The sequence below is a fragment of the Massilia sp. X63 genome (genome assembly GCF_041023745.1).
Lineage (GTDB): Bacteria > Pseudomonadota > Gammaproteobacteria > Burkholderiales > Burkholderiaceae_D > Telluria.
In genome coordinates, this window is the sequence record NZ_JBFTEF010000007.1 from 111,818 (window position 1) to 168,874 (window position 57,057).

Below are 57,057 nucleotides of genomic sequence, written 5' to 3' on the forward strand. Positions count from 1 at the left end.
AAAGCAGCCCGGAGTATAGCTTTCTTATATATGCATGGGGTCGTTTTTTGGCGTATTGACAGGCTGCCAGCCGGCCTTCAACCGGCTGCCTGCCCTGCGTGCCAGCCGCCACCCAGCGCCTGGATCAGCGCCACCGCCGCCGCCTGGCGGTCGGCCTGCACCTGCACCAGCGAGCGGCGCGCATTCAGGGCCGTGGCCTGGGCCTGCACCACCTCGGAATAGCTCACCTGGCCGGCGCGGTAGCGGTTCAGGATCTGCTGCTCGACCTTGTCGGCGGCCTCGGACGCTACCTGGCGCAACGCTTGCTGCTGTTCCAGCACGCGCACCGCCGTCAGCTGGTCCTCGACGTCGGCGAAGGCGTTCAGGACAGTCTGGCGGTAGCGCGCCACGGCCGCCTGGTGGCGTGCCTCGCTACCTGCCACGCCGGCGCGGGTGGCGCCGGCGTTGAAGATCGCCTGCGCCGCCGACAGGCCGAAGGACCAGGCGGCGCCGGAGGCCGAGAACAGGTCCGGCACCCGGCTGCCGCCCGTGCCGAGCGAAGCCGACAGGCCGATGTTCGGGAAATAGGCCGAGCGCGCGATGCCGATCTCCGCGTTGGCGGCCGCCACCTCGCGTTCGGCGGCGGCGATGTCGGGACGGCGCTGCAGGAGCGTGGACGGCACGCCGACCGGCACCGCCGGCACCGTCACGCGCCACGCGTCCAGGGGCGCGAGCGTGAATTCGCTGGGCGCCTTGCCGACCAGGACCGCGATGGCATGCTCGAACTGGGCGCGCTGGCGGCCGAGCGCCAGTTCGTCGTTGCGGGCATTGGCCAGCTGGGTCTGCGCCTGCAGCACGTCGGTGCGCGCGACGATGCCGACGTTGAAGCGGTTGGTGGTGATCTGCAGCTCGCGCTCGTAGCCGGCGATGGTGCGGCCCAGCAGCGCGCGCTGGGCGTCGAGGGCGCGCACGGCGAAGTAGTTGGCGGCCAGTTCGCCCTGGGCCGACAGGCGCGCGCTGGCCAGGTCGGCGGCCGTTGCCTCGGCCCCGGCGCGGGCGCTGGCGACGCCGGCGCGCAGCCGGCCCCACACGTCCGGCTCCCAGCTGCCGCCCAGGTTCAGGCGGTAGGCGTTGTCGGCGCCCTGCCCGCGCACCCCGGCGCGGTCGCCGCTCAGGTTCAGGTTGAGGCTCGGGAACAGCGCCGCGCGCTGCTGCGCCACCGCCGCGCGCGCCTGCGCGTAGTTGGCCACCGCCAGCGCCACGTTCTGGTTCGAGACCTCGATGCTGCCGGCCAGCGCGTCCAGCACCGGGTCGTCGAACAGCCGCCACCAGGGGCCGCGTTCGAGCGCGTCGGCGGGGGCGGCCGGCACCCAGCCCTGCGCTTCCTTGAATGCCGGCGGCTCGGGCGTGGTGGGCCGCTGGTAGGTCGGACCGACGGCGCAACCGGCCAGGAGGCTGACGGCAAGCGCGCTCGCATGGAGGCGGAAGATGGATTGTTTTCGCATGGTTGTCATCATTTTGCAGGGACCGGATCTTCGGCGTCGAAGTGGCGGGTCAGCTCGTGCTCGTCCGGCTTCCTGGTGCGCAGCTTGTCGAGCAGGACGTAGACCACCGGCGTGGTGAGCAGGGTCAGGAGCTGGCTGGCGACCAGGCCGCCGATGATGGCGATGCCGAGCGGGCGGCGCAGCTCGGAGCCTTCGCCGAAGCCGATCGCCAGCGGCAGCGCCCCCAGGGCGGCCGCCAGGGTCGTCATCAGGATCGGGCGGAAGCGCAGGATGCAGGCTTCGCGCACCGCCTCCACCGCGCTCAGGCCGCGCGCCCGCTCGGCCTCGAGGGCGAAGTCGATGATCAGGATCGCGTTCTTCTTCACGATGCCGATGAGCAGGAAGACCCCGATCAGGGCAATGATCGAGAACTCCATGTCGAACAGCAGCAGCGCCAGCACCGCGCCCACGCCGGCCGAGGGCAGCGTGGACAGCACGGTTACCGGGTGCACCAGGCTCTCGTACAGGATGCCGAGCACGATGTAGATCACGACGATGGCGGCCAGGATCAGCATCGGCTGCTCCTTGTTCGATTCCTGGGCGGCGCGCGCCGTGCCCTGGAAGCTGCCGCGCACGTTGGCCGGCATCGCGATCTCGGCTTCGGCCTGCTTCACGGCGGCCTGGCCGTCTTCCAGGTTGTAGCCCTGGGCCAGGTTGAAGGACACCGTGGTCGCCAGTTCGCCGTCCTGGTGGTTGACCGAGGTCGGGGTGGAGCTCTCGGCGAAGCTGGCGATGGCCGTCAAGGGCACCATCGTCGTGGCGCCGCCCGACAGCGCCGAGCCGCTGGCGGGATCGCGCGAGGCGCTCAGGTTGGCAGGCGCGGACGGGGTGCCGCCGGCTTGGGCGCCGCCCGTGCCGCTGCCGGCGCCGGCGCGCGCCGGCACGTAGACGTCGCGCAGGGCTTCCGGCGACTGCGCGTAGCGCTGGGCCACGCCCAGGATCACGCGGTACTGGTTCAGCTCGTCGTAGATGTTGGCCACCTGGCGCTGGCCGAAGTTGTTGTACAGGGCGTTGTTGACGTCGCGCGTATTGATGCCCAGGCGCGCCGCCGTGTCCTTGTCGATGGTCACGAAGGTCTCGACGCCGTTCTCGGCCTGGTCGGTGTCGACGTCCACCAGGGCCGGCTGGCGCTTCATGGCCTCGGCCAGGCGCGTGGCCCACTGTTTCAGGTCGGCCGCGTTGTCGCTCTTCAGGGTGTACTGGTAGGTCGAGTTGCTGGAACGGCCGCCCATGCGCAGGTCCTGCACCGGATTCAGGAAGATCGACACGCCGGTGACGCGCGCCAGCTTCGGACGCAGGCGCGCGATCACGGCCTGGCCGGTGTCGCCCTGCGCCCTTTGGTCGACCGGCTTGAGGTTGATGAACATGAAGCCACCGCCCGCGCGCCCGCCGCCGGTGAAGGCGACCACGGTTTCGACCGCCGGGTCGCGCTTGATGATGTTGACCAGCTGGCGCAGCTTGCCCTGCATGGCCTGGAACGAGATGCTCTGGTCGGCGCGGATGCCGCCGTTGAGCTGGCCGGTGTCCTGCTGCGGGAAGAAACCCTTGGGCGCGGCCGCGAACAGGTAGACGTTCAGGCCGACCACGAACACCAGGATGATCATCACCAGCAGCTTTGCGTCGAGCGCCCAGTCGAGCGCGTGTCCGTAGCTGCGCAAGACCTTGCCGAAGCCCTTCTCGGACCAGCGCGCCAGGCGGCCGGGCTTCTTGTCCTTGTCCTCCTTGCTTTCTTTCCGCAGCAGCCAGGCGCACATCATCGGCGTGGTGGTCAGCGAGATCACCAGCGAGATCAGCACCGCCGCCGACAGCGTCACGGCGAACTCGCGGAACAGGCGGCCCACCTGCCCGCCCATGAACAGCAGCGGGATGAACACGGCCACCAGCGACAACGAAATCGACAACACCGTAAACCCGACTTCGCGTGCACCGAGCAAGGCCGCCTTCATGCGGTCCATGCCGGACTCGATGTGGCGCGCCGTGTTCTCCAGCACCACGATGGCGTCGTCCACCACGAAGCCGGTGGCGACGGTGAGCGCCATCAGCGACAGGTTATTCAGGCTGAAGCCCAGCAGGTACATCACCCCGAAGGTGCCCAGCAGCGAGACCACCGTGGCCACCGCCGGGATGATGGTGGCGCGCAGGCTGCGCAGGAACACGCTGACCACCAGCACGACCAGGAGGATCGACAGCACCAGGGTGAACTCGATCTCATGTAGTGAGGAGCGGATCGAGTTGGTGCGGTCCGAGGCCACCTGCAGCGTCACGTCGCCAGGCAGCTGGGCCTGCAGGGTCGGCAGCAGCGCGCGCACGCCGTCCACGGTCTCGATGACGTTGGCGTCCGGCTGGCGCGTGACCAGCACGATCACCGCCGGCTCGCCGTTGAACAGGCCCAGCGTGTTCACGTTCTCGACGCCGTCGATGACCTCGGCCACGTCGCGCAGGCGGATCGCGGCGCCGTCGCGCCAGGCCACCACCAGGTCGCGGTAGTCGGCCGCCTGGGGCCGGCCCTGCCCGGGCGTGTTGCCCTGGCCGCCGGCCGGCTGCGAGTAGATCTGGAAGCGGTTGCCGCCGCCCTCGATCGCGCCCTTCGGGCGGTTGGCGTTGGTGGCCTGGATCGCGGCGCGCACGTCCTCGCTCGACAGGCCGACCTTGTTGAGCGCGTAGGGCAGCAGTTCGACGCGCACCGCCGGCAGCGAGCCGCCGCCGATCTCGACTTCGCCCACGCCCTTCACCTGGGCCAGGCGCTGCTGCACCAGGTTCGAGACCGACTCGTAGATCTGGCCGGGCGAGCGGGTCTTCGAGGTGAGCGCCAGGATGATCACCGGCGCGTCCGAGGGGTTGGCCTTGCGGTAGGTCGGGTTGCTGCGCAGCGTGGCCGGCAGGTCGGCGCGGGCGGCATTGATGGCTGCCTGCACTTCGCGCGCGGCCGAGTCGATCTTGCGGTTCAGGTCGAACTGCAGGCTGACCCGGGTCGAGCCGTTGCCGCTGCTCGAGGTCATCTCGTTGACGCCGGCGATCACGCCCAGGCGCCGTTCCAGCGGCGTGGCCACGCTCGAGGCCATGGTTTCCGGGCTGGCGCCCGGCAGCGAGGCCGATACCGAAATGGTCGGGTAGTCCACCTGCGGCAGCGGCGACACCGGCAGCACGAAGAAGGCTGCGATGCCGGCCAGCGCGATCCCGATCGTCAGCAGGACGGTCGCGATCGGGCGCTGCACGAAGGGGCGCGACAGGTTCATGCCCCGACCTCGTCAAGCTTGCGCGGGGCCTTGCCGGACTTCCTGCGGGCCAGCCGGTCGAAGGCCAGGTAGATCACCGGCGTGGTGAACAGGGTCAGCAGCTGGCTGACGATCAGGCCGCCGAAGATGGCCAGGCCCAGCGGGCGGCGCAGCTCGGCGCCCTCGCCCGTTCCCAGCATCAGCGGGACCGCCGCGAACAGCGCCGCCAGGGTGGTCATCAGGATCGGACGGAAGCGCAGCAGCGCGGCCTGGCGGATCGCTTCCAGCGGCGCCTTGCCCCCGTCGCGCTCGGCCTCGATGGCGAAGTCGATCATCATGATCGCGTTTTTCTTGACGATGCCGATCAAGAGGATGATGCCGATGATCCCGATCACGCCCAGGCCCTGTCCGGTGACCCACAGCGCCAGCAGCGCGCCCACCCCGGCCGAAGGCAGGGTCGACAGGATGGTGAGCGGATGCACGTAGCTCTCGTACAGCACGCCCAGCACGATGTACACGCAGACCACCGCGGCCAGGATCAGCCACAGCTGGTTGGACAGCGAGGCCTGGTAGGCCCCCGAGGCGCCGAGAAAGCGCATGCTCACCGAGTTCGGCATCCCGATCTCGGCGCCGGCTGCGCGGATCGCGTCGACGGCGGTGCCGAGCGAGACGCCCGGGGCGGTGTCGAAGCCGACGGTCGCGGCCGGGTACTGCGCCACGTGGGTGATCTGCAGCGGCGCCTGGGCTTCGCGGATGGTCGCCACCGCCGACAAGGGCGTCGGCTGGCCGGAACCGGTGCGCAACTGCAGGCGGCTCAGGGCTGCCAGCGACATCGCCTGGTCTTGCTGGGCCTCGAGGATCACGCGATACTGGTTGGTCTCGGTGAAGATGGTCGACACGATGCGCTGGCCGAAGGCGCTATAGAGCGCGTCGTCGATCGAGGCCGCGGTGATGTTGAGGCGCGACGCGGTATCGCGGTCGATGTCGATGAAGGCGGCGCTGCCCACCGCGCCGGCATCGGTGGTGGCGTTGCGCAGTTCCTTCTTGCCTGCCATGCTCTCCACCAGCTTTTTGGCCCACTCGTTCACGGTGGCGCTGTCGGCGCCCTCGATCGACAGGCGGTACTGGGTCGGGCCGCTCTCGGCATCGATGGTCAGGTCCTGGGTCGGCTGCAGGTACAGGGTGAGGCCGGCCACGTTGGCGACGCGGCTGCGCAGGCGCGCCATGACCTCATCCTGGTCTTCGCGATCCTCGCGCTTCAGGTTGATCAGCATGGTGCCGGTATTGAGCATGGTGTTGGTGGCCGCATCCACGCCCACGTAGGAGCTGAGCGAAGCCACCGCGGGGTCCTTCAGGATTTCGGCGGCGGCAAGCTGCTGCAGCCTGGCCATCTCGGCATACGAGATCGACTGGCGCGCCTGCACGCGCGCCTGCAGCTGGCCCGTGTCCTGGGTCGGGAACAGGCCTTTCGGGATCCAGGTCCACAGCAGCGCGGTCAGCACCAGGGTGCCGAGCGCCACCAGCAGGGTCAGGCCCTGGCGCGCCAGTACCCAGCCCAGCGCCACGTCGTAGCGCCGGATCACGCGGTCGAAAAAGGCCTGGCTCTTGCGTGCGAAGCGGCCCGGGCGCTCCTCTTCATGGCTTTTCAGCCAGCGCGCCGACATCATCGGCACCAGGGTCAGGGACACCACCGCCGAGATCAGGATCGTCACCGCCAGGGTCACCGCGAATTCGCGGAACAGGCGGCCGACCACGTCGCCCATGAACAGCAGCGGAATCAGGACCGCGATCAGGGAGACGGTCAGGGAAATGATGGTGAAGCCGATCTGGGTGGCTCCCTTGAGCGCGGCCGCCATCGGCTTTTCGCCCTCTTCGATGTAGCGCGCGATGTTCTCGATCATGACGATGGCGTCATCGACCACGAAGCCGGTGGCAATCGTCAGCGCCATCAGCGACAGGTTGTTTAGGCTGTAGCCCATCAGGTACATGATCCCGAAGCTGCCGATCAGCGAGATCGGCACCGACAGGCTGGCGATCACGGTGGCGCGCAGGCTGTGCAGGAAGGCGAAGATCACCAGCACCACCAGCACCACGGCCAGCACCAGTTCCATCTGCACATGATCGACCGAGGCGCGGATGCCGGCGGTGCGGTCGCTCAGCACGTCCATGCGCACCGAGCCCGGCAAGCCGGCCTGCAGCTCGGGCAGGCGTTCCTTGATGGCGTCGACGGTGGCGATCACGTTGGCGCCCGGCTGGCGCTGCACGTTCAGGATGATGGCCGGCTTCAGGTTGGCCCAGGCGCCGATGCGCACGTTCTCGGCGCTGTCGACCACCCGCGCCACATCCCCCAGGCGCACCGGGGCGCCGTTGCGGTAAGAGACGATCAGGTTCCTGTAGTCCTCGACGGCCAGCAACTGGTCGTTGGCGTTGATGGCGTACGAGCGCGTGGGGCCGTCGAAGTTGCCCTTGGCGCTGTTGGCATTGGCTGCGGTGATGGCGCTGCGCAGGGTGTCCAGGCCCAGGCCGTAGGAAGCCAGCGCCTGGGTATCGGCCTGGATCCGCACCGCCGGTCGCTGGCCGCCGGACAGGGTCACCAGGCCCACGCCCGAGACCTGGCTGATCTTCAGGGCCAGGCGCGTGTTGACCAGGTTCTGGACTTCGGTGAGCGGCAGGGTATCGGACGTGATGGCGAGGGTCAGCACCGGGGCATCGGCCGGGTTGACCTTGGCGTAGACGGGCGGCGCCGGCAGGTCGGCCGGCAGCAGCGAGCCGCCGGCATTGATCGCCGCCTGCACTTCCTGCTCGGCCACGTCGAGGGTCTGGCCGAGGCCGAACTGCAGCGTGATCACCGAGACCCCGGCCGCGCTGGTGGAACTCATGCGGGTCAGGCCTGACATCTGGCCGAACTGGCGCTCCAGCGGCGCGGTGACGGTGCGCGCCATGACTTCGGGGCTGGCGCCCGGATACAGGGTCTGCACCTGGATGGTCGGGAAGTCCACCTGCGGCAACGCCGACAGCGGCAGGAAGCGGTAGCCGACCAGGCCGGCCAGCACGATGGCCAGCATCAGCAGGGCCGTGGCGACCGGACGGCGGATGAAAGGGGCGGATGGGCTCATGGGGTGCTCCCCTGCGTCGCATCGGTGCACGCGTGATTTGAACGCGTGGGCGGCAAAGCCGCCCACCCTACGGTCATCGCGATATCGTAGGGTGGGCGGGGCAAATCAGTCCAGAGGACTGGTTTGCCCCCACGCGCCCAACGCAGCTTGATCATTGTTGCGCTCCCTGACGCTGGCGGCGTCCCTCGCCCTGCCCTTGCTGAGCGCCGTTCCGTGCGCCCTGCGGCCGGTCACCCGGCAAGGTCACCTTGGCCCCATCGCGCAGCCGGTCCGCACCTTCGGTAATCACCTGCTCGCCCAGCTTCAGTCCGGACGTGATCTGCACCTTGTCCACCGTTGCCTGCCCGCGCGTCACAGCGCGCTGCGACACCGTCTTGTCCTTGGCATTGAGCACGTACACGAAGTCGCCGTTGGCCCCGTGGCGCAGCGCCGTCACCGGCACCACCACCGCGTTCTCGATGGTGTCCAGCACCAGGCGCAGGTTCACGAACTGGCTCGGGAACAGCTTGTTGTCGGTATTCGCGAAGCGCGCCTTGGCGCGCACGGTGCCGGTCTGGACGTCGACCTGGTTGTCGAGCGCGATGAATTTGCCCGTGGCGAGGGTATCGGTACGGGTGCGGTCCAGCGCGGTGGCCGGCAAGCTGGCGCCCAGCGCGATGCGCTGCTGGAGGTCCGGCACCCGGTCCTGCGGGACGGTGAACTCGACATCGATCGGCGACAACTGGGTGATGACGGCCACGCCGTTGGCGTCCCCGGTGCTGACCAGGTTGCCGATATCGACCGTGCGCAGGCCCACGCGGCCCGAGATCGGCGCCTTCACCTGGGTATAGCTGACATTGAGCTGCGCCAGGCCTTCCGCCGCGCGGTCGGTCATCACCGTGCCTTCCAGCTGCTTGACCAGCGCCGCCTGGGTATCGACTTCCTGGCGCGCGATCGATTCCTGCTCCAGCAGGGTGCGGTAGCGGCCGAGCAGCAGGCGCGCGTTCTCGAGCTGCGCCTCGTCGCGCTGGCGCTGGCCGCGCGCCTGCAGCAGCGCCATCTCGAAGGGACGCGGATCGATGGTCGCGAGCACCTGGCCGGTCTTGACCGCCTGCCCTTCGGTGAACAGGATCTTCTGGACCACGCCCGAAACCTGCGGCCGCACGGTGGCCGTCGCCGCCGGCACCACCGTGCCGAGCGCGTCGATATGGAGCGGGATGTCGGCCTGTTCGGCGGTCGCCACGCCCACCGTGGTCGCCGGCGCGCCGCGCCCGCCGCGGCCGCCGCCTGCGCCAGGCCCGCCGCCGCCCTGGGCCCGCGCACCCGCCGCTCCCGCCGCTCCCGGCGGACCGCCCGCCCCACCGCCCGCCGGACGATGGGTCAGGTACCAGGCCAGCGCAGCCAGCCCGATCATCGCGAGCACCGCGATGGCGGTGCCGATCAGGCGCTTGCGCCGCTTGGCCTGCGCGGATGGAGGTGGGCTCGTGAGGGCGGATTTCGGTGGCGAATGCGGGTCCATGCTCAACCTTGTTATTGTAAGGACAGTGTTATTTAGCTAACGATGTGCCGAAAAGATTAGCACGTGCACCCCAACTGATATGTTTCGTAACGTACATTGCGCACCCCATCCTGTTACATGAGCGGGACAGCCTTTACGCCGATTTACGCCAATGCCCGACAATGCGGGGAAGTAAACGGAAAACGGGTGCGGAATCGCTTCCGCACCCGTCCTGTCGCTGTAGCAGTCAGTTACAAAACCGCTACAAAGTCGAACATTACGCCGGGCATTGCACCGGCGTTTTCCTCATGGCGTGCCGCACATGCAGTGCGTGACCGCGGCAAACGGCTTGCGGCCGTCGGCCACGTCCTTGAGCCAGGCCATGTCCTGCGCCACCTGGGTCATCGGGCCGGCGGGCAGCGCAGCGTCCATCAGCCCGAGCTTGACCTGGATGTTGATGGCTTGCGCGGTCGATGCGCCCATCAGGTTCAGGAAGCGTTCGATGCGGCTGACCGGACGCTCGACGTAGGCCACGCGGTAATCCTCGCCCAGCTTGGCGCGCTTGGCGGCCGAGGCCAGCGCGTCGCGGTAGCTGCCGAGGCGGTCGACCAGGCCGCGTTCCTTGGCCTGGGCGCCGGTCCAGACCCGGCCCTGCCCCACTTCGTCGATCTTCGCCGGCGTGGTCTTGCGCGCCGCCGCCGCCTTGGCGGTGAACTCGCCGTACACGTGGTTGATGCTGCTCTGGACCAGCTGCGCGAAGCGCGGGTCGATCGGCCGCAGCGGGTTGTAGGCATCGGCCAGCCAGGTGGTGGTGACGCCGGCCGTATGGATGCCCAGCTTGTCGCTGATCTTCTCGGCGGTCGGCAGGATGGTAAACACGCCGATCGAACCGGTGATGGTGGCCGGGTCGGCGATCACTTCGTCGGCCGCCATCGAGATCCAGTAGCCGCCGGAGGCAGCCACGCTGCCCATCGACACCACCACCGGCTTGCCGGCGGCGCGCGTCAGTTCGAGCTCGCGCCGGATCAGTTCGGAGCCATAGGCGCTGCCGCCGGGGGAATCGACGCGCAGCACCACGGCCTTGATGCTCTCGTCCTCGCGCGCCTGGCGGATCAGGCGCGCGGTGGTGAGGCCGCCGACCGTGTTGGGGCCGCTGGTGCCTTCGGTGATGTTGCCGGAGGCGGTGATCACGCCGACCGCGTCGCCGAACGGCTTGGGCTGGTAGCGTCCGAGGTAGTCGTGGTAGCCGATCTGGCGGAAGGACTTGATGTGCGCGTCGTAGGCCCCGCGCTTGACCAGCATGGCGCGGACCTCGTCCTGGGTCTTGATGCCGTCCACCAGCCTCGCGCCCTGCGCGACCTTGGCCGCGCTGCCGCCGGCCGCTTCCATCTGCTGCGGCAGGGTCTCGATCCACTTCGCCACGCTGCCCGCCGGGAGCTTGCGGTTCTTCTCGACCTGGGCGGTGTAGTCCTGCCACAGGGCGTTGTACAGGAAGCTGTCGGCCTCCTGGGCCGCCTCGGACGGGCCGTTGGCGATATACGGCTCGGCGAAGCTCTTGTAGGTGCCGACCTTGATCAGGTTGACGGTCACGCCCAGCTTGTCGAGCGCGTCGCGGTAGTAATTGCGGCGCCCACCGAAGCCTTCGATCAGCACCATGCCCATCGGGTGCACGTAGACTTCGTCGGCGTGCGAAGCCAGCAGGTAGCGCTTCTGGTCGTACATGCCGCCCCAGGCCACCACCCGCTTGCCGGCCGCCTTGACGCGGTCGATGCCGGCGCCGATCTCGCGCAACTGGGCCAGGCCGCCGCCGTTCATCTGGTCGAGCAGCAGCACCACCGTGTCGATGCTCTTGTCCTTGCTGGCGGCGTCCAGCACGGTCAGCAGGTCGCGCAGGCGCACGCTGCGCTTGCTCTCGCCACCCACGGCGTCGAGCACGGTGTCCTCGACGCTCGACTGGTATTGCTCGACCAGATCGCCCTTCAGCTCCAGCACCAGGGCGGTTTTCGCGCCGATCGGCTTGACGCCGCCCGACGACATGACCATCACGACGAAAATCACGAGCAGCAGGAACAGCAGGTTCATGAAGGTGCGGCGCGATACGTCGACCGCGCGCCACAGCATGCCGACACCGCGGCGCAGGGCACTCAGGGGTTTGAAAGCCATCGAAACTCCGTCTTCAATCTATTGAATGGGCGCAGGCCGTCCTAGACGGTGACTGCGGCCGCCCCGGCCTTTTCCTTCTGGGAGATGGCGAACAGGCCGGCAAACACGAGTATGCCATTTACCATGAGCAATTCCAGCCCAAGACGGTAAGAACCGAGCAAGTGTTCCTGATTGTACTCAAGGAGCGCGCAGAGAATCGGCGCGCCAATCGTAATGTACGGCACCAGGCGGTCGGTGAGCGTGCGGCGCGTGAGCATACCGAAGGCGAACAGGCCCAGCAGCGGACCGTAGGTATAGGCCGCCAGCTTCAGGATCACCCCGATCATGCTCGGGTTGTCGGCCGCCTTGAAGCCCAGTACCAGGAACAGGAACAGCGCCGAGAAGCCCAGGTGGACGCGGCGGCGCAGGCTCTCCTTGCCCGCTTCCGTCAGGTCGGTACGGCGCTTGATGCCCAGCAGGTCGATGCAGGTCGACGAGGTCAGCGCCGTGATCGCGCCGTCGGCGCTGGGGAACAGGGCCGAGATCAGCGCGATCAGGAACACGACCTGCAACGCCGCCGGCAGGTGGCCCATCACCACGGCCGGGAAGATCTTGTCGCCGCTTGCCGTGACGCCCGCGATCGGCGCGTACAGGTATAGCAGGCCGCCCAGGAACAAGAAGGAGAGCAGCACCACGACCAGCACCGCAGTCAGCGTCAGCATGTTCTTCTGCGAGTCCTTCAGGGTCTTGACCGAGATCGTCTTCTGCATCATTTCCTGGTCCATGCCGGTCATCGTGATCGTGATCAGGGCGCCGGCAATGATCTGCTTGAGCCAGAAGTTGGGGCTATCCGGATCGTGGGTGAAGATCCTGGCCAAGCCTTTCGACTGCATCTGGTTCAGGCTTTCCGGCACCGACATGTTCAGTTCGCCCAGCAGGATCCAGACGCATGCGAACAGGCCGAACAGCATGGCGCTGGTCTGCAGGGTGTCGGTCCAGACAATGGTCTTGACGCCGCCCTTGTAGGTATAGAGCAGGATCATGGCCAGCACCACGAGGGTGCTGAGCCAGAACGGCACGCCGAGGCTGTCGAGGATGATCGCCTGCAGAATATTGACGACCAAGTACAGGCGCGCGGTGGCGCCGAGCAGGCGCGACACGATGAAGAAGCCCGCCCCGCTCTGGTAAGCACGCCGGCCGAGGCGGACGTCGAGGTAGTGGTAGATCGAGGTCAGCTGCAGGCGGTAGTACAGCGGCAGCAGCAGGTAAGCCACGGCGATGTAGCCGATCACGTAGCCGATCACGATCTGGGCATAGCCGAAACCGTCGACGCCGACCGCGCCCGGCACGCTCACAAACGTCACGCCGGACAGCGTGGTGCCGACCATGCCGAAGGCGACCAGCATCCAGTTGCTGCTCTTGTTACCGATGAAGAAGCTGTCGTTGTTGGCGTTGCGCGAGGTGGCCCAGGCCACGGCGAGCAGGAGGGCGAAGTAGCCGATGAGAATAGCGAAGAGGAGTGCCGGAGACATGAAGATCCAGTGCGGTTGTCGTTTCGCCCAGCAATATACACTGAAGCCTTGTCACCGGGAACGCCGGGAAACGGCATCGCACATGAGTACGGGTTATGCCTGCAGGCTCAGGCTTCCTCGCCCTGCACCCGTTCGAACGGCCCGATACAGGTAGTCATGCTCTCGTCCGCGCACATCAGGAACAGTGCGCCCGAGGGATGGAAGCGGATGAAATTGGTGGCCCTGGTGCCGGGCTTCATGATGGCGCCCGAGCAATCCTTCTTGCCGTTGTCCTTGACGATGCGGTCTTCCAGGCGGTAGAAGCCCTTGGCGCTGGGCTTGGCGGGGATGCGGTATTCGCTTTCGGACACTTCTTCGGCGCTGGTGACCAGGGTGGTGCCGTCGGCGCGGAAGCGGTAGGTTTCCGAGCAGCCCAGGTCAGGCAGGCTCAGCTTCCAGATGCCCAGGATCGGATGGTCGGCCGGCGGCGCGGCGCGCGCGCCGGTCATGGATGTCAAGGAGGACAACAGCAAAGCCCCAGTCAACACTGCGGCAGGCACACGCATGGCAGGCTCCTTCGCACGGCGCGACAGCCGGGCGGGCGCCGCGGCAGGTCCGCGCATGCGGACGATGCCATTATTGCAGGGGCGGCGCGCGCGCGTCGCACGCGCCGCCGTTTGCCGTCAGCCGTTTTCCGGTGTCGTCTTCGGCTTGGCGGGACGGCGCGCGCGCGGGGCAGCCTTGCGCGCCGGGGCCTTGTGGGCCGGACGGCCCGCCTTCTTGCGCGCCGCCTTGGCGTCGGCGTCTGCGTCTGTGTCGGCATCCGCGGCGTCAGGCGCGGCGGCTGCCGGCTCCGGCGCGATTGCGGGCGTCTCCGCAGCGCTGTCCGGCACCACCGTCGGGGCCGGAAGATCGGCCCCCGCCTCGACGGCCGCGGCCGCGCCGGCGACTTTCTTGGCGGCCGGCTTGCGCGGTGCGCGGCGGCGTTCCTTGACCGGGGCCGGCGCCTGTTCCGGTTCGGCAGGGATGTCCGCCGCCGGGGTGGCGGCGGCGGCTTCACGCGCTTCGTCCGCCGGCGGCGCTTCAGGCACGGCTTCTTCCGTGGCCGCCGGGGCCGGCGGCAGTTCGGCTGCCAGGGCGGCGTCCGCTGCGCTCAGCTCGGACACGGCGGGCGCGGCCTCGCGGCCCCTGCCCCCGCGTCCGCCACGGCCGCGGCGGCTGCGTTCCGGCCTGGCTTCGGCCACCGGCGCTTCCTCGCCGTCCTGGACGGCGGCAGCTTCCTCGTCGGCCGGCGCTTCCGGCGCCACCACCAGTTCCGGCGCCGGCATCGCCACCGGCGCCACGGCGCTGCGGTAGACATAGGTGCCGGATTTTTCGTCGCGGCCGAAATCGAACAGGCCGCGCGCCTGCGCTTCTTCGAGCAGGTTGCCGAAGGTACGGAAGCCGTAGAAGGTCTCCGAGAAGTCCGGGCGACGGCGCTTGAGGGTGTCCTTCAGCAGCGAAGCCCAGATCTTGCCGGTGTCGCCGCGCTCCAGCACCAGGGCGTCGAAGGTCTCGACCACCATCTCGAGCGCCTGCGCCTTGCGCGTCTCCAGCTCTTCGCGGCGCTTGTCGTCGCTCGGGCGACGGGTCTGCGGCTGGGCCTTGCGGGCGTCGAGTTCTTCCTTGCGCTTGGCGGCGGCGCGGCGCACTTCGCGCACCAGGTCGTCGTAGAAGATGAATTCGTCGCAGTTCGCCACCAGGAGGTCCGAGGTGGACTGCTTGACGCCCACGCCGATCACCCGCTTGGCGTTCTCGCGCAGCTTCGATACCAGCGGCGAAAAGTCGGAGTCGCCCGAGATGATGACGAAGGTGTCGACATGCGACTTGGTGTAGCACAGGTCGAGCGCATCGACCACGAGGCGGATGTCGGCCGAATTCTTGCCGGACTGGCGCACGTGCGGGATCTCGATCAGTTCGAAGTTCGCCTCGTGCATCGGGGCCTTGAAGGTCTTGTAGCGGTCCCAGTCGCAATAGGCTTTCTTGACCACGATGCTGCCCTTGAGCAGCAGGCGTTCCAGCACCGGCTTGATGTCGAATTTTTCGTAGTTGGCGTCACGCACGCCGAGCGCGACGTTCTCGAAGTCGCAGAACACCGCCATGCTGATGTTGTCGGAGGAAGCCATGATATTGCTTTCAGATAATAAAAGGACAAACTGACCGCGATTATACGCAACCCGGTGTTTCCTGGCGCCGTACGCACGCCTGTCCCCGCCGAAATGTGTCACGGCTTGCAGTTCGCTTTTATAATTGCCGTTTCTTTACGGACTGACCAGATTCGACCCATGCTCCCGCCATCCGTCTTCGAGTCGGCATTCAACAGTTCGCCGATCGGCAAGTACCTGCTGTCGCCGACACCCGAGGCGCTCATCCTGGCAGTCAACGACGCCTTCCTGAAAGCGTGCTCGCGCCGGCGCGAGGATCTGCTGGGCAAGAGCCTGTTCGTCGCCTTCCCCGCCGACCCGGACGATCCCGCCAGCAGCACCAACGAGGCCGAGTTGCGCGCCTCGTTCGCGCGGGTGCTGGAAACCGGTACGCCGGACTTGCTGCCGGTGCAGCGCTATCCGATCCCCCTGGAAGGGCCGGACGGCACGATCGCCTTCGAAGAGCGCTTCTGGAGCGCCTACAGCGCACCGGTGTTCGGGCCGGACGGCGCCGTCACCTGCATCTCGCACACGACCAAGGACGTCACCGAACAGATCCGCTCCGAGCGCGCCCTGCGCGAGAGCGAGAACCGGTTCCGGGCCCTGACCACGGCCGGCCAGGTGGTGTACCGGATGAACGCCGACTGGACCGAGTTGCGCGAGCTCGACGGCCGCGGCTTCCTGCGGGACACCGACAGTCCGCGCTCGTTCTGGCTGCAGGACTACATCCCCGACGACGAGCAGGCGCGCGTGCACGCCGCCGTGGGCGAAGCGATCCGCACCGGCAGGGTGTTCGAGCTGGAGCACCGGGTACGCCGTATCGACGGCAGCGACGGCTGGGCGCTGTCGCGCGCGGTGCCGATCTGCGACGCCCACGGCCGGGTGGTCGAATGGATCGGCGCGGCCAGCGACATCACCGAGCGCAAGGCGGCCGAAGAAAAGCTGCGCGAGTCGGACCGCCGCAAGGACGAGTTCCTGGCCATGCTGGCGCACGAACTGCGCAATCCGATCGCGCCGATCAGCGCGGCGGCCGCCCTGCTGCAGCGCATGCAACTGGACGAGGCACTGGTGCGGCGCACCAGCCAGATCATTGCGCGCCAGGTCGGCCACATGACGGCCCTGATCGACGACCTGCTCGACGTCTCGCGCGTCACCCGCGGGCTGGTGGAACTGGAGCGCGTGCCGCTCGACCTGCGCGACGTGCTGCAGGACGCCGTGGAACAGGTCGCGCCGCTGGTCCAGGCGCGCCGGCACACCCTGGCGCTGGAGTTGCCGTCCCAGGCCACCATCGTGGTCGGCGACAAGAAGCGCCTGGTGCAGGTGGTCGCCAACCTCCTCAACAACGCCGCCAAGTACACGCCGGAAGGCGGCTGCCTGGCGGTACGGGCCGGCGCGCAGGACGGCGGCGCCTGCGTCGAAGTGAGCGACAACGGCATCGGCATGGCGCCCGAACTGACCGGGCGCGTGTTCGACCTGTTCGCCCAGGCCGAGCGCAGCGCCGACCGCTCGCTGGGCGGGCTGGGACTGGGCCTGGCGCTGGTGAAGAGCCTGGTGGAGCTGCATGGCGGCACGGTCGGTTGCGAGAGCGCCGGCCTGGGCCAGGGCAGCCGCTTCCTTGCCTGCCTGCCCTGCCTGTCGGGCGACACCGCGCCGCAGGGCGAGCAGGACGACGAGCCGATGGCGCAGGCGCCGGCCGCGCTGCGCGTGCTGGTGGTGGACGACAACGTCGATGCCGCCGTGATGCTGGCGATGCTGCTGGAAGCGAGCGGCCACGAAGTGCTGGTCGAGCACGGGGCAAGGGCGGCGCTGGCGCGGGCGCACGAGGCCAGGCCGCAGGTATTCCTGCTCGACATCGGCCTGCCCGAGATGGACGGCAAGGAACTGGCGCGCCGGCTGCGCGCCGAGCCGGCCACGCGCGACGCGCTGCTGGTCGCGGTGACCGGCTACGGCCAGGACAGCGACCGCGAACAGATCATGGCGGCCGGCTTCGACCATCACCTGGTCAAGCCGGTCGACATGGAGCGGCTCGAGGCGATCCTGGCCGGCGCCGCCTAGTCCGCCAGCCCTTGGCTAGCGGGTCAGGCGGATTGGCCCGTGGCCCAGGCGCTCCGCCAGCGCCCGTGCCTGCGCCTGCTTCACGCCCAGGCTGCCGACCGTCGGCGTGCCGAGTTCGCGGATGGTGATCTGCTCGAACACCTGCGTGGTCTTGCCGCTCGAGTCGCGTACCCGCACCACGACATTGAAGTCGCCCTCGACCGCATAGGTGTGGGTGGCGCGCAGCTCGCCCTTGCCGCGGTATTCGCGCAGGCTGGCCGTTTGCGGACCGCTGCCGTCGCCCCAGTCGACCGTCGCGGTATGGCTGTCGCCGGGGTTGCGGTCGCGGAAGGACAGCGTGATCTCGAAGGGCTGGTTCAGGCGCGGCTGGCCGTGCCGGATCGGCCCCAGCACCGGCGCATCGGTGCCGCCGCCGTTGGCGCGCAGCAGCACCACCCCGACATTGGCATCGGCCAGGATGTCGCCGTTGTTCGAGACGGCGAGCGCCGACCGCAGCACCAGGCCCGCCGGCGGATTGAGCAGGCGCGTGTTCAGGTCGACGGGGCCGGCGCCGCGGGTCCAGCGGTAGGCGGTGTTCACGCCCAGGCTGCGCTGCCCCAGGCCGACGATCACGCCGTAGTCGTTGATGTCGTTGGCCTCGGAGGCGACCAGCCCGCGCGGATGCAGGTCGACCAGCCCGCGCGCGCGCGAAAACAGGAAGGCGCGCGGCAGGTCGCCGCTGACGCCATAGTTGCGGCCGACCACGTCGCCATTCTCGTTCAGCCGGTGCGTGATGGTGCGGGTGCCGATGCGCGCCACGCCTTTGCCGGGACTCCACAGGAAGGCGCTGATGTTCGGGCTCAGGGTATCGAGCATGCCCGCAATGTCGCCGCGGTTGTTGTTGTAGGTGGCGAAGGCGATGCTGCTGCCGAAGGCGCCCAGATCGGTCGGCCGGGCGGCGGCGTCCCAGACCAGCACGTCCTCGACCAACTCCGAGCGGTCACCGGAACCGACCGTGATGTTGTTGTCGTTGATGTCGGCGGCGAAGGTCTGGCCGATGCCCGCGGGAGCCGGCAGCGGAATCAGGCGATTGGCTGCCGTCCAGCGTACCGCCCGGTAGGCGCCGTTCTCGTTCGCGAGGGCGGAACGGCCGACGATTTCCGAGCGGTTGTTGATGGCCGTGATGAAGGTCGGGCCATCGCTGCCCAGGTAGGCCAGTGGCGTCAGGCCGCGCGCCGGCGACCAGCGGTAGGGCCGGAACGGGCTGCCTCCCCCTCCCGCTTGGGCGATGCTGGCCGCGAAGCCGATCTCGCCTTTGTCGTTCAGGTCGCCGAGGAGCGCGGTCTGGTTGCCCGGCGGCGAGATGTCGATGGTGCGTTCGCCGTTGAAGAAGCCCACGTGGATATCGCCGTCGACGCCGAAGTACTCGAACGCCGCCTGGCCGCGCGCATTGATGTCCCCGATGAAGGCGAAGGATCCGCCCTCGAGGTTGACGATGCCGTAGATGTCCTTGCCGGCATGGCCGGCCCAGTGTTGCTCCTGCTCTCCCGGCGTGGCCTTGCCGGCGCCGTCATTGCCGGCGGCACTGGCGGCAGCCACCGCGGTCGCCAATGCCAGCAAGCCTGCTGCCTTGGGAATCGTTCCGATCTTGAAAGTTCGCATCTCTGCCTCCGCTAGTGTGCTCGTGCACCTGCACGACGCCAGACCAATGTAGAGCGCTGCGCGGACGGACAAGGCGAACTATCGCAAAAGCGCATCACGGCGCGACTGCGCGACCAAGCGAGCGAACGCTTCGGGCAAAAGGGCTTGCGCAGCGAACAGAGCTTTCTAACAAGCGATGCCTGCGTTCATGCGAGCGCGGCGGCGCGCATCGAGCGTGCTTACAGCCGCGCCAGCGTGGCCTCGTCCGGCGCGCCGTCGAAGTACTTGTCGATGCAGGCCTGGAACACCGCTTCGTCGGGCGCCACGTCGGCAAACAGGGTCATCGAGGAGCGGAACTTGAGCTCGTCCGGGTGGCCGAAGATGTCGTGCGCGGACAGGCCCTCGGATTCGGCCACGATCGATGCGCACTCGCGCACGCGCGCCCCGAGCACCGGATGCGCCAGGTAGGCCGCCGCTTCGTCGCCATTGGCGATCGCGTAGCGCTGCGCCATTTCGCTGCGACCGAGCCCGGCAATCTGCGGAAAGATGAACCACATCCAGTGGCTGCGCTTGCGGCCGGTGCGCAGTTCGGCGAGCACGGTCGCGTACACCGGATCCTGCGCCTGGACGAAGCGCGCCAGGTCGAATTCCTTGTCCATAATGAACACCTCCCCCCGGGACATGCTACAACTTCGAGATTGTTTGCTAAAGTGCGTTCCATAGGACGTACCAATGGACACCCACCACCTCTCCCTGCTGCTCGTACGCGACATGCCGTACGGTAAATACAAAGGTCGCAAGATCGCCGACCTGCCCGGCCATTACCTGGGCTGGCTGGCCCGCGAAGGCTTCCCGCGCGGCGAACTGGGCCAGCTGCTGGCCCTGATGTACGAACTCGACCATAACAACCTGCGTCCCCTGCTCGACCCGCTCCGGACCCGCTGAGTGTGGGTGGCTTACCACGATCGGGTCATGCGCTCGTGCCGCTCGGCTATACTGGCGGCCGCGTCATCTCAAGCGAATTCGATGGACAACGACCACCCTTCCACGCCGCTCGTCCTGGTAGTCGAGGACGACGACCACATTGCCCAGGTCCTGCGCTTCATGCTCGAGCGCCAGTCCTACCGGGTCGTGCACCTGGCCGACGGCCGCGCTGCAAGCGAGCACATCCGTAACGCCATGGAGCGTCCGGACCTGGTCCTGCTCGACGTCATGTTGCCCTATATCGACGGTTTCGAGCTGGTGCAGCTGGCGCGCGAACGCGCCGACTGGGCCGGCGTGCCGATCCTGATGCTCACCGCCAAGAATACCGAGCGCGACACCGTGCGCGCACTCGACGCCGGCGCCAACGACTTCGTCATCAAGCCCTTCCAGCCCAACGAACTGCTGGCACGGGTGCGCCGTTTCCTGAAGACGGACCCATGACGCCGGGCGCCCTGCCCGCAGGCGCCGGCACCAGTTTCGTCACCGTCGCGGTCTGGACCGGGACGATCGCGCTCGCCCTCACCCTGTTGCTGGCATTGCAGATCGTGTTGCTGCGCATGGCACTGCGCCGCCGCGAACGGCGTGCAGCCAGGGCGGTCGCACGCTGGCGCCCGCTGCTGAACCAGGCCATCGTCGGCGAACGCCCGGATCTCCCGGTACTGGCGGCGCGCGAGCGCCTGCCTTTCCTGCAGCTGTGGGCCCACCTGCAGGGCTCCCTGCGCGGCGCCGCCAGCGAAGCGCTTAACGAGGTCGCGCGCCGGCTCGGCGTCGATACCCTGGCGCGCGGCATGCTGGCGCGCGGCGCCCGCGACGAGCGCCTGCTGGCCACCCTGGTGCTCGGCCACCTGGGCGACCGCGCCGCCTGGCCCCAGCTGTTGCCGCTGGCCAGCGCCGCCGACAGCGTGCTGTCGCTGACCGCGCTGTGGGCCCTGGTGCGGGTCGACCCGGAAGCTGCGGCCGAGTACCTGACCCCGCTGTTCGTCGAGCGCGAAGACTGGGCCCTGTCGCACGTGGCCGGCATTCTGCAGCAGGCCAGCGGGCCGGTGGCGCAGGTGCTGGCGCGCCTGCTGCCGCAATTGGAGCAGGAGCGGCTGCCGCGCGCACTGCGCATCGCCGAATCCCTGCGCATCACGCTGCCGGCCGGGGTACTGGCCGGCGCCCTGCGCAGTGCGTCCGGCGCGGTGGTGATCGCCGCGCTGCGCGGGGTGCGCACGCCCGAGACCATCGACGACGTGCGCGCCCTGCTCGGCCACGCGGACTGGCAGGTGCGGGTGCAGGCCGCGCGCGCGCTCGGCCGGGTGGGCGAACGCAGCGACGCCGCTCGCCTCACCCTGCTGCTGGGCGACCCGCAATGGTGGGTGCGCTATCGCGCGGCGCAGGCGCTGCGCGAACTGCCGCTGCTGTCGCGCGCCGACCTGGAAGCGGTGCGCGCCTCGCTCACCGACCGCTTCGCGCTCGACATGCTGGACCAGGTGCTGGCCGAGGAGCTTGCATGAACGATTTCGACTGGGGCCGGTTGCTGACCGATTTCATCACCTGGTTCGTATTCTGCTATTTCATCGCGCTCAACGGCGGCTACCTGGTGCTGAACGCGATCGCCCTGCGTTCGCTGCGCATCAAGGGGCAGGAAGTGTTCATCGCCGGCCTGCCGCGCGCCTACTCCGGCCTGGAGCCGCCGGTCAGCATCCTGGTGCCGGCCTATAACGAGGAAGCGACCATCGCCGCCTCGATCCGCTCGATGCTGCAGCTGAGCTATGCGGAATTCGAGATCATCGTCGTCAACGACGGCTCGAAGGACCGCACGCTGGAGGTGCTGCAGCGCGAGTTCGCCCTGCTGCCCTTCCCCGAGGCCTACCGGCGCCGGATCCCGACCGCCGAGGTGTGCGCCGTGTACCGCTCGACCCGCTACCCGAACGTGCGCGTGATCGACAAGCTCAACGGCGGCAAGGCCGACTCGCTGAACGCGGCGATCAACGTGTCGCGCTACCCGCTGGTGTGCGGGGTGGATGCCGACTCGATCCTGCAGCGCGACAGCCTGGCCAAGGTCACCGAACCCTTCCTGCGCGACCCCACCGTGGTCGCAGCCGGCGGCACCGTGCGCGTGGCCAACGGCTGCACCGTCAGCGGCGGCTTCCTGACCAGCGTCGGGCTGCCGACGAACATCTGGGCCCTGTTCCAGGTGGTCGAGTACCTGCGCGCCTTCCTGTTCGGGCGGCTCGGCTGGTCGGCGATGAACGGCATGCTGATCATCTCGGGCGCCTTCGGCGTATTCCGCAAGGACACCGTGGTCGAGGTGGGCGGCTACCGCCGCGACACCATCGGCGAGGACATGGAACTGGTGGTGCGCATGCATCGCCTGCTGCGCGCAAAACGCCAGCCCTACCGCATCGAATTCGTGCCCGATCCGGTGTGCTGGACCGAGGCCCCGGAAGACTACAACACACTGAAGAACCAGCGCATCCGCTGGCAGCGCGGGCTGGCCGAAAGCCTGAGCGCCAACTGGGGCCTGCCGTTCTCGCGCAACGGCGGCGTGCCGGGCTGGGTCGCGTTTCCCTTCATGACGCTGTTCGAGTGGCTCGGCCCGCTGGTGGAGCTGGGCGGCTATGTGTTCATGGTCTGGGCCTTCTTCGCCGGCATGATCTCCTGGCAGGCCTTCGGCGCCTTCCTGTTCGTCGCGATCGGCATGGGCATCCTGCTGTCGGCCTCCGGTTTGCTGCTCGAAGAGATGTCCTTCCACATCTACCCGCGCGGCAAGCAGCTCCTGATGCTGGGATTGGTGGTGATCGTCGAGAACTTCGGCTACCGCCAGCTGAATTCGGCCTGGCGCCTGACCGGCCTGTTCCGCTGGGCGATGCAGAAGGAGGCCACCTGGGGTGCGATGAAACGCAAGGGACTTGGCGACGAGCCAGGCCGGCAAGGCCCGGCGGGCAAATGAGCGCGACCGTCCGCCGGTCCCCGCTACACTGAGCATCATGTCCCGGCCCGTCCCCCTGTTCCTCCTCTTGCTGTTGTCCATGAGCGCCTCCGCCCACGCCGCCTCCCTGCACCTGTGTCCGGCGTCCAGGGCGCCGGCCGGCCAGCCGGCCGCGACCGCTTTTGCCGCCGACGGCGCCGAACTGCGCTTCGTCGTCACGGCGGCAGCGCCGGCCGGCTGCCGCTCGCTCGACCTGGGCGGCGCCAGCGTCGAGACCTTGCAGGTGCTGGGACGCCATGCGAAACCGAGCACCACCATCCTGCTGCAGGGCGCCGACCAGGACGGGCGCTTCAGGGTCAGCGAACAGACCCTGGTACCGGACCATGGGGCCGCGCCGCCGGCCGCGCCGGCACCGATGCCGTTGCGGACCAACCTGCTGGCCGGGATGGCGCTGCGCACCTATGGCGTCGAGGAGCGGGTGCAGGCCAGCCTGGAAGACGGACGCCTGCGCATCGCATGCCGACCCGGCACCCGCCCGGCCGGCGTGCTGCTGACCGGGCCGTGGACCATCCCGCGCCTGCGCGGCACGCTGCGGGCGCGCTTTTCCGGCCAGGGGCAGTTCGGCTGGCAGGCCGCCGACGCGGCCCTGGCGGCGCGCGAATCGGCCCTCGGGATGGGGCAACTGGATGCGCAGTCGCGCGCCGGCACGTCCGGCGCCGGCCTGGCGCTGCCGGCCGGCCTCGATCGCGGCAGCTGGCGCCAGTTCGTCGTCGCCTGTCCTCTCGATGGGGGCGCGCTGGTGTTGGATTCCCTGGTGCTGGAGCCGGAGACGCCGGCATCCACGCCGCCGCGCGCCACCTGGATCTGGGACCGCAGCGCATGGGTCGAGCGCAGCGATGAGCTGCTCGACTGGGCCGCGCGCGAACGCATCGGCGAACTGTTCGTCGTGGTGCCGCTGGCGGACGGCCGGGTTGCGGATCCCGACGCCCTTGCCGCCTTCGTGCGTACGGCCGGCCGGCGCGGCATCCGGGTCAGCGCGGTGGAAGGCGACCCGCACATGGTGCTGCCGGCCGAGCGCGCCGCCACGGCCGCACGCGCGCGCGCCTATGCCGCCTACAATGCCGCGGCCGAACCGGCGGCGCGTTTGAAGGCGATCCAGTTCGACATCGAACCCTACCTGCTGCCCGAGCACGTGCTGCCGGCCGAGCGCCTGGACGCGGAATACCTGGCGACCCTGGCCGCGCTGCGCGCGGCCGCCGGCGCGATGCCGCTCGAATTCGTGGTGCCGTTCTGGTGGGGCGGCCGGCGCGCCGTGCTGGACGGCCTGGCGCGCCACGCCGACGCGCTCTCGGTGATGGACTACCGCACCGATCCGGCCCAGATCCGTGCGTTCGCACTGCCCTTCCTCGACTGGGCGGCGGCCAACGGCAAGCAGCTGCGCATCGCGCTCGAAGCCGGTCCGATCCCGCCCGAGATCCAGCGGCGCTACCGCCGCGCACCGGACGGCAGCGCCGGCGACATGCTGCTGTTCACGGTCGAGGGCCAGCAGGTGCTGGTGCTGTTGCGGCAGCCGCTGGCGCATCCGCGCGCCCTGCCCTACACGCTGGCCGGCACCCGGCACATCGACGCCTCGGCCACCACCTTCCATGCCGACAAGGACGCCCTGCGCGCCCTGTTGCCGCGCCTCGAGGCCGACTTCGGCGCCTGGCCTGGCTTCGCCGGCATCGCCCTGCACGAATTGCGCTAGGCGCCCGACCCAGGATGCCGCTCTCGCGGCGGCCGCGCGCCGCTGCTACACTGGCGGACTCCACATCGCACAAGCAGATTCGAATGAACATGAAGCGTAGTTCCAATGGCGGCCTGGTCTATTCCACCGATGGCGGGCGCATGTGCCCGGCGTGCCGCCGCCCTCTTACCGAGTGCGCCTGCAAGGCCGCGCCGGTCGTCACCGGCGACGGCGTGGTACGCGTGTCGCGCCAGACCAAGGGCCGGGGCGGCAAGAGCGTTACGCTGGTCAAGGGACTGGCGCTCGATGCCGCCGCCCTGGCGGTGCTGGGCAAGCAGTTGCGCACGGCATGCGGCTCGGGCGGCACCGTGAAGGATGGCGTGATCGAAGTACAGGGCGACCACTGCGACCTGGTCATGGAAGTGCTCGCAAAGCACGGGCACCAGCCGAAACGCGCCGGCGGCTGAGGCGGTCGAAGCTAGCCGGCAGCGGCCACCGCGGGCGCCGGCGCTGCCGGCTGGTCGTTGACGGCCGCGCTGCGCGGCCTGGCCCCCGCCCCGTCGAACTGGAAGGCGCCCGCTTCGTGCAGTTCCCACGCGCCCTCGCCCTTCAGGCACAGCACATGGGTATGGTGGCGCAGCACCGCCGCGCGGTGCGCGATGCTGACCAGGGTGGCGCCGCCGGCGCGCAGGCGCCCGTACAGCGACGCTTCGTTGGCGCCGTCGAGCGCGCTGGTCGCTTCGTCCAGGATCACGATGCCCGGCCGGTGCACCAGCACGCGGGCGAAGGCCAGGCGCTGCTGCTCGCCGACCGACAACAGCTTTTCCCAGTCATGCACCGCGTCCAGGCCGCCCACGCGCTCGGCTAGGCGCGGCAGGTGCACCTGCTCGAGGATCGCCAGCAGCTGCGCGTCGCCCAGCTCCGACCCGGCCGCAGGATAGACGAGCTGGCTGCGCAGGGTGCCCGCCTGCAGGTAGGGCTTCTGCGGCAGGAAGAAGAAGTCTTCCAGCGGCGGCCGATGGATCACCCCGCTTCCGGTTTGCCATAACCCTGCGATCGCTCGCAACAGCGAACTCTTTCCGCAGCCGCTCTCGCCGGTGATGAGCAGGGCGTCGCCCGGTTTCAGCACCAGGCTCAGCTCCCGGATGAGCACGCGGTCCGAGCGCGGCGGACACAGGGTCAACGATTCCAGCGTCAGCCGCCTGCCGGGGCGCGTCTCGATGCCGTCCTTTCGATCCGCGCCGGCGGCGCTGGATGCGGCGCCCGGCAGCACCAGCCGGGACAGTGCCTGCAGGCGGTCGATGCCGGCCACGAAGCGGCTCAGGCTCTCGAAGTTGTCGACGATCACGCCGACCGCGCCGAGCACCGCGGTGAAGGCGCCGGCGGCCTGCACCGCCCGCCCCACTTCCAGCTCGCCCGACAGGACCCCGCCGGCCAGGATCGCGAACGGCAGCACCAGGGTGAGCTGGCTGAAAGTGCGCTGGAACAGGTTGAGCGAACGCTGCTTCCTGATCAGCCTGGCGAAATTCTGGATGACCTTCTCGAAGCGGCTGTCGATGTGCGCACGCTCCTGCGCTTCGCCGCGGTAGAAGGCGATCGATTCGGCATTTTCGCGCAGGCGCATCAGGCTGAAGCGGAAGTCCGCCTCGCGCCGCAGCTGCCAGAAATTCAGGTGGATCAGCGGGTTGCCGAACACCCCGAGCGCGATGACCGTGCCGGTCACGGCATACGCCGCCAGCACGCCGACCAGCACGTGCGAGATCGACCACAACACCGCGCTGAAGGCCACCAGCTGCATGATGGAGCCCAGGAAGATCAGCAGGAAGTGGATCGACCTGCCGGTGAAGGTGTTGACGTCCTCGCTGATGCGCTGGTCGGGGTTGTCGATCTCGCTGTCGGTTCCCAGCGCGTAGTATTTGCGCCCGCCCAGGTAGCCGTCCAGGAAGCGCCCGGTGAGCCAGCGCCGCCACTGGTTGGCGAACAGGTCGCGCATGTAGTAATAGAAGGCATAGCTCGGTATCGCGAACGCCAGGATGAACAGGCAGGCCCGCACCGAAGTCCAGAAGCGCGCGCCGTCCTTGCCCGCCAGCGCCGAGGTCATTTCGCCGGCCTGGTTGTTCAGCATCACGGCCAGCTTGGTCTCGACCAGCATCAGGACGATCAGGAGCAGCAGCAGGCTCCAGGCCTTGTGCCTGTCCTCTCCCAGCCAATACGGCTTGGCCACGCTGATAAATTGTTTCCAGGCAGCGAGCGACAAGGGAGCCGCCCGACGTTTTGTTGCGGTTGCCTCCGGAACCTCATCGGTCGCGGCGGCGCTGCGGGTGGAGCTGGGCGTGTTCATGTTGGTCGCATTTGCCTGAATCGTGCCCCCAGCATACGACCGGGAAGGACGCTATTCAGTGCGGAAACAGACATAGCGCCATGCCACGGTGCCGGAACCGGCGCGGCGCCGGTTCAGACGCTGGCGATCGGCAGTTCCACCACGAAACAGGTGCCGCGCCCGGGCGCGGTGGTGAAACCGATGGTGCCGCCATGCTCCTCGATGATCGCCTTGCTGATCGCCAGTCCCAGTCCGGTGCCGCCGCGCGTGCGCGAGTCGGCGCCGTCGGCCTGGGCGAAGCGCTGGAACAGGCGCTTCTGGAATTCCGGCCCGATGCCCGGTCCCTGGTCGGCGACCGACAGGCGCAGCTTGCCGGACAGCTGCGCCAGGCCCAGCGTGACGGCTTTCCCGGGCGGCGTGAACTTGATGGCATTCGACAACAGGTTAGTCAGCACCTGTTCCATGCGGTCGCGGTCGATGCTGGCCGCGAGCTGGGCCGCGTGCGCGTCCCAGTCGGTGCGCAGCGCCACGCCGGCCTGGCGCGCATGTCCTTCCATCGCGGCGAGCGCGCGCTCGACGACCGGCTGCAGGGCTTGCGGCGAGCGCTCGAGGTGCATGGCGCCGGCCTCGATCTTCTGGATGTCGAGCAGGTCGTTCACCATGCGCACCAGGCGTTCGCTGCTCTGGCTGGCGATGGCGGTCAGGCGCATGGCGTCCGGCGGCAGCTCGCCCGCCATGCCGTCGGCCAGCATCGCCAGCGAGGCCCGGATCGAGGTCAACGGCGTGCGGAGCTCATGCGAGACCGTCGCGACGAATTCGTTCTTCATCTGCTCGACGCGCTTGCGCTCCGAGATATCGTGCAGGAACACGCTGAAGAAGGCATCCTCGCCGCGGCCGGCCAGGCCGGCCGTCATCTCGATGGTGAATTCGCGGCCCTGGCGGTCGATCACCACGCGCTCCAGGCGCTGCTCCAGCAAGGCCAGGTGGCCGGTCTGGCGGAAGGCGTGCAGGGCCTGACCCAGGCTGGCGCGGTAGCGCTCCGGCAGCACCAGCTCGGACAGCGGCCAGCCCACCGCCTGATTGCGGCGCCAGCCGAACATGCGCTCGGCCGCGCCGTTCCAGTCCAGGATGATGCCGCGCTGATCGACCGCGATGAAGGCATCCTGGGCCGTTTCCACGATCGCATCGATGCGCTGCTGGCTGGCCTGCACCGAGGCCAGCGCCCGCTCCAGTTCGCGGGTGCGTTCCTCGACCCGCTGCTCGAGCGTGGCGTTCAGGTGGCGCAGCTCGGCCTGCTTTCGCACCAGGTCGCTCACCAGCTGGTTCAGGGTGCCGGACAGCGCCTGCACTTCGACATAATCCTTCGCGTTCGGCACCAGCTGGAGCACCTCGCCGCGCCCCAGCCGCTCGGCCGATGCGGCCAGCGCGCCGAGCGGACGGGTGATGCGGCGCGCCACCAGCACGCCGGCCACCGAGAACAGCACCGCCAGCGCCGCCCCGCTCCACAGTGCCTGCTCGCGCAGGCGCCGCACCGGTGCGTAGGCATCCTCGACATTCTGGCGCACCAGTACGCTCCAACCCAGGCCCGGATACGCGCCGCGTCCGGTCGTGGTGGCATACCCGACCAGGTAGGACTGCCCGTCGGGCCATTGCTCGACCCGGTAGCCGGTGCGCTTCTGCTGCGCCAGGCCCAGGCTGTCGGACGCGATCGTCCGGCCTTGCAGCTCGGGTGGGCCGAGCAGGACCACGCCCTGCCGGCTGACGATCAGCGCCTGCACCCGGCCACGCTCCTCCACTTGCGCGATGATCGAGCGCTCGACCTCGCGCGCCCATTGCCAGGACAGGTGCACGCCCAGCACGCCGGCCGGCGCGCCGGACAGGTCGGTGTAGGGGAAGGCCACGTCGACGAAGCGGCGCGGCTCGCCGTTTTCTCCCGGCAGCAGCCGGGCCAGCTTGACTGCCTCGTGGACGTCGCCCACGTGCACGCCCTGCAGGGCGTTCCTGAACCAGGGGCGCGCCGAGACGTCGACGCCTTCGAGCAGGCCGCGCGCCTCGACGATCACCTTGCCGTCCATGCCGGTCAGTCCGATCCAGTCGTAGTAGCCGTAGGTTTCGCGCATGTCGCTCAGGACCTGGCGGCGCTCCGCCGGCGGCAGGCCGGCGTCGCGCACCGTACGCCGACGCACCATGAGATTCACTTCACGGTAGCGTTCGGCCATGCCGCCGTCGAGTTTGTCCGCGGTCTGGCGCGCCATCTCGCCCAGGCCCTGGCCGATGCTTTCCTTGACCTGCTCGGTGGACGAGCGCTCGACGACCGCGACCAGCAGCAGGGTCAGCACCACGGTCAACAGGGAAAAGGCGAATGCCAGCCAGGCGCCGAGGCTGCGTGGACGGGTGCGCCCGGGAAAAAGGAGCGAAACATTCATGCTGGAATCCTACCCGAAACAGTTACGCCGGCGTAAGGTTTCCGGCTGCAGGCGGGGTCTTCCGCACGGCAGTGTGGGATTTCCGGTAAACTATCCGGTTACTGCAATACGCTTTAAACAAGAGAAACGCCATGTCCACCACACCCGCTGCCGGCGAGCAGCTGCTCGACTACGTCACCTCCTGCGCCCTGCCGACGCCCTGGGCCCAGTTCACGCTGCATGCCTTCGTCGAGCACTCGACGGGGAAGGAGCACCTGGCGATGGTATTGGGCGACATCGGCGACGGCGAGCCGGTGCTGGCGCGGGTGCACTCCGAATGCCTCACCGGCGACGTGCTGTTCTCGCAACGCTGCGACTGCGGCGCCCAGCTCGAGGGCGCGCTGCAGCGCATTGCCGAGGAAGGACGCGGCATCCTGCTGTACCTGCGCCAGGAAGGGCGCGGCATCGGCCTGGTCAACAAGATCCGTGCCTACCGCCTGCAGGAAGCCGGCGCCGACACGGTCGAGGCCAACCTGCAGCTGGGCTTCCATGCCGACGCCCGCAATTACGAGCTGTGCAAGCCGATGCTGGAACAGTTCGGCGTCCGCTCGCTGCGCCTCATGACCAACAACCCGCGCAAGATCGACGCCCTCACCCGCCTCGGCATGCGGGTGGCCGAGCGCGTGCCGCTGCTGGTCAACCGCAATGCCTTCAACAACAGCTACCTGAACACCAAGCAGGCCAAGCTGGGACACCTGATGGGCCCGGTCGAACCGCTCGCAGCCGCGCCGGACGCGGTGCTGGCCGAACCGGGAACGCGCTAACGCGCGCACGGGCACACCGTCCGGTGGCAAGATACCGGTTTCCTCTTGCCATGATCGGACTGCATGAAACGGATATTTGCCGCCTTCCTGCTCTTCTGCCTGGCGGCAGGCGCCGCCACGGCGCCACCGCCTGACCAGGCCGCCCCGCCTGCGCGCGCCGCCGCCCCCACGGTACCGGCGCCGGCGCCGCCTCCGCACCTGCCGCCCTCGGCGCCTCCCGGCGCCACGCCTTCGGCGCCCGCGCCGGGCGAGACCGACACCCAGGATGCCCTGCCGCCACCCTCCTCGGCCGCGCAGGACCTGTACGCGTCGGCACGCGGCGACCTGCTGCAGATCCGGATGCTGCTGAAGAACGGCCGCACCCAGTCCACGGTAGGCTCGGGCTTCCTGGTCGGCACCGGCAACCTGGTCGTCACCAACTACCACGTGGTGTCGCAGATGGCGCTCGACCCCGACGTCTACACCGCCGAGTTCGTCGACACCGACGGCAGCAGCGGCCCGGTCGAGCTGATGGCGGTCGACGTGCTGCACGACCTGGCGGTGCTGCGTGTCAAGCGCGAAGGCAGCGGCTTCTTCAGGGTCCCCGAGCGCCCGCTGCGCCTGACCCAGGGCCAGCGCCTGTACTCGCTCGGCAATCCGCTCGACCTCGGCTTCGCCATCTCCGAAGGCGCCTACAACGGCGTGGTCACGCGCAGCTTCTACGACCAGCTCATGTTCGGCGGGCCGATCAACTCCGGCATGAGCGGCGGGCCCAGCGTCACCGGCAACGGCACCGTGGCCGGCGTCAACGTGTCCAAGCGGCGCGACGGCGAGTCGGTAAGCTTCCTGGTGCCGGTGAAGTATGTGCAGGAACTGCTGCACAAGGTGGACAGCCAGCCGGCGCCGCCGAAGGATTTCAATCCCCTGATCGCGGCCCAGTTGCTGGAGCACCAGCGCGCCATGGTCGACCGCCTGCTGGAAGAGCCGCTGGCGATCAAGAGCATGGGCCCCTACCTGGTGCCGGTGCGCGAATCCGGCCAGCTGCGCTGCTGGGGGCGCTCGAATGTGAAGGCGGAGACGGCCTACACCCTGGATGCGATGAGCTGCGCGATGGAATCGGCCATCTACGTGTCGGCGTCGCAGCAAACCGGCCACGTTTCGATGACCCACCAGTACATCCGGTCCGACAATCTGGCCCGGCTGCCCTTCGCAGCCCTGGCCAGCCGCCTGTTCGGGGCGGGCCAGCAAGGCAGCGTCATCGACACCCGGATGACCAAGCCGGTATGCACCGAACGCTTCGTGCACACCCGCACCCTGCCGCTGCGGGCGGTGACCTGCGTGCGCGCCTACCGCAAGTTCGAGGGCCTGTACAACTTCACGCTGCTGGCGGCCAGCACGAATGCGGCCGAATCGAGCCTGCAGAGCAGGCTGGACGTGTCCGGCGTCTCGTACGAAAACGGCATGCGCGTCACCCGCGCCTTCCTGGGCTCCTTCGGCCGCAGCGTCCGGCGCACGCCTCCGCCCGGGAGCAAGCCATGAACGGCCCCTGGACGGTCGAGATCCTGGCGCGCAACGGCGAAGTGCTGCACCGGCACCGGGCTGCCAGCCTGCCGATCCGCGTCGGCCGCGCCTACGACAACGACTTCATCCTCGACGACGAGTACGCCGCCGCGCACCACGCGCTGATCGAGGCAGGCCCTGACGGCACGCTCGTGATGCGCGACCTCGGCACGCGCAACGGCCTGAACCACAATCGCAAGCGGGTGCAGCAACTCGTCCTGGGCGGCGACACCGTGGTGCGCATGGGTCATACCTCGCTGCGGGTGCGGCCGGCCGATTTCCCGGTGCCGGCCGAGCTGCTCGACCGCACCATGCACGGCTGGGAAGGCCTGCTGCCCGGCCTGGTCGGGGCGCTGCTGGCCGGGCTGGTGGCCCTGTTGGTCACCTGGCTGTTCGACGCCCAGCCTTTCGAACTGCTGAACTACGTGCTGGCCCCGGTTGCCGGCATCGGCGCGGCGCTGCTGTGGAGCAGCCTGTGGGCCTTCATGAATCGCCTGTTCGGACGCTACACGCGCCTCGGGCGGCACCTGTTCATCGTCGGCTGCGGCCTGGCGGCACTGGTGGGCTTTCGCCTGCTGGCGGCCATCATCGCCTACGCCTATTCGCTCGAGTGGCTCACCCGCTACGGCTCGCACGTGGCGGTGGCGACGGTGGCCGGCATCATCTACTTCCACCTGGCGACCATCAAGCCGCCGCTGCGGCGGCGCATGCGCGCGATCTGCGCCGCGGCCGCCGTGCTGGCCTCGAGCCTGGTGCTGATCATGAACCAGCAGCGCCACGGCCGCGTCGCGGACGAGCTGTACATGGCGGTGCTGCTGCCGCCGGAGCTGCGCGCCAGCCCCGACGCGACGGTGGCCGAGTACATGGCCGACGTCGAGAAGATGCGCGCCGAACTGGACGCCGGGCGCAAGGCCCCGCCCGCGGCCGGCGGCAACTAGGGCGCCGGGTCCGGCCGCGGCGCTTTGACAAGCGCGGGCGTATGCAGGATCATCGGGCATCTCCCCGACCCGTGCCCCATGAATACGACCCGCAGCAAGACCGCCTTCGTCATCGCCTGGCTCCTGTTCTGGGTCCTGATGGTGCTGGTCGCGGTCGAGGACTACCGGCGCGACGGCGGCAGCGCGTATTGGCAGCCGGTGCTGTGGGAAAGCTCCTCGGCCTGCGTGGCCACCCTGCTCTTGCTGCTGCAGCGCCGCTTCGGGGCGCGCTACAACCACCTGGTCGCCAGCCCGTGGCGCTGGTTCGCGCTGCAGGCACGCATGCTGCCGGTGTACTGGCTCGGCTTCGTGCCGCTGGCCTTCGGCATCCGCCACGCCGTGTATGCGCTGCTGGGCGCCAGCTACGAACACGAGCCCTGGCCCCAGGTGTTCGTCTACGAATCGCTGAAGATCACCGTGTTCGCCGGCCTGTTCACCGTGATCGGCTTCGGGCTGCTGTCCTACCGCGAGCTGCTTGCCGCCCGCCTGCGGGCCGAGCAGGCCAACGCGCTGCTGCGCGAGGCCCAGCTGCAGTCGCTGGCGCGCCAGATGCAGCCGCACTTCCTGTTCAACGCGCTCAATACCATCTCTGCGCAGATGCATACCGACGTGGCGCGCGCCGACGCCACCCTGGTGCAGCTGGCCGACCTGCTGCGCGCCGCGCTGGCGCTGGGCGAGCGGCCCCAGGCCACGCTCGAGGAAGAGCTGCGCCTGGCGCGCGCCTATGCGGGCGTCATGGAAGCCCGCTTCGACGGCCGCGCGCAAGTCGCCTGGCACATCGACGATGCGGTGCTGGGCGTGCTGCTGCCGGCGATGAGCGTGCAGCCGCTGCTGGAGAACGTGTTCAAGCACACGGTCGAGCGCCGGCGCGACGCCACCCGCATCATGGTCAGCGCATTTCGCAGCGGCAGCGGCAGGGATGGCGACAGCGGCAGCGGCCTGGTCCTGCGCATCGAGGACGACCGTGGGGTACTGGGCACGGACGGGGACGTCCGCCCCGTGTCCGGCCTCGGCCTGGCCAACCTGCGCGCCCGCCTGGCGGGGCTGCATGGCGCCGCGGCCAGCCTGACCCTGACCCAGCTGGCGCCGGCCGGCGTACGCACCGAACTGAGGCTGCCATGCGACTGCTGATCGTCGACGACGAGCGTCCGGCACGCGAGCGCCTGCGCCGCATGCTCGCCCAGGAAGCGGACATCGAGGCCGTCGAGGAGGCCGCCGACGGCCACGCCGCCCTGCGCTGCCTGGCGGCGTTCCGGCCGGATGCCCTGCTGCTCGACATCGAGATGCCGGAACTGTCGGGCATCGACCTGGCCGCGTCGCTGCCGGCGCCCGCGCCCCTGGTGGTGTTCGTCACGGCCTACGACGCCTATGCGCTGCGCGCATTCGACGCCAATGCGATCGACTACCTGCTCAAGCCCTTCGACCAGGCGCGCCTGCAGCGGGCCCTGGCGCGGCTGCGGGCGCGCCTTGCGGTGCGCGATCCGGCTGGCGCAGGCACGGGCAGCGCGTGCGGCCTGGCGCCGCGCCAGCTCCTGGTGAGCGAGCGCGGCCTCACCCGCGTGGTGCAGGTGGCGGACATCGAATGGCTGGAAACCGCCGACAACTACGTGGCCCTGCACAGCGCGCAGGGAGCGCCCCTGCTGCGCCAGACCCTGGCCGGGCTGCTGGCGCAGCTGGACGGTTTCGTGCGCTGCCACCGGCGCGCCGCGGTGCGGCCCGGCGCCATCGAGCGCATCGTCCAGCTCGACAAAGGCGATTGCGCGCTGGTGCTGCGCAGCGGCGCCCGGGTGCCCTGCAGCCGCCAGTACCGGCCGGTGCTGATGGCCGCCCTGCAGGCCGCCTGAGCGCACCCCGCCCCCTTAGTCCGTTCCGCCCCGCCGCAGGCCCGCTTCGCCACAAAACGCTCGCCGCCGGCGCGCCCGCGCGGCATGCTGGCGCCACTTCTGCAACAACAAGAGCGAGCCATGACCCGACACCTTCCCCCGTCCGCCGCGCGCCTGTATTTCCTCGACTGGGTGCGCATCCTTGCCTTCTTCGTGCTGATCCTCTATCACGTCGGCATGTACTACGTGAGCTGGGACTGGCACGTGAAAAGTCCCTCCGCCGGCACCGGCCCGGAACCCTTCATGATGCTCTCGTCCCCGTGGCGCCTGGGGCTGCTGTTCTTCGTAGCCGGCGCCGCCGCCAGCATCATGCTGCGCAAAGTCGGGACCGCATCCTTCCTGCGCGGACGCAGCGCGCGCCTGCTGGTGCCGCTGGTGTTCGGCATGCTGGTGGTGGTGCCGCCGCAGGCCTACCTCGAAGTGGTCGAGAAGCTCGGCTATGCGGATGGCTACGGCGCATTCATGGGACTGTACCTGCAGGGCTACCAGGGCTTCTGCCGCGAGGACTGCCTGATCCTGCCGACCTGGAACCACCTGTGGTTCGTGGCCTACCTGTGGATCTATACCATGCTGCTCGGCGCCATCGTGGCGGCGCTGGGCACACGCTTCGACCGGATCGCGGCGCGCGCCGGCGCCTGGCTGCAGGGCTGGAAGCTGATCGCGCTGCCCGCCGCCGTACTGGCGCTGGCGCGCATCGGCCTGATGCAACACTTCCCGACCAACCACAGCGTCGTGGGCGACTGGTACAACCATGCGATGTCCTTCGGACCCTTCCTGCTGGGCGCCATGATGGCGCGGGTACCGGCGTTCTGGCCGCGCCTGGCGCCGCTGCGCTGGCCTGCACTCGGGATCGCGGCCGGCGGCTGGGCCCTGCTGGTCGTGTGGGATGCGGTGACCTGGGAGGTCATCACGCCGCAGGCAGTGGCCGTATTGCGCCCGATAATGTACGCCGTGTACGCGCTGCTGGCCTGGAGCGCCATGGTGGCCGCCTGCGGTTTCGCCGCGCGCCACCTGGACCGCGACGGCCCGGCGCGGCGCTACCTGAACGAGGCGATCTTCCCCTTGTATATCGTGCACCAGACCGTGATCGTGGTGCTCGCGCATGCGCTCAAGCCGCTGCGCATCGCGCCGGGCGTCGAGGCCGTGCTGCTGGTGGTGTTCACCCTCACCCTGGGCTTTGGCGTACACGCCATGGTGCGCCGCATCGGCCTGCTGCGGCCCCTGTTCGGGCTGGGGCCGCGGCCTCGGGACGCAGCGCCGCGCCACAGTCCGGCCGGCGCGCCCGCACCGGCGCCGGCTGAGGCAACTGCAGCTGCAGCCGCAGTTGCAAATTAACCGTTCAGTGCGTCTGGGCGCCTGCCGGACGGCTGCCCTGGCCGCCGCCGGATTGTTGTGATTCGCGGCCCGCGCCCTGCTGGCCGCGCTGGGGCGCCTCGCCGTTGCCGCCAGGGCCGGCGGCGCGCGCTTCGCCGTTCGGCCGCGCGAACGGGTCGGCGGCGCTGCGCAGCGCTTCCTGCTGGTTACGGATGCTGCGAGGCTAAAGATCCGACCCGGCAGACGTTTGATGTGCGCCAAAGGTGCGCCGGCCCGGTCTCAGCGCCGGGGCGTCACCGCGGGCAGTGCGGCGCCGCAGTCCTTGCAGAAACGGGCGCCGGCATCGTGGCCGGCCGAGCCGCAGGCCTCGCAAGTACGCGGCAGGCGCACCGGACCGCCGCGGCGGTCGTTGCGGCGCGCCGTCATTTCGGCGGTGACGATGCCGGTCGGCACCGCCAGGATGCCCCAGCCGAGCAGCATCATGAACGAGGCGATCGCCTTGCCGAGCGTCGTGTGCGGCGTGATGTCGCCATAGCCCACCGTGGTCATGGTGACGATGGCCCAGTACATCGCGGTCGGGATGCTGGTATAACCGTGCTGTGGCCCTTCCACCACATACATGATCGTGCCCAGGATCAGGACCGCCATCAGCACCACCGACAGGAACACCAGGATCTTGCGGCGGCTTGCAGCCAGGGCCTCGCCCAGCCGCGTGTACTCCTCGATGTAGAGGGTCAGCTTGAAGATGCGGAACACGCGCAGCAGGCGCAGGATGCGGATGTCGAGCAGCGCTTCGCTGCCCGGCACCAGCAGGGACACGAAGGTGGGCAGCACCGACAGCAGGTCGACGATGCCGTAGAAGCTGGCGGCGTAGCGCAGGGGCTGGCGCACGCATAGCAGGCGGGCCGCGTATTCGATCGTGAACAGCAGCGTGAAGCCCCATTCGAGCACGTGCATCAGGTCGGCATGACGCTCCCGGATCATTGGCACGCTGTCGAGCACGACCACCAGGATGCTGAGCAGGATCGCCACCACCAGCCCGATGTCGAAGCGCCGCCCGGCGGTCGAATCGCTGAGGAAGATCACGTCGTACAGGCGGCCGCGCCAGCCGTCCGGACGGCCGTAGCGGGCCGGACGTTGACCGGCTTGCGGGGTGGCGCTGGCCTTCATCGGGCGTACGGCGCTCCCTTGAGCTCGACCATGTTGCGTTCGGGGTCGAGCAGGTAGATCGACGGGCCGTCGCCCTCGGCGCCGTAGCGCGATTCGACCGGACCGGCGGGCACGCCGTGCGACGCAAGGTGGCGCCTGATCGCCGCTTCGTCGAAGGGTTCGACGCGCAGGCACAGGTGGTCGAGGTTGCGCCCGCCGACGCCCGGCGCGGCCCCACCCTCGCGGCCCAGCTGGCTGTCGACGGGCACCAGGTCGATCAGGGAATGGCCGGCGCGCAGCTGGACCAGGCCGATCTCGTCGAGGCGGCGCTCGACGCGGCAGCCCAGCACCTCGCCGTAGAAGGCGATCATGGCATCGAGGTCGGCCACCCGCAGCACGATGTGGTCGAGCCCGCGTACGGCGATCGGATGCTCACTTTGCATGGCGTTCGACCCAGGCGGCAAAGGTATCGATGAAGGTCTGGAAGAAGGCGCGGCTGGAATCGTCGACCAGCCTGTCGCCGTCGTACTTGCCGGCCACCATGCCGACATAGGCTTCCGGCGCCGGCATGCAGGGCATGTCGAGGAATGGCAGCATCTGGCGCAGGTGGTGGTTGGCGCCGAAGCCGCCCAGCGCGCCGGGCGAGACGCTGACCACCGCGCAGGGCTTGCCGGCAAAGGCCGCCTTGCCGTAGGGGCGCGAACCGACGTCGATCGCATTCTTCAGCGCGCCCGGCACCGAGCGGTTGTATTCCGGCGTGCAGAACAGGACGCCATCGGCCTGGCCGATGCGCTCGCGAAACTCGGTGAAGGCCGCCGACGGGTGCTCGGTCTCGTCGTCCTGGTTGTACAGCGGCAGGTCGCGGATCTCGACGATCTCCATGTCCAAGCCGGGCGGCGCCAATTCGATCATCGAGTGCGCCACCTTGCGGGTGAACGAGTCCTTGCGCAGGCTGCCGACGAGGACGGCGATTTTCTTGGTGTCCATGGTATTCCTTTCGAGTTCGGTCGCAAAGCCTGATGTTAACCATTTTCACAATATTGCGCTGAGCGGGTGCCTTCCGCCTAGATCCGCAGGCGCCGGCGCTCTTCGACGAAGCGCTTGAGCGCGGCCTTGCTCATCACCACCACCGGATCGCCATGCCAGGCATACAGGTAGGGCTCGCCGCCCAGGCGGTCGGTGAGCTTGGCGGACACCAGGAAGCAGGTGCCGACCGGATAGCGTTCCGGATCGGACAGCTGGCGTGCACACTGCACCCGCAGCGAGGTCGCATAGGCCTGCCCCGAGACCGGCCGGATCGCGACCCGCCCGCTGCGGGGATCGCGGAAGGATTCGACCGCGACCTCGCGGTAGGCCCAGGCTTCGCGCGCCATCGGTTCAGCCTTTCGCGAGCGCGGCCGGGCGCGCCAGCTTCGCTTCGCGGATCGGCAGGTTGACCAGCGCGGCCGCCAGCGCCAGCAGGATATCCGCGTACCACATCCAGGTGTAGTCGCCGAAGCGCACGAAGGACAGGCCGCCCAGCCAGGCGCCGAAGAAGCCGCCGATCTGGTGCGACAGCAGGGTCATGCCGAACAGGGTCGCCAGGTAGCGCATGCCGAACAGCTTGCCCACCAGGCCGGCCGTGGGCGGCACGGTCGCCAGCCAGGTGAAGCCGAGGGCCGCGGCGAACAGGTAGAAGCTGAGCGCGGTCTTGGGCGCCAGCAGGTAGATCACGATGATCAGGGCGCGGCTGCCGTAGATGCATGCCAGCAGCCACTTCATGCGGTAGCGGCTCGCCAGCGCGCCGGCGGCCAGGCTGCCGCCAATGTTGAACAGGCCGATCAGCGCGAGCGCCGTGGCCGACACGCCGGCCGGCAGGCCGCACAAGGCCACTTCCTGCGGCAGGTGGGTGACCAGGAAGGCGATGTGGAAGCCGCAGGTGAAGAAGCCCAGGTGCAGGCACAGGTAGCTGCGGTCGCGCATGGCCTGGCGCAGCTGTTCGGTAAGCGTCATGGCCGGCGCCGCCAGGGCAGCCGCGGCCGCGGCAGTGGCCGTCGCCGGGGCGACAAGGGGCGCGACCGGCTGCTTGCGCATGCCCAGCGCCAGCGGAATGGTGAGCAGGGTCGTGGCCGCCATGACCAGCATCGCGATCACCCAGCCGGCGCCGGCGATGATCGCCTGCATCAGGGGCGCGAACACGAACTGGCCGAAGGAGCCGCCGGCATTGATGAAGCCGGACGCGAAGGCGCGCCGCTCGCTGGGCAGGCGCTGCGCGGTCGCGCCGATCAGGATCGAGAAACTGCCCGCCCCTGCTCCGGCCGCGGACAGGAGGCCCATGGTGAGCAGCAGGCCCCATTCGGAATCGACGAAGGGCGTAGCGGCGGTGCCCGCAGCGAGCATGATGCCGCCGATCACGATGACGCGCGCCGCGCCGTACTTGTCGGCGATCGCGCCGAAGACCGGTTGCGAGGCGCCCCACATGAGCTGGGCCACGGCCATCGCGAAGCTGATGCTGGCGATACCGAGGCCGGTCGAGGTGTTGATCGGCGACAGGAACAGGCCGGTGGTGAGGCGCGCACCCATGGTAATCATCAGGATGGCGCTGGCGGCCAGGATCAGCATCCAGGCCGCGCGCGGTGTCATGTCGGTGCGGGTGTCCATACGTGTTCTTCGATCGGGGCTTCCGGCGGGGGTGCGGGACAGCGTAACAATCCGGCATTGTAGTGCATTGCCACGCGCACCCAGGGTGGGCCGGTTCGATCGAAGGACGGCCGGTGTCGACGGTCTTTACACCCTGCGGAATGCGCGCCTGGACGTGATGGTCTATGTCCTTGAATTAACGTAATTGTTTCTCATTGGCACAGCAATTGCTTGCATGTAGGAATAATTTCCGACAAGGAGAACCACCATGAAACTGCGGAAACTGGCCCTCGCGGCCTGCGCTTCGCTCCTGCTGGCCGGTCCGGGCACGGCCGGCGCCGCACCGATCGTCAACCAGGACAACCCGACGATGCTCGGGGGCTTCTGCGGCATGGGCTTGGCCTTCGCCTGCGGACAGTCCTTCAAGCAGAGCGCCGACAATATTTCCGGCGCCGGCATCTTCGTCCACCCCGCCTGGTACACCGCGACCAGTACCGACGTGACGATCGGGATCTTCGATGCGATCAGCGGCGGGAACATGCTGGCGCACGGGACGGCCACCAGGATCGACAGCAGCAGCGGCTGGGTGGACGTGTTCTGGAACCCGGTCGCGCTGGACACCGGTACGCAGTATTTCCTGCGCCTGAGCGCCAGCAACACGGACCTGGTTGCCGCCTATGCGAACTACCGTTCTTACGCGAACGGCACCGCCTTCCATGACGCATGGCCCTACCTGGGCTACGACCTGACGTTCAGGACCTATTCGGACGATGGCGCCGGCGCCGTGCCGGAACCGGCATCGCTGGCCCTGCTGGGCGCGGGCCTGCTGGGCTTCGCGGCGCGCCGCCGCCGGCAAGCCGCACGCTGATCAGGCCTGGGCGGCGCGCACCAGCAGCGATACCGCTTCCGCCGCCATGCCCTCTTCGCGCCCGAGGAAGCCGAGCTTTTCGTTGGTCTTGGCCTTGATGTTGACCTGCTGCGGCGACACGCCCAGGTCTTCGGCGATGCGCGACACCATCTGCGGGATGTGCGGCGCCATCTTCGGCTGCTGGGCAATGATGGTCGCGTCGATGTTGCCGATGGTGTAGCCGGTCGCCACCACGCGGTGCGCCACCTCGCGCAGCAGGGTGCGCGAATCGGCGCCGGCGAACATCGGGTCGGTGTCCGGGAAATGCTTGCCGATGTCGCCCAGGGCGGCGGCGCCCAGCAGCGAATCGATGATCGCGTGCAGCAGCACGTCGGCGTCGGAGTGGCCGAGCAGGCCGAGGCGGTGCGGGATGGTCACGCCGCCGACGATGAGCTTGCGCCCCTCGACCAGCGCGTGGCAGTCGTAGCCGGTTCCGATGCGGAACGGCGGGGTGGGATTGAAGGATGCTTGTACCATGGTCGTTTAGTTCGCTTCGTTGTCTTTCGGTTCTTTGCGGAAGGCTGCTAGGTAGATCTCGGCAATGCGGATGTCGGCCGGCAGCGTGACTTTCAGGTTGCGGGGATGTCCTTCCACCAACTTGGGGGCCAGTCCCAGCGCTTCAACCGCGCTGGCGTCGTCGGTAATCGCGGACGGGTCGGTCGCGGCATCCAGTGCACGGCACAGCAGCTGGTAGTGGAACATCTGCGGCGTCTGGGCCAGCCAGAGGCCGTCGCGCGCGACCGTGCCGCTGACCGCCGCGCCGGTCACGCTGCGCTTGACGGTGTCGACCACCGGCAGCGCCAGCAGCCCGCCGGCCGGGTGCTCTCCAGTTTCGACGATCAGGCGTTCGATCAGTTCCGCATCGAGCCCCGGTCGCGCGGCGTCATGGACCAGGACCCAGTCGTCGGCCGCCACTTGCCCGTGCAGCAGGCGCAGGCCGTTGCGGATCGATTCCATGCGGGTAGCGCCGCCGCAGCGCAGCACGGTCACGCCATCATGCGGGGCGACGCCGTCGATGAACGGGTCGTCCGGGCTCACCACCACATAGGTATGCGCGACCAGGGGACTGGAGCGGAAGGCATCGATGGTGTGGCGCAGCATCGGCTTGCCGCCGATCTGCAGGTACTGCTTGGGGCTGCCGGCCGCCATGCGGGCGCCGACCCCGGCTGCCGGGAGCAAGGCGAAATAGCGTTGCGAACTCCCTGGGGGTGTTGGTGCTGCTGTGTGCTTGCTCATGTCTTGCGTTTTTGTACAGGGCGAATCAGCGACTGTACCTCACCTCCGCAAACCTTGCCGAGGCGGGCATATTCTTGCGGCGAATCGATGGCCGCCTGCAGCGCCTCGACCTTCGCCATCTCGCTCTTAATATAGGGCATCCAGCCGTGGTCGATCTCGCGCTGGAGCAGGCTTTGCGACTGGCCGATGCGGGCATACAGCGGCTTGTCGCCGAAGCGCCGCTCCAGGGCCTGGCGCACCCGCGCCTCGGCCTTGGGCAGGTAGTCGAGGTAGGCGTTCAGGTGGCGCATCTCGTGCGCCAGCAGCTCGTCGTAGGCGCAGGAGCCGGGCCGGAATTCGCGGCCGATGTAGACCACGATCGGCGGATAGGTGAGCTTGACCTCGATATGTGGAGCGATGCACTCGTAGCCGCTGGCCGGGTCGCTCAACAGGCGTCCGCCGACCTTGATGCCGACCACCGACTCGGTGCGGGTCAGCCCCAGTACGACCTGGTTGGCGCGGGCCCGGCCCTTCATCGTCGTCAGCGCGCGGTAGCCGACCGTGTTGTCGATGCGGAAGCCGTGCTGGGTGCCGATCAGTACCGACAGCGACTCGTCCATGCTGCCCTCGCAGCGTGCCTGGAACGCGCTGCGCTCGGCGGCCTGGGCGCCGCACGCTCCGAGCGCGGCCCAGCACAGCACGGCGAGCACGGGCAACCGCGGCATGGGATCAGCCGTCAGGCCGCGCAGGCCGGGGTCCAGGCGCCGGACAGGATCTTCTCGAGCCAGAAAGTACCGATGATGGTCTTCACGTCGGTGATCTCGCCACGCTTCACCATGTCGAGCAGTTCGGGCACGGTGACGCTGAAGGTTTCGAGGAACTCGCCCTCGTCGAGCTTCTGCGCGCCGGCAGTGAGATCCTCGGCCAGGAACAGCTCCAGGTGCTCGTCGGAATAAGCGATCGCGTTGTGGATGGTGCAGACGAAGCGCCATTTGGCGGCCGTGTAGCCGGTCTCTTCCTCGAGCTCGCGCTTGGCGCAGTCGAGGTGGTCTTCGCCCGGGTCGATCTTCCCGGCCGGGAACTCGATGAAGACCTGCCGGTTCGGGTAGCGGAACTGGCGTTCGAGCAGGACGCGGCCGTCCGGCAGAAGCGGCAGGATCACGACCGCGCCGGGGTGGCGGATGAACTCACGGTGGGAAATCGAACCGTCGGGCAGCTGGATCTTGTCGCGCTCGACTTTGAGGAAAGGACCATCGTAGACCACGCCGCCGTCGAGGCGGGTTTCGTTCAATTCGAGCGTCATGCAGGCTCCGTATCGAGGTTCATGGGGTGAGCGGCTTGGCCGCCCACCACCATATTCAACGGCGCTGCTTGCGCAGGTAACGCAGGACGAAACCGGGGAAGGCCAGCACCAGGAACAGGCAGCCGGTGATCGCATAGAACTCCCAGTTCTGCGCGAACACGCCGCCGATCCGGGATTCCAGCATGCGAGCCAGGAAGCCGACGACGAAGTATAAAACAATTAACTCGAGCAGGCGCAGCGGGAGGGACTTCGTGCGCAGGGAGGGAGTGGCGCCAGCGGCCGGCTTCGGGCTCAGGCGGATGACACCGAAGACGCGCTCGCTGAGGAAAGGCAGGTTGGCGGCCGCGATCGAAATCGCGACCACCAGCCAGGCTGCCAGGGAAGAATCCACCGGCGGGCCCGATTACTTGGCCAGGGTTGCCTGCATGGTGGTGTAGCACACCGCCAGCAGCCAGCCCGGGACGATACCCAGCAGGACCACGGCCACGCCGTTGATCGACATCACGGCGCGCATGTCGGCCGGGGTGTTGATCGGGGCGGTGTCCACGGCTTCGTCGAACCAGATGGTCTTGACGATGCGCAGGTAGTAGAAGGCGCCCACCAGCGAGAACAGCACGGCCACCACGGCCAGCCACACCATGCCGGCATTGGCGACGGCCTGCAGCACCGCCCACTTGGCCATGAAGCCGACCATCGGCGGCACGCCCGCCAGCGAGAACATCAGGACGGTCATGACGATCGCGAACCACGGCGAACGCTTGCCCAGGCCCTTGAAGTCGGCGATGGTTTCGGCCTCATGGCCGGCGCGCGCCAGCATCATGATCAAGCCGAAGCTGCCGACCGTGGTCAGGACGTAGGTGATCGTGTAATACATGGCGGCGCTGTACGACGCGGCGGCATTGGTGCTGTCGCCGCCCACCACACCGGTCATCATGCCCAGCACCACGAAGCCCATCTGGGCGATGGTCGAGTAGGCCAGCATGCGCTTGATGTTGGTCTGTGCGATCGCAGTGATGTTACCCACGGCCAGCGACAGCACGGCCAGCACCAGCAGCATCTGCTGCCAGTCGAAGGCCATGGCCGGCAGGCCTTCCACCAGCAGGCGGATCACCATGGCGAAGGTCGCCAGCTTCGGCGCGCCGCCCAGCAGCAGGGTGACCGAGGTCGGGGCGCCCTGCACCACGTCCGGCACCCACATGTGGAACGGGACCACGCCCAGCTTGAAGGCGAGGCCGGCGACCACGAACACCAGGCCGAAGACCAGGATGTTCTGGTTGGCGCCCGCGGCGCTGCTGACCTGGTTGATGGCGTCGATGTTGAGCGAGCCGGTGGCGCCGTAGATCATCGACATGCCATACAGCAGGAAGCCCGAGGACAGCGCGCCCAGGATGAAGTACTTCATCGCGGCTTCGGTCGAGATCGCGTGATCGCGGCGCATTGCCACCAGCGCGTACAGCGACAGCGACATCAGTTCCACGCCCAGGTAGATCGACAGCATGCTGTTACCCGAGATCATGATCATCTGGCCGAGCATCGAGAACAGCGCGAGCACATAGAACTCGCCGCCCAGGTTGCCGGACATCATGGCGCGGTCGCCGGTGTACTGGCGCGAATACACCAGGGTCATGGCGGTGGCCACGTAGGTCACCAGTTTGAGCAGGTTGGACATCGGGTCCGACACGTACATGCCATTGAAGGTGAAGACGGTCGCACCGGCGCTCATGTCGGCGAAGGTGAGCACGCCGCAGCCGAAGATGGCCAGCAGGGTCAGCACGTACGTCAGGTGGCGCTTGCCCTCCTTCAGGAACATGTCGATCAGCAGGATCGCGGAAGCCGCGATCAGCAGGAAGATTTCGGCATAGACCGGCGCCAGATTGGTGTCGGCCGCTGCTAACAATGTGGAGTTCATTTCATTCATGGCTTTTATTGAGGCACTTTGCTGACTGCGACGTGTTGCAGGAGGTCGGTCACCGACACCTGCAGCGTCTCGGCGATCGGCGCCGGGTACAGGCCCATCCACAGGGTGGCGATGGCCAGCACGCCCAGGATGGCGAATTCACGGCCGTTCAGGTCGGTCAGTTCGGCGACGTGCTTGTTGCCGATCGGGCCGAACACGACGCGCTTGACCATCCACAGCGAGTAGGCGGCGCCCAGGATCAGGGCAGTGCCCGCAGCCAGGCCGGTCCAGAAGTTGAATTCGACGGCGCCCAGGATCACCATGAATTCGCCGATGAAGCCCGAGGTGGCCGGCAGGCCGGCGTTGGCCATCGAGAACAGCACGGCGAAGGCGGCGAACTTCGGCATCGTGTTGACGACGCCGCCGTAGTCGGCGATTTCACGCGAGTGGACGCGGTCGTACAGCACGCCGATGCACAGGAACATCGCGCCCGACACGAAGCCGTGCGAGATCGACTGCATCAGGCCGCCCTGCACGCCCAGGTCGTTGAACATGAAGAAGCCCAGGGTGACGAAGCCCATGTGGGCGATCGACGAGTACGCAACCAGTTTCTTCATGTCCTTCTGGACCAGGGCCACCAGGCCGATGTAGATCACGGCGATCAGGGACAAGGCGATGACGACCGGGGCCAGGTAGTGCGAGGCGTCCGGGGCGATCGGCAGCGAGAAACGGAGGAAACCGTAGGCGCCCAGCTTCAGCATGATCGCGGCCAGCACCACGGAACCGCCGGTCGGCGCTTCCACGTGGGCGTCCGGCAGCCAGGTGTGCACCGGCCACATCGGGACCTTCACGGCGAAGGCCATGAAGAAGGCGATGAAGATCAGTATCTGCTCGTTCATCGTGAGCGGCAGCTTGTGCCATTCGAGGATGTCGAAGGAACCCGAAGCGTTGTACAGGTAGATGATCGCGACCAGGGTCAGCAGCGAGCCGAAGAAGGTGTACAGGAAGAACTTGAATGCTGCGTACACACGGTTCGGGCCGCCGAATACGCCGATGATGATGTACATCGGGATCAGGGTGGCTTCGAAGAAGAAGTAGAACAGCAGGCCGTCCAGCGAGGCGAACACGCCGATCATCAGGCCCGACAGGATCAGGAAGGAACCCATGTACTGGCCGATGCGCTCTTCGATCACCTGCCATGCCGCCAGCACCACGATGATGGTGATGAAGGCGGTCAGCGGCACGAACCACAGCGACAGGCCGTCCACGCCCAGCTTGTAGAACACGTTGAAGCGTTCGATCCAGGTGGCGGCTTCATAGAACTGCATGCCGTGCGCGCTGCTGTCGAAGTTCATGATCAGCGGCAGGGTCGGCAGGAAGCTGACCACCGCGCCGACCAGGGCCAGCAGGCGGGTGAAGCCGGCGTTCTTGTCGCGGCCGACGGCCAGCACGATCAGGCCGAAGACGATCGGGAGCCAGATCGCCAGGCTCAGGTAAGGAGGAAATGTAGAAATTGACTGCATCATTTTTCGCTTTTCTTATCTGCCTGTATTAACCGCGCCAGAACGGGAAGAACCACAGCAGGGTTGCCAGCACGCCGACGATCATCACGAACGCGTAGTGGTAGATGTAGCCCGTCTGGAAGGTACGGGTGATCGTCGAGAACCAGCCGACCAGCTTGGCCGAACCGTTGACCAGCAGGCCGTCGATCAGGCCGCGATCGCCCACTTTCCACAGGCCGCCACCGATGGCGCGCGCGCCGCCGGCGAACACGACATCGTTGAACTTGTCCATGTAGTACTTGTTGTCCAGCAGGGTGTGCAGCGGCTTGAACTTGGCGTAGAACCAGGCCGGGACGCGCGGATTCACCATGTAGCAGTAGTACGCGGTCGCGACGCCGGCCAGTGCCAGCCAGAACGGTGCGGTCTGCAGGCCGTGCAGGGCCATCGCCATCGGGCCGTGGAACATTTCGTTCAGTTCCGCCATCGCCGGATGGTTCGGGCTGACGAAGATCACGTCCTTGAAGAAGTCGCCGTGCAGCATCGGGCCGATGGCCAGGTAACCGATGATGACCGACGGGATCGCCAGCAGGACCAGCGGCAGGGTCACGACCCATGGCGACTCGTGCGGCTTGTCGCCCGGCTGCAGGCCGTGGTGATGATGGTCGTCGTGCGCATCGTGCGCGTCTTCTTCGTTATGCGCGTCCGAATCGTGGCCGTGGCTGTGCGGCTGCGGCTTGTTCCAGCGCGATTCGCCATGGAACACCAGGAAGTACATGCGGAACGAGTAGAAGGCGGTCACGAACACGCCGGCCAGCACGGCGAAGTTGGCGAAGCCGGCGCCCGGCAGGTTCGATGCGTGCACTGCTTCGATGATCGAGTCCTTCGAGTAGAAGCCCGAGAAGAACGGGGTACCGATCAGGGCCAGCGAGCCGAGCAGCGAGGTGATCCAGGTGATCGGCATGTACTTGCGCAGGCCGCCCATGTTGCGCATGTCCTGGTCGTGGTGCATGCCGATGATGACCGAACCCGCGCCGAGGAACAGCAGCGCCTTGAAGAAGGCGTGGGTCATCAGGTGGAACACGGCCACCGAGTAGGCCGACACGCCCAGCGCGACGGTCATGTAGCCCAGCTGCGAAAGCGTGGAATAAGCAACAACGCGCTTGATGTCGTTCTGGATGATGCCCAGGAAGCCCATGAACAGCGCGGTGATCGAGCCGATCACGATGATGAAGCTCAGTGCGCCGTCCGACAGCTCGAACAGCGGCGACATGCGCGACACCATGAAGATACCGGCGGTAACCATGGTTGCGGCGTGGATCAGCGCCGAGATCGGGGTCGGGCCTTCCATCGAGTCCGGCAGCCAGACGTGCAGCGGGAACTGCGCCGACTTGCCCATCGCGCCGATGAACAGGCAGATGCAGGCGGCGGTCAGCAGCGGCCAGCCGATGCCCGGCACGGTCATGCCGGCCAGCTTGTCGGCCTGCGCGAACACGTCGGTGTACTGCATCGAGCCGGAAGCGGCCAGCAGCAGGCCGATGCCGAGGATGAAGCCGAAGTCGCCGACACGGTTGACCAGGAAGGCCTTCATGTTGGCGAAGATCGCGGTCGGACGGGTATACCAGAAGCCGATCAGGAGGTACGAGACCAGGCCCACCGCTTCCCAGCCGAAGAACAGCTGCAGGAAGTTGTTGGACATGACCAGCATCAGCATCGAGAAGGTGAACAGCGAGATGTACGAGAAGAAGCGGTTGTAGCCTTCGTCCTCGGCCATGTAGCCGATCGTGTAGATGTGGACCATCAGCGACACCGAGGTGACCACGCACATCATCATGGCCGACAGGGTGTCGATCTGGAAGCCGACGGCCAGCTTGAGCGTGCCGACGTGCATCCAGGTGTAGATGTCTTCATTGAAGGTGGCGCCGCCGAGCACCGCCATCAGGGTCTGGACCGAGATGATCAGCGCGATCAGGACACCCAGGATGGTCGCGGTGTGCGACACCTTGCGGCCGACCACGTTGCCGAAGAACTTGGTACCGAGCAGGCCGGCGATCGCCGAGCCTGCCAGCGGCGCCAGAGGCACCGCCAGTAACATTGAGGAAGAGAGTTGCCCCGCCATTGTTGAACCTTAATCGTTATTGTTAATCAGCCGAGACCATCAGCCCTTCAGGCTGTCGAGGTCTTCCACATTGATCGTGTCCAGGTTACGGAACAGGACCACCAGGATCGCCAGGCCGATTGCCGATTCGGCGGCCGCGACGGTCAGAATGAAGAACACGAAGATCTGCCCTGCCGCGTCTCCGAGGTAGTGCGAGAACGCGACGAAGTTCAGGTTCACCGCCAGCAGCATCAGTTCGACGGCCATCAGCAGGATGATGATGTTCTTCCGGTTCAGGAAGATGCCGATCACCGAGATCGCGAACAGGATCGCGCCCAGGATCAGGTAATGTGCGAGCGACAAAGTCATGGTGCCTCCTTCGGTGCGGCTGCCGTTGCTGCTGCTGCTTGTTCGGCGGCTGCTGCATCGATGGCGCGCTGGTTGACCGCATCCATCTTGACGATGCGCAGGCGGTCGTTACGCTTGACGCGGACGGCGAGGCCCGGGTCGATTGCTTTGGTGTCCTTGCGCTTGCGCAGGGTCAGGGCGACGGCGGCCACGATCGCCACCAGCAGGATCACGGCTGCGATCTCGAAGCCGTAGATGTACTTGGTGTAGATCAAGAGGCCCAGTTCCTTGGTGCCGCCGATGTTGGCGGCGGCAGCGGCAGGGGACTGCTCGAAGTCGAGGAAGCCGCGCCACAGGACGGCGGCCATCTCGAGCACGATCAGGGCGCCGATGCCCGAGGCCAGCGGCAGGTAACCCCAGAAGCCTTCGCGCATGCGGTCGATATTAATGTCGAGCATCATGACGACGAACAGGAACAGCACCATCACGGCGCCGACGTAGACCAGCACCAGCACGATGGCCAGGAACTCGGCCTTCAGCAGCAGCCAGATGCCGGCCGCGTTGAAGAACGCGAGCACCAGGAACAGCGCGGCGTGCACCGGGTTCTTGGTGGTAATAACGCGCAGCGAGGCCAGCACCATGATGGCCGCGAACGCGTAGAACAGGAAGGAGGTGAATTCCATGACTTAGACAGCCTTTTCTTATCGGTACTTCGCGTCCGCCTCGCGGGCCGCGGCGATGTCGTTTTCGTAGCGGTCACCGACGGCCAGCAGCATCTCTTTGGTGTAGTAGAGATCGCCGCGCTTTTCGCCGTGGTATTCCAGCACGTGGGTTTCGACGATCGAGTCGACCGGGCAGGATTCTTCGCAGAAGCCGCAGAAGATGCATTTGGTCAAGTCGATGTCGTAGCGCGTGGTGCGGCGGGTGCCGTCCTCGCGCTGCGCCGACTCGATCGTGATCGCCATGGCCGGGCAGACTGCTTCGCACAGCTTGCAGGCGATGCAGCGCTCTTCCCCGTTGGGGTAGCGACGCAGGGCGTGCAGGCCGCGGAAGCGGTTCGACATCGGCGTCTTCTCTTCCGGGTACTGGACCGTGATCTTGCGCGACAGCGCATACTTGCCGGTCAGGGCCAGGCCCTTGAAGAGTTCGGACAGCATCAGGCTGCCGACAATTTCTTTAATCCGATTCATTTTTTGTTTGCTTCCTTACTTCACAGCAGTCCAGATGTTCCACGGGGTCTGCATCCAGGCGGCGACCAGCACCAGCCAGATCAGGGTCAGCGGGATGAACACTTTCCAGCCCAGGCGCATGATCTGGTCATAGCGGTAGCGCGGGAAGGTGCCGCGGACCCAGATCATCAGCGAAACCATCATGAACATCTTCAGGAACAGCCAGAAGAAGCCGCCGATCGCGCCGAATTCCAGGAAGCCGAACGGAGCCGACCAGCCGCCCAGGAACAGGATCGCGCACAGGGTCGAGATCAGGATCATGTTGGCGTATTCGGCCAGCATGAACATCGCGTAGGACATGCCCGAGTACTCGACCATGTGACCGGCAACGATCTCCGACTCGCCTTCCACCACGTCGAACGGGTGGCGGTTGCACTCGGCCAGGCCGGACACGAAGTAGATGACGAACAGCGGCAGCAGCGGCAGCCAGTTCCACGACAGGAAGTTCAGGCCCATGTCGGCGAAGCGGCCGATTTCCTGGCTGACGACGATGTCGGTCATGTTCAGGCTGCCGGTCACCATCAGCACCACGACCAGCACGAAGCCGATCGGGATTTCGTAGGAAATCATCTGTGCCGAGGCGCGCATCGCGCCCATGAACGAGTACTTCGAGTTCGAGGCCCAGCCGGCGATGATGATGCCGTAGACTTCCATCGAGGTGATCGCCATCAGGAACAGCAGGCCGGCGTTGACGTTGGCCAGCGCGGCTTGCGGACCGAAGGGAACCACCGCCCAGGCGGCCAGCGCCGGCATGATGGTCATGATCGGGCCGATCACGAACAGGCTGCGGTTGGCCTTGGCCGGGATGACGATTTCCTTGAGCAGCAGCTTGAGCGCGTCGGCGATCGGCTGCAGCAGGCCGCCCGGACCCACGCGGTTCGGGCCCACGCGGATCTGGATCCAGCCGATCAGCTTGCGCTCCCACAGGGTCAGGTAAGCCACCAGGCCCATCAGCGGCAGCAGCACCACCAGGATCTTGATCACAGTCCAGATCAGTGGCCAGGCCGGCGCGATCGGGCTGGCAGCGCCCATTTCATAAAAACTATCGATAAAACCGGGCGTTGCCATTACTTGCCCTCCCCTGCTTTTTCAACATTGATCGAACCGAACATCGCACCCAGGGTGGCGACGGCCGGATGGCCGGCAGCCACGCGCACTGCGTTCGACGGCAGGCGTGCATCGACGTTGGCCACCAGCACGGCGCTGCCCGCACCCTGCGAGACGCGCACCAGGTCGCCGGCCTTGACGCCGAGTTGTTCGGCCACGGCCTTGGACAGGCTCACCAGTGGCGCATTCGCGTCGGCGGTGCGCTGCAGCGGCTCGGAACGGCGCGCCAGCGCGTCGGTGAAGTAGATCGGCACGTCGGCGACGCGCTCGAGCTGGCCGGCCGGTGCGTAGGAACCCACGCTCGGGCCCAGCTTGGCGACGTTGTTCAGCTTGGCCGACAGGTCGGTATTGCCCTTGCCGATGGCTTCGTCGCGGATCGACTCCGAAGTCTCGTAGTCGAAGCCCGACAGGCCCAGCAGGTTGCCCAGCACGCGCAGCACTTTCCAGGCCGGACGGGTTTCGCCGAGCGGCTTGACGGTGCCGTTGAAGCTCTGTGCGCGGCCTTCGCAGTTCACGAACGTACCGGCGGTCTCGCTGAACGGCGAGATCGGCAGCAGCACGTCGGCGAAGTCCATGCCGTGCTTGAAGGCCGACATCGCGACGACCATGTCCGCGCCATCCAGGGCGGCACGGGCCTGCTGCGGGTTGGCCGCATCCAGTTCCGGTTCCGCGTTCAGCAGCACGTAGGCCTTCTTCGGCGATGCGAACACCGCTTCGCCCTTCCCTAGCGCGCCGACGATGTGGCCGCCGACGGTGTTGGCGGCGTCGACCAGGTAGCCGAAGCTGCAGCCGGTCTGCTCGGCGATCCATTGCGCGGCGGCGTGGATCTTCGAGGCTTGCGGGTGGTAGGAAGCAGCGTTACCCAGCAGCACCGCGCCCAGGGTCTCTTGACCGACCAGCGAAGCGGCGATGGCGCGGGCGCCCTCGCCTGCCTGGACGTTCTCGAAACCTGCCGGGGCATTGACGCCCTTCGCGCCGGCGACGGCCGACACGACTTCCGACAGCGCGGCCAGCCAGTCGCTCGGTGCGGCGATCAGCTTGTTGGCGACCGGCATCAGGAGGTCGTCGTCGCCAGCCTGCAGCAGCGACAGCTTGGCGCCGCCCTTGGTGGCGGTGCGCAGGCGGGTCGCGACCAGCGGATGGTCCTTGCGCAGGTTGGAACCGATGACGAAGGCGCGCTTCAGTTGCGAGAAGTTCGCGATCGGCATGCCCAGCCATGGGGTGACCTGGCCGTCCAGCGCGAAATCGGTCTGGCGCAGGCGGAACTCGATGTTGTCCGAGCCAAGGCCGCGGGTGACCTTGTTCAGCAGGTACAGTTCTTCCAGGGTCGAGTGCGGGGTCGCGACGGCGGCGATGCTGTCGGCGCCGTGCTCGTGGCGGATGTTACGCAGGCCGTGGGCGACGTACTCGAGGGCGGTCTGCCAGTCGGTGTCGATCCACTTGCCGTCCTGCTTGATCATCGGGCCGGTCAGGCGGTCGGCGTTGTCCAGCGCTTCGTACGAGAAGCGGTCCTTGTCCGACAGCCAGCATTCGTTGATGGCTTCGTTTTCCAGCGGCAGCACGCGCATGACCTTGCCGCCCTTGACCTGGACGATCAGGTTCGAGCCCAGCGAGTCGTGCGGCGCGATCGACTTGCGGCGCTGCAGTTCCCACGGACGTGCCGAGTAGCGGAACGGCTTGCTGGTGAGCGCGCCGACCGGGCACAGGTCGATCATGTTGCCCGACACTTCCGAGTCCACGGTCTTGCCCACGAAGGTGGTGATCTCCGAGTGCTCGCCGCGGCCGACCATGCCGAATTCCATCACGCCGGCCACTTCCTGGCCGAAACGCACGCAGCGGGTGCACTGGATGCAGCGCGCCATCTCTTCCATCGAGATCAGCGGGCCGGCCTCTTTCGGGGCCACCACGCGCTTTTCTTCCTGGTAGCGCGATTCGCCCTTGCCGTAGCCGACCGCGAGGTCCTGCAGCTGGCATTCGCCGCCCTGGTCGCAGATCGGGCAATCCAGCGGGTGGTTAATGAGCAGGAACTCCATCACCGACTTCTGTGCCTGCACCGCCTTGTCGCTGTGGGTGCGCACGATCATGCCCGGCGACACCGGTGTGGCGCAGGCCGGCAGCGGCTTCGGCGCCTTCTCGACTTCGACCAGGCACATGCGGCAGTTCGCTGCGATCGACAATTTCTTGTGATAGCAGAAGTGCGGGATGTAGGTCCCGAGTTTGTTTGCGGCGTCCATCACCATGGAACCTGGTGCGACTTCGACTTTTTTGCCGTCTAATTCAATTTCAACCATTTGATCGTTACCTGACCTGGTTTAAAGGTATGCGGGCACGAGGCAGTGCTTGTGCTCGATGTGATATTCGAATTCCTCGCGGAAGTTCTTGATCATCGCTTCCACCGGCATCGCGGCGGCGTCGCCCAGCGCGCAGATGGTGCGGCCCTTGATGTTGCCGGCGATGTTGTTCAGCAGGTCCATGTCTTCCGGACGGCCCTTGCCGTGCTCGATGCGGTGAACCATGCGGTACATCCAGCCGGTGCCTTCACGGCACGGGGTGCACTGGCCGCAGGATTCCTCGTAGTAGAAGTACGAGAGGCGCAGCAGCGACTTGACCATGCAGCGGGTCTCGTCCATGACGATCACGGCGCCCGAACCCAGCATCGAACCGGCCTTGGCGATCGAGTCGTAATCGAGGTCGGTATCCATCATGACCTCGCCGCGGATCACCGGCGCCGACGAACCGCCCGGGATCACCGCCTTGATCTTCTTGCCGCCGCGCATGCCGCCGGCCAGCTCCATCAGCTTGGCGAACGGGGTGCCCAGCGGGACTTCGTAGTTGCCCGGACGCTCGACGTCGCCCGAGATCGAGAAGATCTTGGTGCCGCCGTTGTTCGGCTTGCCGAGCGCCATGTAGTTTTCCGGGCCCAGGTTCAGCAGGAACGGAACGGCCGCAAAGGTCTCGGTGTTGTTGATCGTGGTCGGCTTGCCGTACAGGCCGAACGAGGCCGGGAACGGCGGCTTGAAGCGCGGCTGGCCCTTCTTGCCTTCCAGCGACTCCAGCAGTGCGGTTTCTTCGCCGCAGATGTAGGCGCCGTAGCCGTGGTGCGCATGCAGCTGGAACGAGAAGTTCGAACCCATGATGTTATCGCCCAGGAAGCCGGCGGCGCGCGCCTCTTCCAGCGCTTCTTCGAAGCGCAGGTATTCCTGGAAGATCTCGCCGTGGATGTAGTTGTAGCCCACGGTGATGCCCATCGCGTAGGCGCCGATGGCCATGCCTTCGATCAGCGCATGCGGGTTGTAGCGGATGATGTCGCGGTCCTTGAAGGTACCCGGCTCGCCTTCGTCGGTGTTGCAGACGAGGTATTTCTGGCCAGGGAACTGGCGCGGCATGAAGCTCCACTTCAGGCCGGTCGGGAAACCGGCGCCGCCGCGGCCGCGCAGGCCCGATGCCTTCAGGTCGGCAATGACCTGTTCCTGGGTGACGCCGCCCTCGAGGATACGGCGCAGGGCCGAGTAGCCGCCGCGCTTGACGTAGTCTTCCAGGTGCCAGTTTTCGCCGTTCAGATCCTTCAGGATCAGCGGATTGATGTGACGGTCGTGCAGGCTGGTCATTTCTTCAGTTCCTCTACCAGGGCGTCGATTTTCTGGTCGTTCATGAACGAGCACATGCGGTGGTTATTCACCAGCATGACCGGGGCGTCGCCGCAGGCGCCCATGCACTCGCCTTCGACCAGGGTGAACTGGCCGTCCGCGGTGGTCTCGCGGTAGTCGATGCCCAGCTTGTCCTTCAGGTACTGGCCGGCGCGCTCGCCGCCCGACAGGGCGCACGGCAGGTTGGTGCAGACCGTGATCTTGGCCTTGCCGACCGGCTTCAGGTTGTACATGTTGTAGAACGTCGCCACTTCCTGCACGGCGATGGCCGGCATGCCGATGTAGTCCGCGATTTCCTGCATGGTTTCCGGCGACAGCCAGCCCAGTTCGACCTGGGCGTGGGCCAGCGAAGCCATCACGGCCGACTGGCGCTGATCGGCTGGGTACTTGGCCAGCTCACGATCGATTTTCTTGTAGCATTCCTGCGATAACATAATCTTTTCCTGCCTCTTAACGGTCGATACTGCCGAACACGATATCCTGCGTACCGATGATCGCGACGGCGTCGGCGATCATGTGGCCACGCGACATTTCGTCGAGGCTTTGCAGGTGGACATAGTCCGGGGTGCGGATCTTCAGGCGATACGGCTTGTTGGCGCCGTCCGACACGATGTAGATGCCGAACTCGCCCTTCGGGTGCTCGATCGCCGCATAGGCCTCGCCTTCCGGCACGTGGAAGCCTTCGGTGAACAGCTTGAAGTGGTGGATCAGCGATTCCATGTTGGACTTCATGTCCATGCGGTTCGGCGGCACGATCTTGTGGTTGTCGATCATCACCGGACCCTGGTTCACGCGCAGCCAGGCGATGCACTGCTTGATGATGCGGTTCGACTGGCGCATTTCTTCGATACGCACCAGGTAGCGGTCGTAGGAGTCGCCGTTGGTGCCGACAGGGATGTCGAACTCGACCTTGTCATAGGCCGCGTACGGCTGGGTCTTGCGCAGGTCCCAGGCGATGCCCGAACCGCGCAGCATCGGGCCGGTGAAGCCCATGGCCAGCGCGTCTTCCGGGCTGACTACACCGATGCCGACGGTCCTTTGCTTCCAGATACGGTTGTCGGTCAGCAGGGTTTCGTATTCGTCGACGTAGCCGTCGAAGCGCTTGGTGAAGGCTTCGATGAAGTCCAGCACCGAGCCCTGGCGGTCACGGTTCAGCTCGTCGATCGCCTTCTTCGAGCGGATCGGCGATTCGCGGTGCTGCGGCATGCGGTCCGGCAGGTCGCGGTACACGCCGCCCGGGCGGTAGTAGGCCGCGTGCATGCGCGCGCCCGAGACCGCTTCGTACACGTCGAACAGGTCTTCGCGGTCACGGAAGGCATACAGGAACGGGCCCATGGCGCCGATGTCGAGCGCGTGCGCGCCCAGCCACATCAGGTGGTTCAGCAGACGGGTGATCTCGTCGAACATGGTGCGGATGTACTGCGCGCGGATCGGCGCTTCGATACCCAGCAGCTTTTCGACGGCCAGCACGTAGCCGTGCTCGTTGCACATCATCGAGACGTAGTCGAGGCGATCCATGTACGGGACCGACTGCAGGTAGGTGCGGGTCTCGGCCAGCTTCTCGGTGCCGCGGTGCAGCAGGCCGATGTGCGGGTCGGCACGCTGGATCACTTCGCCGTCCAGTTCCAGCACCAGACGCAGCACGCCGTGCGCTGCCGGGTGCTGCGGACCAAAGTTCAGGGTGTAATTCTTAAGCTCAGCCATTATTTCGATGTCCCGTAGGTTTCTTCGCGGATCACGCGCGGGATGTTCTCGCGCGGCTCGATCGTCACCGGTTGGTAGATCACGCGTTTCTGTTCAGGGTCGTAGCGCATCTCGACATAGCCCGTGATCGGGAAGTCCTTGCGGAACGGGTGGCCGATGAAGCCGTAGTCGGTCAGGATGCGGCGCAGGTCGCCGTGGCCGTCGAACAGGATGCCGAACAGGTCGAAGGCTTCGCGCTCGAACCAGTTGGCGGCGCGCCAGATCGGGGTGATCGACTCGATCATCGGCATGTCGTCGTCGGTGCAGAACACGCGCACGCGCACGCGCCAGTTGTGCTGCACCGACAGCAGGTGCACGACCACCGCGAAGCGCGGACCTTCCCAGGTGCCTTCACCGTATTGGGAATAGTCGACGCCGCACAGGTCGATCATTTGTTCGAAGCGCAGTGCCGGCGTGTCGCGCAGCGCCTGCATCGAGCGGATGTAGTCGGCGGCCTTGACCACCACAGTCACTTCGCCCAGCGCCGAGCTAATCGCAGCGCCCTCGCCCAGTGCATTTTTCAGGGCGAGTTCAAGGGTTTCGAGTTTCGTCGTCATGGTGTTTCGCT

General features: G+C 67.5%; 48 protein-coding genes. 14 read left to right on the top strand and 34 right to left on the bottom strand.

Translation table 11 applies throughout. The features are described from left to right. Window positions 1-77: 77 nt before the first annotated feature. From AB3347_RS15465 to AB3347_RS15500, 8 genes are all read right to left on the bottom strand, one after another. Window positions 78-1,484 carry an efflux transporter outer membrane subunit gene (locus AB3347_RS15465; protein ID WP_369092692.1) on the bottom strand — a complete coding sequence of 469 codons (1,407 nt, stop codon included), beginning with the start codon at window positions 1,482-1,484 and terminating at the stop codon, window positions 78-80. Between the two features lie 8 nt (window positions 1,485-1,492). Further along, window positions 1,493-4,759, bottom strand: coding sequence for an efflux RND transporter permease subunit (locus tag AB3347_RS15470; protein ID WP_369092693.1), 3,267 nt, complete (start codon window positions 4,757-4,759; stop codon window positions 1,493-1,495). After that, window positions 4,756-7,854 carry an efflux RND transporter permease subunit gene (locus tag AB3347_RS15475; protein WP_369092694.1) on the bottom strand — a complete coding sequence of 1,033 codons (3,099 nt, stop codon included), beginning with the start codon at window positions 7,852-7,854 and terminating at the stop codon, window positions 4,756-4,758. The genes AB3347_RS15470 and AB3347_RS15475 overlap by 4 nt, the downstream gene beginning before the upstream one ends. 151 nt (window positions 7,855-8,005) lie before the next feature. After that, window positions 8,006-9,352, bottom strand: coding sequence for an efflux RND transporter periplasmic adaptor subunit (locus tag AB3347_RS15480; RefSeq protein WP_369092695.1), 1,347 nt, complete (start codon window positions 9,350-9,352; stop codon window positions 8,006-8,008). Window positions 9,353-9,637: 285 nt separating this feature from the next. Next, entirely contained in the window at window positions 9,638-11,494 is a 1,857-nt protein-coding gene (sppA, locus tag AB3347_RS15485) for a signal peptide peptidase SppA (protein ID WP_369092696.1), read from the bottom strand. Between the two features lie 41 nt (window positions 11,495-11,535). After that, on the bottom strand, window positions 11,536-13,005 hold the full coding sequence (locus AB3347_RS15490) for a sodium:solute symporter (protein ID WP_369092697.1): 1,470 nt from the start codon (window positions 13,003-13,005) through the stop codon (window positions 11,536-11,538). Between the two features lie 107 nt (window positions 13,006-13,112). Beyond that, window positions 13,113-13,493 (bottom strand): hypothetical protein, encoded by a 381-nt coding sequence (locus AB3347_RS15495; RefSeq protein WP_369092698.1) that lies wholly within the window; start codon window positions 13,491-13,493, stop codon window positions 13,113-13,115. 174 nt (window positions 13,494-13,667) lie between these two features. After that, window positions 13,668-15,149 carry an NYN domain-containing protein gene (locus AB3347_RS15500; RefSeq protein WP_369092699.1) on the bottom strand — a complete coding sequence of 494 codons (1,482 nt, stop codon included), beginning with the start codon at window positions 15,147-15,149 and terminating at the stop codon, window positions 13,668-13,670. 159 nt (window positions 15,150-15,308) lie between these two features. On the opposite strand from AB3347_RS15500, the gene AB3347_RS15505 reads away from it, so the two are divergent. Continuing rightward, window positions 15,309-17,222 (top strand): ATP-binding protein, encoded by a 1,914-nt coding sequence (locus AB3347_RS15505; RefSeq protein ID WP_369092700.1) that lies wholly within the window; start codon window positions 15,309-15,311, stop codon window positions 17,220-17,222. A gap of 15 nt (window positions 17,223-17,237) precedes the next feature. Here AB3347_RS15505 and AB3347_RS15510 read toward each other — a convergent pair whose 3' ends face one another. After that, window positions 17,238-18,863 (bottom strand): PKD domain-containing protein, encoded by a 1,626-nt coding sequence (locus AB3347_RS15510; protein WP_369092701.1) that lies wholly within the window; start codon window positions 18,861-18,863, stop codon window positions 17,238-17,240. Window positions 18,864-19,081: 218 nt separating this feature from the next. After that, window positions 19,082-19,501, bottom strand: a complete 420-nt coding sequence (locus AB3347_RS15515) for a DUF1810 domain-containing protein (RefSeq protein ID WP_369092702.1) — start codon at window positions 19,499-19,501, stop codon at window positions 19,082-19,084. Window positions 19,502-19,574: 73 nt separating this feature from the next. Between AB3347_RS15515 and AB3347_RS15520 the strand changes: the two genes are divergently transcribed. The 6 genes from AB3347_RS15520 to AB3347_RS15545 all read left to right on the top strand — a co-directional run bounded on the left by AB3347_RS15520 (window position 19,575) and on the right by AB3347_RS15545 (window position 24,933). After that, the gene (locus tag AB3347_RS15520) at window positions 19,575-19,787 is read left to right on the top strand and encodes a DUF3820 family protein (protein WP_369092703.1); all 213 of its coding nucleotides are present in this window, start codon (window positions 19,575-19,577) and stop codon (window positions 19,785-19,787) included. Window positions 19,788-19,868: 81 nt separating this feature from the next. Then, the gene (locus tag AB3347_RS15525; RefSeq protein ID WP_369092704.1) at window positions 19,869-20,267 is read left to right on the top strand and encodes a response regulator transcription factor; all 399 of its coding nucleotides are present in this window, start codon (window positions 19,869-19,871) and stop codon (window positions 20,265-20,267) included. Continuing rightward, window positions 20,264-21,322 (top strand): HEAT repeat domain-containing protein, encoded by a 1,059-nt coding sequence (locus AB3347_RS15530; RefSeq protein ID WP_369092705.1) that lies wholly within the window; start codon window positions 20,264-20,266, stop codon window positions 21,320-21,322. Before AB3347_RS15525 ends, AB3347_RS15530 begins: the two co-directional genes overlap by 4 nt. After that, window positions 21,319-22,761 (top strand): glycosyltransferase family 2 protein, encoded by a 1,443-nt coding sequence (locus tag AB3347_RS15535; protein WP_369092706.1) that lies wholly within the window; start codon window positions 21,319-21,321, stop codon window positions 22,759-22,761. Before AB3347_RS15530 ends, AB3347_RS15535 begins: the two co-directional genes overlap by 4 nt. 79 nt (window positions 22,762-22,840) lie before the next feature. Further along, entirely contained in the window at window positions 22,841-24,487 is a 1,647-nt protein-coding gene (locus tag AB3347_RS15540; protein ID WP_369092707.1) for a hypothetical protein, read from the top strand. A gap of 89 nt (window positions 24,488-24,576) precedes the next feature. Then, window positions 24,577-24,933 carry a translation initiation factor Sui1 gene (locus AB3347_RS15545; RefSeq protein ID WP_369092708.1) on the top strand — a complete coding sequence of 119 codons (357 nt, stop codon included), beginning with the start codon at window positions 24,577-24,579 and terminating at the stop codon, window positions 24,931-24,933. A gap of 11 nt (window positions 24,934-24,944) precedes the next feature. On the opposite strand, the gene AB3347_RS15550 is transcribed toward AB3347_RS15545, so the two are convergent. Together AB3347_RS15550 and AB3347_RS15555 are read right to left on the bottom strand one after the other, a co-directional pair. Then, the gene (locus AB3347_RS15550) at window positions 24,945-26,807 is read right to left on the bottom strand and encodes an ABC transporter ATP-binding protein/permease (RefSeq protein WP_369092709.1); all 1,863 of its coding nucleotides are present in this window, start codon (window positions 26,805-26,807) and stop codon (window positions 24,945-24,947) included. Between the two features lie 113 nt (window positions 26,808-26,920). Continuing rightward, window positions 26,921-29,212 carry an ATP-binding protein gene (locus AB3347_RS15555; protein WP_369092710.1) on the bottom strand — a complete coding sequence of 764 codons (2,292 nt, stop codon included), beginning with the start codon at window positions 29,210-29,212 and terminating at the stop codon, window positions 26,921-26,923. Window positions 29,213-29,343: 131 nt separating this feature from the next. On the opposite strand from AB3347_RS15555, the gene ribA reads away from it, so the two are divergent. The 6 genes from ribA to AB3347_RS15585 all read left to right on the top strand — a co-directional run bounded on the left by ribA (window position 29,344) and on the right by AB3347_RS15585 (window position 35,749). After that, on the top strand, window positions 29,344-30,015 hold the full coding sequence (gene ribA, locus AB3347_RS15560) for a GTP cyclohydrolase II (protein ID WP_369092711.1): 672 nt from the start codon (window positions 29,344-29,346) through the stop codon (window positions 30,013-30,015). A 63-nt stretch (window positions 30,016-30,078) separates the two neighbouring features. Then, window positions 30,079-31,533, top strand: coding sequence for a serine protease (locus AB3347_RS15565; protein ID WP_369092712.1), 1,455 nt, complete (start codon window positions 30,079-30,081; stop codon window positions 31,531-31,533). Next, a complete protein-coding gene (locus AB3347_RS15570; RefSeq protein ID WP_369092713.1) occupies window positions 31,530-32,492 on the top strand; it encodes an FHA domain-containing protein in 963 nt (320 codons plus the stop codon). The genes AB3347_RS15565 and AB3347_RS15570 overlap by 4 nt, the downstream gene beginning before the upstream one ends. Before the next feature lie 78 nt (window positions 32,493-32,570). Next, on the top strand, window positions 32,571-33,662 hold the full coding sequence (locus AB3347_RS15575; protein WP_369092714.1) for a sensor histidine kinase: 1,092 nt from the start codon (window positions 32,571-32,573) through the stop codon (window positions 33,660-33,662). Then, window positions 33,650-34,375 (top strand): LytR/AlgR family response regulator transcription factor, encoded by a 726-nt coding sequence (locus AB3347_RS15580; RefSeq protein ID WP_369092715.1) that lies wholly within the window; start codon window positions 33,650-33,652, stop codon window positions 34,373-34,375. The genes AB3347_RS15575 and AB3347_RS15580 overlap by 13 nt, the downstream gene beginning before the upstream one ends. Before the next feature lie 120 nt (window positions 34,376-34,495). Further along, a complete protein-coding gene (locus AB3347_RS15585; RefSeq protein WP_369092716.1) occupies window positions 34,496-35,749 on the top strand; it encodes an acyltransferase family protein in 1,254 nt (417 codons plus the stop codon). Between the two features lie 258 nt (window positions 35,750-36,007). On the opposite strand, the gene AB3347_RS15590 is transcribed toward AB3347_RS15585, so the two are convergent. The 5 genes from AB3347_RS15590 to AB3347_RS15610 all read right to left on the bottom strand — a co-directional run bounded on the left by AB3347_RS15590 (window position 36,008) and on the right by AB3347_RS15610 (window position 39,517). Beyond that, window positions 36,008-36,898 carry an ion transporter gene (locus tag AB3347_RS15590; RefSeq protein ID WP_369092717.1) on the bottom strand — a complete coding sequence of 297 codons (891 nt, stop codon included), beginning with the start codon at window positions 36,896-36,898 and terminating at the stop codon, window positions 36,008-36,010. Then, window positions 36,895-37,320 carry a VOC family protein gene (locus AB3347_RS15595; protein WP_369092718.1) on the bottom strand — a complete coding sequence of 142 codons (426 nt, stop codon included), beginning with the start codon at window positions 37,318-37,320 and terminating at the stop codon, window positions 36,895-36,897. Before AB3347_RS15595 ends, AB3347_RS15590 begins: the two co-directional genes overlap by 4 nt. Continuing rightward, window positions 37,310-37,864, bottom strand: coding sequence for an NADPH-dependent FMN reductase (locus tag AB3347_RS15600; protein WP_369092719.1), 555 nt, complete (start codon window positions 37,862-37,864; stop codon window positions 37,310-37,312). Before AB3347_RS15600 ends, AB3347_RS15595 begins: the two co-directional genes overlap by 11 nt. Window positions 37,865-37,941: 77 nt before the next feature. After that, window positions 37,942-38,250 carry a hypothetical protein gene (locus AB3347_RS15605; protein WP_369092720.1) on the bottom strand — a complete coding sequence of 103 codons (309 nt, stop codon included), beginning with the start codon at window positions 38,248-38,250 and terminating at the stop codon, window positions 37,942-37,944. 4 nt (window positions 38,251-38,254) lie between these two features. Continuing rightward, window positions 38,255-39,517 (bottom strand): MFS transporter, encoded by a 1,263-nt coding sequence (locus AB3347_RS15610; protein WP_369092721.1) that lies wholly within the window; start codon window positions 39,515-39,517, stop codon window positions 38,255-38,257. A gap of 247 nt (window positions 39,518-39,764) precedes the next feature. Between AB3347_RS15610 and AB3347_RS15615 the strand changes: the two genes are divergently transcribed. Beyond that, window positions 39,765-40,364, top strand: a complete 600-nt coding sequence (locus tag AB3347_RS15615) for a PEP-CTERM sorting domain-containing protein (RefSeq protein ID WP_369092722.1) — start codon at window positions 39,765-39,767, stop codon at window positions 40,362-40,364. Here AB3347_RS15615 and ispF read toward each other — a convergent pair whose 3' ends face one another. The 17 genes from ispF to AB3347_RS15700 are packed head-to-tail and all read right to left on the bottom strand — an operon-like array spanning window position 40,365 to window position 57,046. Further along, complete coding sequence (gene ispF, locus AB3347_RS15620) at window positions 40,365-40,880, bottom strand: 2-C-methyl-D-erythritol 2,4-cyclodiphosphate synthase (RefSeq protein ID WP_369092723.1); 516 nt, start codon at window positions 40,878-40,880, stop codon at window positions 40,365-40,367. It abuts the gene before it with no gap. A 6-nt stretch (window positions 40,881-40,886) separates the two neighbouring features. Then, window positions 40,887-41,639: a 2-C-methyl-D-erythritol 4-phosphate cytidylyltransferase gene (gene ispD, locus AB3347_RS15625; protein ID WP_369092724.1), complete on the bottom strand. Its 753-nt coding sequence runs from the start codon at window positions 41,637-41,639 to the stop codon at window positions 40,887-40,889. Beyond that, window positions 41,636-42,343 (bottom strand): hypothetical protein, encoded by a 708-nt coding sequence (locus tag AB3347_RS15630; RefSeq protein ID WP_369092725.1) that lies wholly within the window; start codon window positions 42,341-42,343, stop codon window positions 41,636-41,638. The genes ispD and AB3347_RS15630 overlap by 4 nt, the downstream gene beginning before the upstream one ends. Before the next feature lie 11 nt (window positions 42,344-42,354). Then, on the bottom strand, window positions 42,355-42,921 hold the full coding sequence (locus tag AB3347_RS15635) for an NUDIX domain-containing protein (protein ID WP_369092726.1): 567 nt from the start codon (window positions 42,919-42,921) through the stop codon (window positions 42,355-42,357). Window positions 42,922-42,976: 55 nt separating this feature from the next. Next, complete coding sequence (locus AB3347_RS15640; protein ID WP_369092727.1) at window positions 42,977-43,312, bottom strand: DUF2818 family protein; 336 nt, start codon at window positions 43,310-43,312, stop codon at window positions 42,977-42,979. Between the two features lie 12 nt (window positions 43,313-43,324). Continuing rightward, complete coding sequence (gene nuoN, locus AB3347_RS15645) at window positions 43,325-44,839, bottom strand: NADH-quinone oxidoreductase subunit NuoN (protein ID WP_369092728.1); 1,515 nt, start codon at window positions 44,837-44,839, stop codon at window positions 43,325-43,327. Between the two features lie 5 nt (window positions 44,840-44,844). Then, complete coding sequence (locus tag AB3347_RS15650; protein ID WP_369092729.1) at window positions 44,845-46,344, bottom strand: NADH-quinone oxidoreductase subunit M; 1,500 nt, start codon at window positions 46,342-46,344, stop codon at window positions 44,845-44,847. 25 nt (window positions 46,345-46,369) lie between these two features. After that, complete coding sequence (nuoL, locus tag AB3347_RS15655) at window positions 46,370-48,436, bottom strand: NADH-quinone oxidoreductase subunit L (protein WP_369092730.1); 2,067 nt, start codon at window positions 48,434-48,436, stop codon at window positions 46,370-46,372. A gap of 39 nt (window positions 48,437-48,475) precedes the next feature. Continuing rightward, window positions 48,476-48,784 (bottom strand): NADH-quinone oxidoreductase subunit NuoK, encoded by a 309-nt coding sequence (gene nuoK, locus AB3347_RS15660; protein ID WP_027863874.1) that lies wholly within the window; start codon window positions 48,782-48,784, stop codon window positions 48,476-48,478. Beyond that, entirely contained in the window at window positions 48,781-49,446 is a 666-nt protein-coding gene (locus AB3347_RS15665; RefSeq protein ID WP_369092731.1) for an NADH-quinone oxidoreductase subunit J, read from the bottom strand. Before AB3347_RS15665 ends, nuoK begins: the two co-directional genes overlap by 4 nt. 18 nt (window positions 49,447-49,464) lie before the next feature. Then, entirely contained in the window at window positions 49,465-49,953 is a 489-nt protein-coding gene (nuoI, locus tag AB3347_RS15670) for an NADH-quinone oxidoreductase subunit NuoI (RefSeq protein ID WP_027863876.1), read from the bottom strand. Window positions 49,954-49,968: 15 nt separating this feature from the next. Then, window positions 49,969-51,060, bottom strand: coding sequence for an NADH-quinone oxidoreductase subunit NuoH (gene nuoH, locus AB3347_RS15675; RefSeq protein WP_369092732.1), 1,092 nt, complete (start codon window positions 51,058-51,060; stop codon window positions 49,969-49,971). Then, window positions 51,060-53,390 (bottom strand): NADH-quinone oxidoreductase subunit NuoG, encoded by a 2,331-nt coding sequence (nuoG, locus tag AB3347_RS15680; protein WP_369092733.1) that lies wholly within the window; start codon window positions 53,388-53,390, stop codon window positions 51,060-51,062. Before nuoG ends, nuoH begins: the two co-directional genes overlap by 1 nt. Before the next feature lie 21 nt (window positions 53,391-53,411). Next, complete coding sequence (gene nuoF / locus AB3347_RS15685) at window positions 53,412-54,707, bottom strand: NADH-quinone oxidoreductase subunit NuoF (RefSeq protein ID WP_369092734.1); 1,296 nt, start codon at window positions 54,705-54,707, stop codon at window positions 53,412-53,414. Further along, entirely contained in the window at window positions 54,704-55,180 is a 477-nt protein-coding gene (gene nuoE, locus AB3347_RS15690) for an NADH-quinone oxidoreductase subunit NuoE (RefSeq protein WP_369092735.1), read from the bottom strand. The genes nuoF and nuoE overlap by 4 nt, the downstream gene beginning before the upstream one ends. Before the next feature lie 16 nt (window positions 55,181-55,196). Continuing rightward, window positions 55,197-56,450: an NADH-quinone oxidoreductase subunit D gene (locus AB3347_RS15695; RefSeq protein ID WP_369092736.1), complete on the bottom strand. Its 1,254-nt coding sequence runs from the start codon at window positions 56,448-56,450 to the stop codon at window positions 55,197-55,199. After that, window positions 56,450-57,046 carry an NADH-quinone oxidoreductase subunit C gene (locus AB3347_RS15700; protein WP_369092737.1) on the bottom strand — a complete coding sequence of 199 codons (597 nt, stop codon included), beginning with the start codon at window positions 57,044-57,046 and terminating at the stop codon, window positions 56,450-56,452. The genes AB3347_RS15695 and AB3347_RS15700 overlap by 1 nt, the downstream gene beginning before the upstream one ends. Between the last annotated feature and the right edge of the window lie 11 nt (window positions 57,047-57,057).

Bases quoted from the DNA above. Each gene is read 5' to 3' on its own strand.
- nuoK (WP_027863874.1), bottom strand. From the start codon at position 48,784: ATGACTTTGTCGCTCGCACATTACCTGATCCTGGGCGCGATCCTGTTC.
- AB3347_RS15665 (WP_369092731.1), bottom strand. From the start codon at position 49,446: ATGGAATTCACCTCCTTCCTGTTCTACGCGTTCGCGGCCATCATGGTG.
- AB3347_RS15540 (WP_369092707.1), top strand. From the start codon at position 22,841: ATGAGCGCCTCCGCCCACGCCGCCTCCCTGCACCTGTGTCCGGCGTCC.
- AB3347_RS15535 (WP_369092706.1), top strand. From the start codon at position 21,319: ATGAACGATTTCGACTGGGGCCGGTTGCTGACCGATTTCATCACCTGG.
- AB3347_RS15500 (WP_369092699.1), bottom strand. From the start codon at position 15,149: ATGGCTTCCTCCGACAACATCAGCATGGCGGTGTTCTGCGACTTCGAG.
- AB3347_RS15605 (WP_369092720.1), bottom strand. From the start codon at position 38,250: ATGGCGCGCGAAGCCTGGGCCTACCGCGAGGTCGCGGTCGAATCCTTC.
- AB3347_RS15510 (WP_369092701.1), bottom strand. From the start codon at position 18,863: ATGCGAACTTTCAAGATCGGAACGATTCCCAAGGCAGCAGGCTTGCTG.
- nuoF (WP_369092734.1), bottom strand. From the start codon at position 54,707: ATGACCAGCCTGCACGACCGTCACATCAATCCGCTGATCCTGAAGGAT.
- AB3347_RS15520 (WP_369092703.1), top strand. From the start codon at position 19,575: ATGGACACCCACCACCTCTCCCTGCTGCTCGTACGCGACATGCCGTAC.
- AB3347_RS15505 (WP_369092700.1), top strand. From the start codon at position 15,309: ATGCTCCCGCCATCCGTCTTCGAGTCGGCATTCAACAGTTCGCCGATC.
- AB3347_RS15490 (WP_369092697.1), bottom strand. From the start codon at position 13,005: ATGTCTCCGGCACTCCTCTTCGCTATTCTCATCGGCTACTTCGCCCTC.
- nuoL (WP_369092730.1), bottom strand. From the start codon at position 48,436: ATGGCGGGGCAACTCTCTTCCTCAATGTTACTGGCGGTGCCTCTGGCG.
- AB3347_RS15635 (WP_369092726.1), bottom strand. From the start codon at position 42,921: ATGACGCTCGAATTGAACGAAACCCGCCTCGACGGCGGCGTGGTCTAC.
- ispD (WP_369092724.1), bottom strand. From the start codon at position 41,639: ATGAGCAAGCACACAGCAGCACCAACACCCCCAGGGAGTTCGCAACGC.
- AB3347_RS15515 (WP_369092702.1), bottom strand. From the start codon at position 19,501: ATGGACAAGGAATTCGACCTGGCGCGCTTCGTCCAGGCGCAGGATCCG.
- nuoH (WP_369092732.1), bottom strand. From the start codon at position 51,060: ATGGCAACGCCCGGTTTTATCGATAGTTTTTATGAAATGGGCGCTGCC.
- ispF (WP_369092723.1), bottom strand. From the start codon at position 40,880: ATGGTACAAGCATCCTTCAATCCCACCCCGCCGTTCCGCATCGGAACC.
- AB3347_RS15565 (WP_369092712.1), top strand. From the start codon at position 30,079: ATGAAACGGATATTTGCCGCCTTCCTGCTCTTCTGCCTGGCGGCAGGC.
- AB3347_RS15650 (WP_369092729.1), bottom strand. From the start codon at position 46,344: ATGATGCAGTCAATTTCTACATTTCCTCCTTACCTGAGCCTGGCGATC.
- nuoN (WP_369092728.1), bottom strand. From the start codon at position 44,839: ATGAATGAAATGAACTCCACATTGTTAGCAGCGGCCGACACCAATCTG.
- ribA (WP_369092711.1), top strand. From the start codon at position 29,344: ATGTCCACCACACCCGCTGCCGGCGAGCAGCTGCTCGACTACGTCACC.
- sppA (WP_369092696.1), bottom strand. From the start codon at position 11,494: ATGGCTTTCAAACCCCTGAGTGCCCTGCGCCGCGGTGTCGGCATGCTG.
- AB3347_RS15480 (WP_369092695.1), bottom strand. From the start codon at position 9,352: ATGGACCCGCATTCGCCACCGAAATCCGCCCTCACGAGCCCACCTCCA.
- AB3347_RS15525 (WP_369092704.1), top strand. From the start codon at position 19,869: ATGGACAACGACCACCCTTCCACGCCGCTCGTCCTGGTAGTCGAGGAC.
- AB3347_RS15570 (WP_369092713.1), top strand. From the start codon at position 31,530: ATGAACGGCCCCTGGACGGTCGAGATCCTGGCGCGCAACGGCGAAGTG.
- AB3347_RS15585 (WP_369092716.1), top strand. From the start codon at position 34,496: ATGACCCGACACCTTCCCCCGTCCGCCGCGCGCCTGTATTTCCTCGAC.
- AB3347_RS15495 (WP_369092698.1), bottom strand. From the start codon at position 13,493: ATGACCGGCGCGCGCGCCGCGCCGCCGGCCGACCATCCGATCCTGGGC.
- AB3347_RS15580 (WP_369092715.1), top strand. From the start codon at position 33,650: ATGCGACTGCTGATCGTCGACGACGAGCGTCCGGCACGCGAGCGCCTG.
- AB3347_RS15575 (WP_369092714.1), top strand. From the start codon at position 32,571: ATGAATACGACCCGCAGCAAGACCGCCTTCGTCATCGCCTGGCTCCTG.
- nuoE (WP_369092735.1), bottom strand. From the start codon at position 55,180: ATGTTATCGCAGGAATGCTACAAGAAAATCGATCGTGAGCTGGCCAAG.
- AB3347_RS15615 (WP_369092722.1), top strand. From the start codon at position 39,765: ATGAAACTGCGGAAACTGGCCCTCGCGGCCTGCGCTTCGCTCCTGCTG.
- AB3347_RS15595 (WP_369092718.1), bottom strand. From the start codon at position 37,320: ATGCAAAGTGAGCATCCGATCGCCGTACGCGGGCTCGACCACATCGTG.
- AB3347_RS15550 (WP_369092709.1), bottom strand. From the start codon at position 26,807: ATGAACACGCCCAGCTCCACCCGCAGCGCCGCCGCGACCGATGAGGTT.
- nuoG (WP_369092733.1), bottom strand. From the start codon at position 53,390: ATGGTTGAAATTGAATTAGACGGCAAAAAAGTCGAAGTCGCACCAGGT.
- AB3347_RS15600 (WP_369092719.1), bottom strand. From the start codon at position 37,864: ATGGACACCAAGAAAATCGCCGTCCTCGTCGGCAGCCTGCGCAAGGAC.
- AB3347_RS15610 (WP_369092721.1), bottom strand. From the start codon at position 39,517: ATGGACACCCGCACCGACATGACACCGCGCGCGGCCTGGATGCTGATC.
- AB3347_RS15475 (WP_369092694.1), bottom strand. From the start codon at position 7,854: ATGAGCCCATCCGCCCCTTTCATCCGCCGTCCGGTCGCCACGGCCCTG.
- AB3347_RS15545 (WP_369092708.1), top strand. From the start codon at position 24,577: ATGAAGCGTAGTTCCAATGGCGGCCTGGTCTATTCCACCGATGGCGGG.
- AB3347_RS15630 (WP_369092725.1), bottom strand. From the start codon at position 42,343: ATGCCGCGGTTGCCCGTGCTCGCCGTGCTGTGCTGGGCCGCGCTCGGA.
- AB3347_RS15530 (WP_369092705.1), top strand. From the start codon at position 20,264: ATGACGCCGGGCGCCCTGCCCGCAGGCGCCGGCACCAGTTTCGTCACC.
- AB3347_RS15465 (WP_369092692.1), bottom strand. From the start codon at position 1,484: ATGCGAAAACAATCCATCTTCCGCCTCCATGCGAGCGCGCTTGCCGTC.
- AB3347_RS15700 (WP_369092737.1), bottom strand. From the start codon at position 57,046: ATGACGACGAAACTCGAAACCCTTGAACTCGCCCTGAAAAATGCACTG.
- AB3347_RS15470 (WP_369092693.1), bottom strand. From the start codon at position 4,759: ATGAACCTGTCGCGCCCCTTCGTGCAGCGCCCGATCGCGACCGTCCTG.
- nuoI (WP_027863876.1), bottom strand. From the start codon at position 49,953: ATGAATCGGATTAAAGAAATTGTCGGCAGCCTGATGCTGTCCGAACTC.
- AB3347_RS15695 (WP_369092736.1), bottom strand. From the start codon at position 56,450: ATGGCTGAGCTTAAGAATTACACCCTGAACTTTGGTCCGCAGCACCCG.
- AB3347_RS15555 (WP_369092710.1), bottom strand. From the start codon at position 29,212: ATGAATGTTTCGCTCCTTTTTCCCGGGCGCACCCGTCCACGCAGCCTC.
- AB3347_RS15590 (WP_369092717.1), bottom strand. From the start codon at position 36,898: ATGAAGGCCAGCGCCACCCCGCAAGCCGGTCAACGTCCGGCCCGCTAC.